The 55,912-nt window shown below is 65.7% G+C and carries 53 protein-coding genes, 2 tRNA genes and 2 pseudogenes (1 of these 57 cut by a window edge); 33 read left to right on the top strand and 24 right to left on the bottom strand.

Going from position 1 to position 55,912, the window contains the following annotated elements; all coding sequences use genetic code 11:
* Together phhA and AC1DDA_RS22535 are read right to left on the bottom strand one after the other, a co-directional pair.
* Window positions 1-594, bottom strand: the 5' portion of a protein-coding gene (gene phhA, locus AC1DDA_RS22540) for a phenylalanine 4-monooxygenase (protein WP_476797462.1). Its footprint begins 282 nt before the window's first position; only the first 594 of its 876 coding nucleotides appear in the window; it begins with the start codon at window positions 592-594; its stop codon lies beyond the left edge, outside the window.
* A 428-nt stretch (window positions 595-1,022) separates the two neighbouring features.
* Window positions 1,023-1,107 (bottom strand) — tRNA-Leu (locus AC1DDA_RS22535).
* Between the two features lie 205 nt (window positions 1,108-1,312).
* Here AC1DDA_RS22535 and AC1DDA_RS22530 point away from each other — a divergent pair.
* From AC1DDA_RS22530 to AC1DDA_RS22515, 4 genes are all read left to right on the top strand, one after another.
* Window positions 1,313-1,924 (top strand): YqaA family protein, encoded by a 612-nt coding sequence (locus tag AC1DDA_RS22530; RefSeq protein ID WP_476797461.1) that lies wholly within the window; start codon window positions 1,313-1,315, stop codon window positions 1,922-1,924.
* Window positions 1,925-1,932: 8 nt separating this feature from the next.
* Window positions 1,933-2,469: a disulfide bond formation protein B gene (locus AC1DDA_RS22525; RefSeq protein ID WP_476797460.1), complete on the top strand. Its 537-nt coding sequence runs from the start codon at window positions 1,933-1,935 to the stop codon at window positions 2,467-2,469.
* Between the two features lie 190 nt (window positions 2,470-2,659).
* Window positions 2,660-4,048: an NfeD family protein gene (locus tag AC1DDA_RS22520; protein WP_476797459.1), complete on the top strand. Its 1,389-nt coding sequence runs from the start codon at window positions 2,660-2,662 to the stop codon at window positions 4,046-4,048.
* The gene (locus tag AC1DDA_RS22515; protein WP_441514007.1) at window positions 4,045-4,842 is read left to right on the top strand and encodes a slipin family protein; all 798 of its coding nucleotides are present in this window, start codon (window positions 4,045-4,047) and stop codon (window positions 4,840-4,842) included. The genes AC1DDA_RS22520 and AC1DDA_RS22515 overlap by 4 nt, the downstream gene beginning before the upstream one ends.
* Before the next feature lie 23 nt (window positions 4,843-4,865).
* On the opposite strand, the gene AC1DDA_RS22510 is transcribed toward AC1DDA_RS22515, so the two are convergent.
* The 16 genes from AC1DDA_RS22510 to AC1DDA_RS22435 form a co-directional block, all read right to left on the bottom strand.
* Window positions 4,866-5,423, bottom strand: coding sequence for an HNH endonuclease (locus tag AC1DDA_RS22510; RefSeq protein WP_476797458.1), 558 nt, complete (start codon window positions 5,421-5,423; stop codon window positions 4,866-4,868).
* Between the two features lie 221 nt (window positions 5,424-5,644).
* Window positions 5,645-6,529 (bottom strand): 3-hydroxybutyryl-CoA dehydrogenase, encoded by an 885-nt coding sequence (locus tag AC1DDA_RS22505; protein WP_441510705.1) that lies wholly within the window; start codon window positions 6,527-6,529, stop codon window positions 5,645-5,647.
* Window positions 6,530-6,616: 87 nt separating this feature from the next.
* Window positions 6,617-7,561: an electron transfer flavoprotein subunit alpha/FixB family protein gene (locus AC1DDA_RS22500; RefSeq protein WP_476797457.1), complete on the bottom strand. Its 945-nt coding sequence runs from the start codon at window positions 7,559-7,561 to the stop codon at window positions 6,617-6,619.
* Entirely contained in the window at window positions 7,561-8,307 is a 747-nt protein-coding gene (locus tag AC1DDA_RS22495; protein WP_476797456.1) for an electron transfer flavoprotein subunit beta/FixA family protein, read from the bottom strand. Before AC1DDA_RS22495 ends, AC1DDA_RS22500 begins: the two co-directional genes overlap by 1 nt.
* 165 nt (window positions 8,308-8,472) lie before the next feature.
* Window positions 8,473-9,132 carry a rhomboid family intramembrane serine protease gene (locus tag AC1DDA_RS22490; protein ID WP_476797455.1) on the bottom strand — a complete coding sequence of 220 codons (660 nt, stop codon included), beginning with the start codon at window positions 9,130-9,132 and terminating at the stop codon, window positions 8,473-8,475.
* Between the two features lie 47 nt (window positions 9,133-9,179).
* Entirely contained in the window at window positions 9,180-9,761 is a 582-nt protein-coding gene (locus tag AC1DDA_RS22485; protein WP_441510701.1) for a cob(I)yrinic acid a,c-diamide adenosyltransferase, read from the bottom strand.
* A gap of 60 nt (window positions 9,762-9,821) precedes the next feature.
* Entirely contained in the window at window positions 9,822-10,418 is a 597-nt protein-coding gene (locus AC1DDA_RS22480; protein WP_441510700.1) for an acyloxyacyl hydrolase, read from the bottom strand.
* A gap of 155 nt (window positions 10,419-10,573) precedes the next feature.
* Window positions 10,574-10,762 (bottom strand): twin transmembrane helix small protein, encoded by a 189-nt coding sequence (locus AC1DDA_RS22475; protein WP_441510699.1) that lies wholly within the window; start codon window positions 10,760-10,762, stop codon window positions 10,574-10,576.
* A gap of 69 nt (window positions 10,763-10,831) precedes the next feature.
* Complete coding sequence (locus AC1DDA_RS22470) at window positions 10,832-12,112, bottom strand: glycosyltransferase family protein (protein WP_476797454.1); 1,281 nt, start codon at window positions 12,110-12,112, stop codon at window positions 10,832-10,834.
* A 151-nt stretch (window positions 12,113-12,263) separates the two neighbouring features.
* Window positions 12,264-13,034 carry a polysaccharide deacetylase family protein gene (locus AC1DDA_RS22465; RefSeq protein ID WP_476797453.1) on the bottom strand — a complete coding sequence of 257 codons (771 nt, stop codon included), beginning with the start codon at window positions 13,032-13,034 and terminating at the stop codon, window positions 12,264-12,266.
* Window positions 13,031-14,167, bottom strand: coding sequence for a glycosyltransferase family 4 protein (locus tag AC1DDA_RS22460; protein ID WP_476797452.1), 1,137 nt, complete (start codon window positions 14,165-14,167; stop codon window positions 13,031-13,033). Before AC1DDA_RS22460 ends, AC1DDA_RS22465 begins: the two co-directional genes overlap by 4 nt.
* Window positions 14,168-14,199: 32 nt before the next feature.
* Window positions 14,200-15,390, bottom strand: a complete 1,191-nt coding sequence (locus AC1DDA_RS22455; protein WP_441510695.1) for an ABC transporter permease — start codon at window positions 15,388-15,390, stop codon at window positions 14,200-14,202.
* A complete protein-coding gene (locus tag AC1DDA_RS22450; protein WP_441510723.1) occupies window positions 15,387-16,385 on the bottom strand; it encodes an ABC transporter permease in 999 nt (332 codons plus the stop codon). Before AC1DDA_RS22450 ends, AC1DDA_RS22455 begins: the two co-directional genes overlap by 4 nt.
* Window positions 16,386-16,391: 6 nt before the next feature.
* Entirely contained in the window at window positions 16,392-18,338 is a 1,947-nt protein-coding gene (locus AC1DDA_RS22445) for an ABC transporter substrate-binding protein (RefSeq protein ID WP_476797451.1), read from the bottom strand.
* Window positions 18,335-20,218 (bottom strand): ABC transporter ATP-binding protein, encoded by a 1,884-nt coding sequence (locus AC1DDA_RS22440; protein WP_476780004.1) that lies wholly within the window; start codon window positions 20,216-20,218, stop codon window positions 18,335-18,337. The genes AC1DDA_RS22445 and AC1DDA_RS22440 overlap by 4 nt, the downstream gene beginning before the upstream one ends.
* Window positions 20,219-20,314: 96 nt before the next feature.
* Window positions 20,315-21,292 (bottom strand): polysaccharide lyase family 20 protein, encoded by a 978-nt coding sequence (locus AC1DDA_RS22435; RefSeq protein ID WP_476797450.1) that lies wholly within the window; start codon window positions 21,290-21,292, stop codon window positions 20,315-20,317.
* A gap of 162 nt (window positions 21,293-21,454) precedes the next feature.
* Here AC1DDA_RS22435 and AC1DDA_RS22430 point away from each other — a divergent pair, with 162 nt between their 5' ends.
* From AC1DDA_RS22430 to AC1DDA_RS22380, 11 genes are all read left to right on the top strand, one after another.
* Complete coding sequence (locus AC1DDA_RS22430) at window positions 21,455-24,190, top strand: ABC transporter transmembrane domain-containing protein (protein ID WP_476797449.1); 2,736 nt, start codon at window positions 21,455-21,457, stop codon at window positions 24,188-24,190.
* A complete protein-coding gene (locus AC1DDA_RS22425; protein ID WP_441510690.1) occupies window positions 24,187-24,636 on the top strand; it encodes a Crp/Fnr family transcriptional regulator in 450 nt (149 codons plus the stop codon). The genes AC1DDA_RS22430 and AC1DDA_RS22425 overlap by 4 nt, the downstream gene beginning before the upstream one ends.
* A 16-nt stretch (window positions 24,637-24,652) precedes the next feature.
* The gene (locus AC1DDA_RS22420) at window positions 24,653-26,485 is read left to right on the top strand and encodes an adenylate/guanylate cyclase domain-containing protein (protein ID WP_476797448.1); all 1,833 of its coding nucleotides are present in this window, start codon (window positions 24,653-24,655) and stop codon (window positions 26,483-26,485) included.
* A gap of 75 nt (window positions 26,486-26,560) precedes the next feature.
* The gene (locus AC1DDA_RS22415) at window positions 26,561-27,223 is read left to right on the top strand and encodes a class I SAM-dependent methyltransferase (protein ID WP_476797447.1); all 663 of its coding nucleotides are present in this window, start codon (window positions 26,561-26,563) and stop codon (window positions 27,221-27,223) included.
* Entirely contained in the window at window positions 27,220-28,470 is a 1,251-nt protein-coding gene (locus tag AC1DDA_RS22410) for a glycosyltransferase family 4 protein (RefSeq protein ID WP_476797446.1), read from the top strand. Before AC1DDA_RS22415 ends, AC1DDA_RS22410 begins: the two co-directional genes overlap by 4 nt.
* Window positions 28,467-29,612, top strand: coding sequence for a glycosyltransferase family protein (locus AC1DDA_RS22405; protein ID WP_476797445.1), 1,146 nt, complete (start codon window positions 28,467-28,469; stop codon window positions 29,610-29,612). The genes AC1DDA_RS22410 and AC1DDA_RS22405 overlap by 4 nt, the downstream gene beginning before the upstream one ends.
* A 169-nt stretch (window positions 29,613-29,781) precedes the next feature.
* On the top strand, window positions 29,782-30,765 hold the full coding sequence (cobS, locus tag AC1DDA_RS22400) for a cobaltochelatase subunit CobS (RefSeq protein WP_441510685.1): 984 nt from the start codon (window positions 29,782-29,784) through the stop codon (window positions 30,763-30,765).
* 16 nt (window positions 30,766-30,781) lie between these two features.
* Complete coding sequence (locus tag AC1DDA_RS22395) at window positions 30,782-31,132, top strand: GFA family protein (protein WP_476779997.1); 351 nt, start codon at window positions 30,782-30,784, stop codon at window positions 31,130-31,132.
* Between the two features lie 8 nt (window positions 31,133-31,140).
* Window positions 31,141-31,557 (top strand): GNAT family N-acetyltransferase, encoded by a 417-nt coding sequence (locus AC1DDA_RS22390; RefSeq protein WP_476779996.1) that lies wholly within the window; start codon window positions 31,141-31,143, stop codon window positions 31,555-31,557.
* On the top strand, window positions 31,554-33,446 hold the full coding sequence (gene cobT / locus AC1DDA_RS22385; protein ID WP_441510682.1) for a cobaltochelatase subunit CobT: 1,893 nt from the start codon (window positions 31,554-31,556) through the stop codon (window positions 33,444-33,446). The genes AC1DDA_RS22390 and cobT overlap by 4 nt, the downstream gene beginning before the upstream one ends.
* The gene (locus AC1DDA_RS22380) at window positions 33,446-34,444 is read left to right on the top strand and encodes an esterase-like activity of phytase family protein (RefSeq protein ID WP_476797444.1); all 999 of its coding nucleotides are present in this window, start codon (window positions 33,446-33,448) and stop codon (window positions 34,442-34,444) included. Before cobT ends, AC1DDA_RS22380 begins: the two co-directional genes overlap by 1 nt.
* Before the next feature lie 177 nt (window positions 34,445-34,621).
* On the opposite strand, the gene rpmB is transcribed toward AC1DDA_RS22380, so the two are convergent.
* Window positions 34,622-34,909: a 50S ribosomal protein L28 gene (gene rpmB / locus AC1DDA_RS22375; RefSeq protein WP_441510680.1), complete on the bottom strand. Its 288-nt coding sequence runs from the start codon at window positions 34,907-34,909 to the stop codon at window positions 34,622-34,624.
* A gap of 288 nt (window positions 34,910-35,197) precedes the next feature.
* On the opposite strand from rpmB, the gene AC1DDA_RS22370 reads away from it, so the two are divergent.
* A complete protein-coding gene (locus AC1DDA_RS22370) occupies window positions 35,198-36,010 on the top strand; it encodes a DUF3108 domain-containing protein (protein ID WP_441510679.1) in 813 nt (270 codons plus the stop codon).
* Window positions 36,011-36,018: 8 nt separating this feature from the next.
* Here AC1DDA_RS22370 and AC1DDA_RS22365 read toward each other — a convergent pair whose 3' ends face one another.
* Window positions 36,019-36,351 (bottom strand): NIPSNAP family protein, encoded by a 333-nt coding sequence (locus tag AC1DDA_RS22365; RefSeq protein WP_476797443.1) that lies wholly within the window; start codon window positions 36,349-36,351, stop codon window positions 36,019-36,021.
* A 2-nt stretch (window positions 36,352-36,353) separates the two neighbouring features.
* Window positions 36,354-37,538 carry a pyridoxal phosphate-dependent aminotransferase gene (locus AC1DDA_RS22360; RefSeq protein ID WP_476797442.1) on the bottom strand — a complete coding sequence of 395 codons (1,185 nt, stop codon included), beginning with the start codon at window positions 37,536-37,538 and terminating at the stop codon, window positions 36,354-36,356.
* Between the two features lie 285 nt (window positions 37,539-37,823).
* On the opposite strand from AC1DDA_RS22360, the gene AC1DDA_RS22355 reads away from it, so the two are divergent.
* The 8 genes and pseudogenes from AC1DDA_RS22355 to denD (AC1DDA_RS22320) all read left to right on the top strand — a co-directional run bounded on the left by AC1DDA_RS22355 (window position 37,824) and on the right by denD (AC1DDA_RS22320) (window position 45,053).
* A complete protein-coding gene (locus AC1DDA_RS22355; RefSeq protein ID WP_476797441.1) occupies window positions 37,824-39,656 on the top strand; it encodes an IlvD/Edd family dehydratase in 1,833 nt (610 codons plus the stop codon).
* A gap of 243 nt (window positions 39,657-39,899) precedes the next feature.
* The gene (locus AC1DDA_RS22350) at window positions 39,900-40,739 is read left to right on the top strand and encodes an isocitrate lyase/PEP mutase family protein (RefSeq protein WP_476797440.1); all 840 of its coding nucleotides are present in this window, start codon (window positions 39,900-39,902) and stop codon (window positions 40,737-40,739) included.
* Window positions 40,736-41,062 carry a hypothetical protein gene (locus AC1DDA_RS22345; RefSeq protein WP_476797439.1) on the top strand — a complete coding sequence of 109 codons (327 nt, stop codon included), beginning with the start codon at window positions 40,736-40,738 and terminating at the stop codon, window positions 41,060-41,062. Before AC1DDA_RS22350 ends, AC1DDA_RS22345 begins: the two co-directional genes overlap by 4 nt.
* Window positions 41,059-41,715: pseudogene (locus AC1DDA_RS22340) on the top strand (GNAT family N-acetyltransferase); the annotation flags it as partial. The gene AC1DDA_RS22345 and the pseudogene AC1DDA_RS22340, both read left to right, overlap by 4 nt.
* Window positions 41,713-42,189: a GNAT family N-acetyltransferase gene (locus AC1DDA_RS22335; RefSeq protein WP_476797560.1), complete on the top strand. Its 477-nt coding sequence runs from the start codon at window positions 41,713-41,715 to the stop codon at window positions 42,187-42,189. The pseudogene AC1DDA_RS22340 and the gene AC1DDA_RS22335, both read left to right, overlap by 3 nt.
* A gap of 13 nt (window positions 42,190-42,202) precedes the next feature.
* Window positions 42,203-42,949 (top strand): SDR family oxidoreductase, encoded by a 747-nt coding sequence (locus AC1DDA_RS22330; protein ID WP_441510673.1) that lies wholly within the window; start codon window positions 42,203-42,205, stop codon window positions 42,947-42,949.
* A gap of 92 nt (window positions 42,950-43,041) precedes the next feature.
* Window positions 43,042-44,028 carry a D-erythronate dehydrogenase gene (gene denD / locus AC1DDA_RS22325; RefSeq protein WP_476797438.1) on the top strand — a complete coding sequence of 329 codons (987 nt, stop codon included), beginning with the start codon at window positions 43,042-43,044 and terminating at the stop codon, window positions 44,026-44,028.
* A gap of 41 nt (window positions 44,029-44,069) precedes the next feature.
* Window positions 44,070-45,053, top strand: a complete 984-nt coding sequence (denD, locus tag AC1DDA_RS22320; protein WP_476797437.1) for a D-erythronate dehydrogenase — start codon at window positions 44,070-44,072, stop codon at window positions 45,051-45,053.
* Between the two features lie 121 nt (window positions 45,054-45,174).
* Here denD (AC1DDA_RS22320) and AC1DDA_RS22315 read toward each other — a convergent pair whose 3' ends face one another.
* The 3 genes and pseudogenes from AC1DDA_RS22315 to rplU all read right to left on the bottom strand — a co-directional run.
* On the bottom strand, window positions 45,175-45,867 hold the full coding sequence (locus AC1DDA_RS22315) for a GNAT family N-acetyltransferase (RefSeq protein ID WP_476797436.1): 693 nt from the start codon (window positions 45,865-45,867) through the stop codon (window positions 45,175-45,177).
* A 155-nt stretch (window positions 45,868-46,022) separates the two neighbouring features.
* Window positions 46,023-46,289, bottom strand: coding sequence for a 50S ribosomal protein L27 (gene rpmA / locus AC1DDA_RS22310; RefSeq protein ID WP_038363769.1), 267 nt, complete (start codon window positions 46,287-46,289; stop codon window positions 46,023-46,025).
* Window positions 46,290-46,566: 277 nt separating this feature from the next.
* Window positions 46,567-46,950: pseudogene (gene rplU, locus AC1DDA_RS22305) on the bottom strand (50S ribosomal protein L21); the annotation flags it as partial.
* Window positions 46,951-47,246: 296 nt separating this feature from the next.
* On the opposite strand from rplU, the gene AC1DDA_RS22300 reads away from it, so the two are divergent.
* The 9 genes from AC1DDA_RS22300 to AC1DDA_RS22260 form a co-directional block, all read left to right on the top strand.
* Window positions 47,247-47,336, top strand: a tRNA-Ser gene (locus AC1DDA_RS22300).
* A 974-nt stretch (window positions 47,337-48,310) separates the two neighbouring features.
* Complete coding sequence (locus AC1DDA_RS22295) at window positions 48,311-49,729, top strand: arylsulfatase B (RefSeq protein WP_476797435.1); 1,419 nt, start codon at window positions 48,311-48,313, stop codon at window positions 49,727-49,729.
* A 144-nt stretch (window positions 49,730-49,873) separates the two neighbouring features.
* Window positions 49,874-50,932: an AraC family transcriptional regulator gene (locus AC1DDA_RS22290; RefSeq protein ID WP_476797434.1), complete on the top strand. Its 1,059-nt coding sequence runs from the start codon at window positions 49,874-49,876 to the stop codon at window positions 50,930-50,932.
* Window positions 50,933-51,321: 389 nt separating this feature from the next.
* Window positions 51,322-51,738: a RidA family protein gene (locus AC1DDA_RS22285; protein ID WP_441510667.1), complete on the top strand. Its 417-nt coding sequence runs from the start codon at window positions 51,322-51,324 to the stop codon at window positions 51,736-51,738.
* Window positions 51,735-52,904 carry a pyridoxal phosphate-dependent aminotransferase gene (locus AC1DDA_RS22280; protein WP_476797433.1) on the top strand — a complete coding sequence of 390 codons (1,170 nt, stop codon included), beginning with the start codon at window positions 51,735-51,737 and terminating at the stop codon, window positions 52,902-52,904. Before AC1DDA_RS22285 ends, AC1DDA_RS22280 begins: the two co-directional genes overlap by 4 nt.
* Before the next feature lie 55 nt (window positions 52,905-52,959).
* Window positions 52,960-53,739 carry an ABC transporter ATP-binding protein gene (locus AC1DDA_RS22275; RefSeq protein ID WP_441510665.1) on the top strand — a complete coding sequence of 260 codons (780 nt, stop codon included), beginning with the start codon at window positions 52,960-52,962 and terminating at the stop codon, window positions 53,737-53,739.
* Window positions 53,736-54,464: an ABC transporter ATP-binding protein gene (locus tag AC1DDA_RS22270; protein WP_476779978.1), complete on the top strand. Its 729-nt coding sequence runs from the start codon at window positions 53,736-53,738 to the stop codon at window positions 54,462-54,464. The genes AC1DDA_RS22275 and AC1DDA_RS22270 overlap by 4 nt, the downstream gene beginning before the upstream one ends.
* Complete coding sequence (locus tag AC1DDA_RS22265; RefSeq protein WP_476797432.1) at window positions 54,461-55,363, top strand: branched-chain amino acid ABC transporter permease; 903 nt, start codon at window positions 54,461-54,463, stop codon at window positions 55,361-55,363. The genes AC1DDA_RS22270 and AC1DDA_RS22265 overlap by 4 nt, the downstream gene beginning before the upstream one ends.
* A 64-nt stretch (window positions 55,364-55,427) precedes the next feature.
* Window positions 55,428-55,912 (top strand): ABC transporter permease subunit (locus tag AC1DDA_RS22260; protein ID WP_476797431.1); only part of this gene is annotated, 485 nt, incomplete at its 3' end.

Below are 55,912 nucleotides of genomic sequence, written 5' to 3'. Positions count from 1 at the left end.
ATATTTCGCCTCGCCGAAGGACGAGACGATGCCGGCGCCGTAGATGCGGACGCCCTCGGGCTTGCGGATCAGCCCGAATTCGATGGTGTACCAGTTGAGGCGCGCGAGGAACTTCACGCCCTTGGTCTCGACGGCGACGAGCCCGATGCGGCCATATTCGTTCATGTAGTCGGCATAGGCGGGATTGGTCAGCAGCGGCACGTGGCCGAAGACATCGTGGAAGATGTCGGGCTCCTCCAGATAGTCGAGCTGCTCGCGGCCGCGGATGAAGGTGCCGGCCGGAAACTGGCGGTTGGCCAGCATCTGGAAGAAGGGACGCGACGGGATGAGCCCCGGCACCGCTACCACCTCCCATCCGGTCAATCGCCGCAGCCGCTCGTTCATGCGCGCGAAATTCGGCACGCCTTCGGGGCCGATGCCCAGCGCGGCGAGGCCGTCGAGATATTCCTGGCACACATGGCCCCTCAGGGTGCGCTGCTGGCGCTCGAACAGCGTGCGCCAGATGGCGTGGTCCTCGGGGGTGTACCGCTCCCAGCCCTGGTCGATGATACAGTCCTCGACCGTCTGTGCGGTCAAAAGAGCATGTCCCGACATCGCCTTCTCTCCTCAGAGCCGGCCCCGAGTTCCGGCTGTGACGCTCTGCATGGCCATAACGAACGACATGGCCTCGCAGATCCCGCAGCGTCGTCAGCGAACCACAATACTCTCGCTGCGGCCGGGCGCGAAGAACGTGAATTGAGGATCGCCGACGGAGGGAATTCTGTATTGACCGGGGCGACTTGGGTCGGAGCTAGCGCCCTGGCCGCCCAAGGCATCCGCATCAGTTGATCGAGCCGGGGCCCGTCGAGATGACGATCCATACGCGGCACGAACCCGTCTCGGCGGCAGATGTTGGCCTGTGCTCATCAGAGGCCAACATCTTCTCGCGCCCATCGACGAACGTCAGAGAAGGCCGGAAAAGCGAAAGGCCGGCCAAACCAGCGGGCCGGAGCGGCTTTTCGGTTGTCTGCGAAGCAGATTTTTGGTGCCCCTGGCCGGGATCGAACCAGCACTCCTTGCGGAACTCGATTTTGAGTCGAGCGCGTCTACCAATTCCGCCACAGGGGCCCATGCAGGCGGGCGGACTATACCGATCGGCCGATGCCGGTCAATCGGTGGAACGGCAGCGGCGACAGGTTTCAGTGCGCTGTGCTCTGAAGGTCGCGGAGTGTTTCACGCACGGCCCTTGCAGGGATGGCACACCGGTGCCGCGACAATCCTCCCGGAGCGCGCGGGCCGTTGCGTCACGCGCCGCCCCATGATCTAGAGCGCCATGCTCAAGCGCCTCTACGAATGGACCATGTCGCTCGCGGCCCGGCCGCGCGCCGAGCTCTGGCTGGCCATCGTCGCCTTCGTCGAGAGCTCGTTCTTCCTGATCCCGGCCGATGTGCTGTTCGTGCCGATGGCTCTGGCGCGGCCGCAGCGGGCCTACCGGCTGGCCTTCATCGCGACGCTGTTCTCGGTGCTCGGCGGTATCGCCGGTTATGCGCTGGGGTATTACGCCTTCGAGGCGCTGGCGAAGCCGGTGCTCGCTTTCTACGGCAAGCTTGACGCCTTCGAGACCCTGCGCGCCTGCGCAGGCCCGGACATGACGCTCATCCTGCTGACGACCTCGGGTCTGGCGCATCTGCCGCCGATCAAGGTCGTGACGATCCTGGCCGGCGCAGTCCATATCGGCCTCGCCTTCTTCGTCATCTCCTGCGTGCTGGCGCGCGGGGCGCGTTTCTTCGCCTTGGCGTTGCTGCTGCGTCGTTATGGCGTCTCGATCCGGCACTTCATCGAACGTCGCCTGAAAGTGATCGCGCTCCTCGGCGCCGCCGTGCTGATCGTGCTTTATTTCGGCCTCAAGCTCGTTGCAGGTTCGGGCCAGCTGCTTTCCTGCTGAGCCCTGCCATGACCGCCTCTTCAGCCATTGTGTCCCCCGATCCCCGCCGGTTGCTCACCCTGCCGCGGCTGATCGCGCTGATCGGGCTTGCGAGCCTTGCCCTGATCGGAGGAGCCTGGTTCTTCGAGCTGGTCATCCATCTGCAGCCCTGCAAACTCTGCCTCGAGCAACGCGTTCCGCATTATGCCGCCATCGGCCTGGCGCTGGCTGCGCTGGTGCTCGCGCGTTCGCCGCTGCTGCAGTGGATTGCTCTGCTGGGACTTGCGGGCCTGATGGCCTGGAGCACAGGGCTCGGCGTCTATCACGCGGGTGTCGAATGGGGCTGGTTCGTCGGGCCGAATGATTGCGGGGGCGCGGCGCCAGCCGCAGCGGGCATGCAGGATTTCATGAAGCAGCTGCAGACGGCCCGGATCGTCGCCTGCTCGGAAGCGGCATGGCGTTTCCTCGGCCTGTCGCTTGCTGGCTGGAACGCGCTCGTCTCAGCCGGGTTGTTCGTGCTCGCAATCTTCGGGCTGCTGCGCGGCAAGGCAGTCGGCGCTCCCTAGATAGCTCCGCTCGATCTACTAGATCCTTGAAAATCGGGTGCCGGTCACTCGCCCGTGGTCGCGAGCTCAATGGGCGAAGGTGTCCAAGGGCGCAATCTGCTGGCAGGAGACGTCGCGACCTGCGCCGCTGTCGCCGACGTCATGGACTTCGCTGGAATCGAGCCCATATAGATTCCACGGAGTTCTGACCGTGAGACTCGTGCGGGTGGCCCTTTTTGCAGCGGCCGTCTTAGCCGCAGCGGTTCCTTCTTCCTTTTCGCCTGCCCGAACGGCGGCGGAACGGGTCGCGTTGAGCACCTCGATCGACGGCGCGATCGGTCCGGGAAGCGCGCGCCAGCTCAAGGAAGCGCTGAGCGTCGCCGCCAGGCGCAATGCCGAAGTCCTCATCCTCCAATTGGACACGCCCGGCGGCCTGGTCACGTCGATGCGCGAGATGATCGCCGACATCCTGGCCTCGCCCGTTCCCGTCATCGGCTATGTCGCGCCGGCGGGCGGCCATGCGGCGAGTGCGGGGACCTATATCCTCTACGCCACCCATGTCGCGGCGATGGCGCCCGGCACCAATATCGGGGCCGCCACCCCGGTGGAGATGGGCGGGCTACCCTCGCTCCCCGGCGGGGAGAAGGATAAGGGCCCGGGCGGCAACGGGAAGGACGCTGGCGGGCGGCCGGCCGGCGACGCGATGCTCGCCAAGGTGACCAATGACGCGGTTGCGCTAATCCGCTCGCTCGCCGAATTGCGCGGACGCAACGGCGATTGGGGCGAGAAGGCGGTACGCGAGGCGGCGAGCCTGTCGGCCAGCGCGGCGCTCGACCAGCATGTCATCGACTTCGTCGCTCGCGACACGACCGAGCTTCTGCAACTGGCCGATGGCCGCACCGTCGACGTTGCCGGCAAGAAGGAAGTGCTGGCCACCAAGGGCCTAGCCGTCGAGACGCTCGAGCCGGGCTGGTTCATCCAGCTTCTCTCCGTCATCACCAATCCGAACATCGCCGTTGTCCTGATGCTGGTCGGCGTCTACGGCCTCGTCTTCGAGTTCATCAGCCCCGGCGCGGTGGCGCCGGGCGTGGTCGGCGCCACCTGCTTGCTGCTTGGCCTCTACGCGCTCGATCTGCTGCCGATCAACTATACCGGGCTCGCGCTGATGCTGCTCGGCGTCGCCCTTCTCATCATGGAGGCCTTCAATCCGACGGCCGTGCTAGGGCTCGGCGGCACAGCCGCCTTCCTGCTCGGTGCGACCATGCTGCTCCAGGTCGAGGGTCCGGGCTTCGCCATATCCTGGGCGATCATCGGCCCCGCTGCGGCGGTGACGCTGGGGCTCGCGCTGCTAGCCGGCACCTATGTCTGGGCGGCGCGGCGCAACCCGCCCCGCGTCGGCGGCGAGGCGATGCGCGGGCTTGCCGTGGACATCCTCGACTGGGACGGCGGCGAAGGCCATGTGCTGGCGCTCGGCGAACGCTGGCGGGCGAGAGCGAACGAGCCCATCACGCCCGGGGACAGCGCCGAGGTGACCGCGGTCAGCAACCTCGTCCTGACCGTCCGGCGGCGCGATGCGGCGAACGATGGAGCACGACGATGACGACGATGGTCGGTTACGTGGCCTATCTGATCATTGCGCTGCTGGCGGCCTTCTTTCTGTCGGCGGCGATCCGCATCCTGAGAGAATATGAGCGCGGCGTGGTCTTCACGCTCGGTCGCTTCACGGGGGTTATGGGGCCGGGCCTCATCATCCTCGTGCCTTTCGTCCAGCAGATGGTGCGCGTGGACCTGCGCGTCGTGGTGCAGGACGTGCCTCCGCAAGACGTCATCTCACGCGACAACGTCTCGGTGAAGGTCAATGCCGTGCTCTATTTCCGCATCGTCGATGCCGAGCGCGCGATCATCCAGGTCGAGGATTTCATGACCGCCACCAACCAGCTGGCCCAGACCACGCTGCGCTCGGTGCTCGGCAAGCACGAACTCGACGAGATGCTGGCCGAGCGCGACAGGCTCAACAGCGACATCCAGGAGATTCTCGACCAGCGCACCGATGCCTGGGGCATCAAGGTATCCAATGTCGAGATCAAGCATGTCGACCTCAACGAAAGCATGGTCCGCGCCATCGCCAAGCAGGCCGAGGCGGAGCGGCTGCGGCGCGCCAAGGTCATCAACGCCGACGGGGAGCAGCAGGCCGCGGCAAAACTGGTCGAAGCCGGCCACATGCTGGCAGCGGAGCCGCAAGCCATGCAGCTGCGCTATTTCGAGGCCCTGCATGACATCGCGGGCGAACGCTCCTCGACGGTGGTGTTCCCGCTGCCGGTGGATCTGTTGAGTCAATTCCTAAAGCAGCCGGCAGGTGAAGGCGGGCATACGACAAACGCCCCCGGTGGCTAGGGCATACAGCTGCTGCCCCGGCCTTACGGCTCCAACTCCGAGTCCCAATAGAGATAGTCCAGCCAGCTCTCGTGGAGATAGTTCGGCGGGAAGAGCTTGCCGTTGCGGTGGAGGTCGTTGACCGTCGGCGCGTAGGGTTTCTGGGCCGGGAACATCTCGACGGAGGCCGGCATCTTGTCGCCCTTGCGCAGGTTGCAGCGCGAGCAGGCGGCGACGACGTTCTCCCAGGTGGTGAGGCCGCCCTTGGAGCGCGGGATGACGTGATCGAAGGTCAGCTCGTCGCGCGTATTGCAATATTGGCAGGCGAAACGGTCACGCAGGAAGACGTTGAAGCGGGTGAAGGCCGGCGTCCGCGAGGGCTTGATGTAGCTCTTCAGCGAGACGACCGAGGGCAGCCGCATGTCGAAGCTCGGGCTGCGGACGACCGTGTCGTATTCGGAAACGATGTTGACGCGGTCCATGAAGACCGCCTTGATCGCGTCCTGCCAGCTCCAAAGGGACAAGGGATAGTAGCTGAGCGGCCGGAAATCGGCGTTCAGGACCAGGGCCGGACAGCCGTCCGGCGATGCCATCGGATGCATCACATGCGCCGTCAAACCCGTCGCACCTCCGCTTCGTCAAGCGGGACGAATCCCGCCCTCAGATCAATGTAAGCGCGAGACGACAGGAATGTGAAGGAACTTATTGCGGGTGCGACAAACGCTCTCGCACGGGCGAGGTGCTTCCTCGCTCGTGGCAGCCGGCTGGCAGATCGTGGTGATTTCGGCCGATTGGCGGGTTCTGGCCCGCCGGCCCCGGTTCGTCAGCGGGTCGGAACGGGTTTCTCGCCGCGATAATCGTAGAAGCCGCGCTTGGTCTTGCGGCCAAGCCAGCCGGCCTCGACATATTTCACCAGCAGCGGGCAGGGGCGATATTTCGAATCGGCCAAGCCGTCATGGAGCACCTGCATCACCGACAAGCAGGTGTCGAGGCCGATGAAGTCGGCGAGCTGAAGCGGGCCCATCGGATGATTGGCGCCGAGCCGCATGGCGGTGTCGATCGCCTCGACCGAGCCGACGCCCTCGTAGAGCGTGTAGACGGCCTCGTTGATCATCGGCAGCAGGATGCGGTTGACGATGAAGGCCGGGAAGTCCTCGGAGACCGAAACCGTCTTGTGCAGCTGGCCGACGAGGGCCTTGGCACGCTCGAACGTGCCGTCGTCCGTGGCGATGCCGCGAATCAGCTCGACGAGCTGCATCAGCGGCACGGGGTTCATGAAGTGGATGCCGATGAAGTGCTCGGGGCGGTCGGTCGCGGCCGCGAGCCGGGTGATCGAGATCGACGACGTGTTGGAGGCGAGGATCGCCTTGGGCTTCAGATGCGGACAGACGGCCGTGAAAATCTTGCGCTTGACCTCTTCGTTCTCGGTCGCGGCCTCGATGACGAGATCGCAATCGCCGAGATCAGCAAGGCCGACCGCAGGCTCGATCCGCTGCACGGCGGCACGGCGATCCTCGTCGGCGAGGGCACCCTTCTGGACCTGGCGGGCCATGTTGCCGTCGATGGTGGCGAGCGCCGCCTTGATCCGGTCCTCGGCGACGTCATGCAGCTTGACGTCGAACCCGGCCACCGCGGCGACATGAGCGATGCCGTTGCCCATCTGGCCTGCACCGATGATACCGATCGTCTTGATCGCGTGGTCCGACATGGCTTGATCCCGGATAGTCTTCTTATGCTCCCGCAGGGAGCGGAACGGGCCGCCCTGAGGCGGCCCGGAACGATGGTCTATGCCTTATTACTTGCCGGCTTTGGCGAGTTCTGCGTCGAGCTCGGGCAGGACGGCGAAGAGGTCGCCGACGAGGCCGTAATCGGCGATCTGGAAGATCGGGGCTTCTTCGTCCTTGTTGATGGCGACGATGACCTTGCTATCCTTCATGCCGGCGAGGTGCTGGATCGCGCCGGAGATGCCGACGGCGATGTAGAGCTCGGGCGCCACGACCTTGCCGGTCTGGCCGACCTGCCAGTCGTTGGGGGCGTAGCCGGCATCGACCGCGGCGCGCGAGGCGCCCATCGCGGCGCCGAGCTTGTCGGCGACCGGCTCGATCACCTTGCCAAAGTTCTCGGCCGAACCGAGCGCGCGGCCGCCCGAGATGATGATCTTGGCGGAAGCGAGCTCCGGACGGTCGGACTTGGCGACCTCCTCGCCCTTGAAGGACGAGTTGCCGGGGTTCTCGGCGGCCGAAACGACCTCGACGGCAGCCGAGCCGCCTTCACCTGCCGCCTGGAACGAGGCGGTGCGGATGGTCAGCAGCTTCTTGGCGTCGGTCGCCTGCACCGTCTGGATGGCGTTGCCGGCATAGACCGGGCGCTCGAAGGTGTCGGGCGCGACGATCTTGCTGACATCCGAGACCTGCATCACGTCGAGCAGCGCGGCGACGCGCGGCAGCACGTTCTTGCCAGTGGTGGTCGAGGGCGCGACGATGGCGTCGTAAGCCCCTGCGAGCTTCACGATCAGCGCCGCCAGCGGCTCGGCCAGCGCATGGCTGTAAGCGGCGTCATCGGCGAGCAGCACCTTCTCGACGCCGGCGAGCTTGGCGGCCGCGTCGGCCGCGGCCTTGGCGCCCTGGCCGGCCACGAGGATGTGGACGGGCGCGCCGAGCTGGGCGGCGGCGGTCAGCGCCTTGGCGGTGGCGTCCTTGATCGAGGCGTTGTCGTGTTCGGCGATCAGCAGCGTGGTCATCAGATCACCCCGGCGGTCTTGAGCTTGGAGACGAGTTCGGCGGCGTTGGCCACCTTGACGCCGGCGGAGCGGCCGGCGGGCTCGACCGTCTTCAGAACTTTCAGGCGCGGCGCAACGTCGACGCCGAGCGTCTCGGCCGAGGTCTCGTCGAGCGGCTTCTTCTTCGCCTTCATGATGTTGGGCAGCGAAGCGTAGCGCGGCTCGTTGAGGCGCAGATCGGTGGTGACGATCGCCGGGAGCTTGAGGGTGACGGTCTGCAGGCCGCCATCGACCTCGCGGGTGACGTCGACCGTGCCGTCGCCGACCACGACCTTCGAGGCGAACGTGCCCTGCGCCCAGCCCAGCAGGGCGGCGAGCATCTGGCCGGTCTGGTTGCAATCGTCGTCGATCGCCTGCTTGCCGAGGACGACGAGGCCGGGCCCTTCTTGCTCGACGACCTTCTTCAGCATCTTGGCGACGGCGAGCGGCTCGACCACACCGTCGACCTTCACGAGGATGCCGCGGTCGGCGCCCATGGCGAGGCCGGTGCGGATCGTCTCGGCGGCCTGCGCCGGGCCGATCGAGACCACGATCACTTCGCTCGCCTTGCCGGCTTCCTTGAGGCGCAGCGCCTCTTCCACCGCGATCTCGTCGAACGGGTTCATCGACATCTTCACATTGGCCAGCTCGACGCCGGACCCATCCGCCTTCACGCGGATTTTCACGTTGTAATCAACCACCCGCTTGACGGGCACCAAGATCTTCATCGTCAGATCACCGTTCAGAAGAGATGCGCCTCGCGCCGCGCCGTCCAAGACGGCAGAGTGGCGGCATCGCGGCCCTCGGCTGGAATGCGCAGGGACCGTAGCGACGCCGGTTTGGGCTTGTCAACGTCGTCCAAGGTCTGGTCGGAGGGGCAAAAGCGCACGGGCTTACCCGCCGATGGTCGGGCGGCCGAACAAGGGCACGCTGCGATGAATGAAGAGCGGGGTGAGCGCGGCCCCAGTCGCAAGCCCGCCAAGATGGGCCCACCAGCCGACATTGCCGTCGGTCTGGAACAAGGCCGAGCCGGCCTGCAGCAGAATCCAGCCGCCGAGCGCGTACATCGCCGGGATATGGATCGGAATCCAGTTGAAGGCGACGCCCCAGATGCGGACCTGCGGATAGAGCATCAGATAGGAGGCGATGACACCGGAGATCGCGCCGGAGGCGCCGATCAATGGCTGTTCCGAATCCGGATACATTCCGGCGTGGATGAGCGAACCGCCGAGACCGCAGAGGAAGAAGAACATGAGGAAGCGGGCATGGCCCATCGCGTCCTCGACATTGTCGCCGAATACCCAGAGGAACAGCATGTTGCCGGCCAGATGCGCCAGATTGGCGTGGAGCAGGACATTGCTGAACAGCGTCAGCCAGGGCGGCAGATGGGCGAGCCCTTCCGGCAGCTGCGCTGTGCCGAACAGCACCGAGGGGATCATGCCGAAGCCGGCCATGATCGCGAGCTCGGCGTTCTCCCCGGGCCAGAACCAGAGCGCAACCTGGGCGGCAAGACAGGCGCAGATCAGCGCATAGGTGACATAGGGAGTTCGCATGAAACGAAGTGGCACTCCGTCATGCAGGGGGACGAACATGGCGCGCCTCAGCGATTCTGGCCGGGCACCCAGAGAACGTCCCCGCCGGCCTTCGCATTGAGGAAGCGGGAGGCGACGAAGAGGAAGTCCGACAGGCGATTGATGTATTTGAGCGCTGGCGGGGCGACTGTTTCCCCTTCCATGGCTGCCAGTTCCGTCATCAGCCGTTCGGCGCGGCGGCTGATGGTGCGGGCGAGATGGAGATGGGTCGCGGCGGGCGTCCCGCCGGGCAGGACGAAGGAGCGCAGGGGTGCAAGGCTCTCGTTCATCCGGTCGATCTCGGCTTCCAGGCGATCGACCTGCGCCTGCACGATCCGCAACGGCTCGAAGGCGAGCGCCTTGCCAGTTTCCGGCGTGGAGAGATCGGCGCCGAGATCGAAGAGGTCGTTGCTGATGCGGCCGAGCATGGCATCGACCTCGGCGTCTTCGCCCGCGGCATGGAGGCGCGCCAGGCCGATGCAGGCATTGGTCTCATCGACGGTGCCGTAGGCGGCGACCCGCAGGTCGAATTTCGGGCGACGCGGCCCGGCCGTCAGCCCGGTGGTGCCGTCATCGCCGGTGCGGGTGTAGATGCGATTCAGCTTGACCATGCCACGCTTATAACGCGGCGCGGCGGGGACGGAAGTGCGGTTTTCTGCCGAGGCCGGTTGCTAGAACGTATAGCCGAGCCGGGCGCCGATATTGGCCGGGCCTCGCGGAGAGGATCCTGCACGGTCGCCGCAGCCTGCCGTGCTGAAATGCTCGAGCGTGGTGACCAGGTTCCAGCGATCGGAGAGCCGCACGCCGAGTGCCGCGGCCTCGCGGGTGCCGGTGTTGCAGCCGACATTGAGGCGATTCTCGGGAACGACGAAGCCGCTCTTGCCGTCGTTCACGGCGGCGCCGAAGCTCGCCTCGACGAAGACGTCCCGCGTGACGTCGAAACTCCAGGTCGCTCCGGCATAGGCGTAACGCGTGCCGTTGAAGTTCAGGCTGGTGCCCAGGTTGAAGCGCGGGATGAAGGCGGCGGCGATTCGGTCCTGGAGGGGGATCAGGCGGGGCGAGAGCACTTCCGCTCCCACGTTGACGAGGCCGCCTTCGCGTCCGCCTGGGTTAGCGAGGCCGGCGCCAATGCGCGTTTCCCAGGCTGGGGCCGGCGGCTCTGTCGCGGGAGCGTAGCTGGAGACGTTGCCGGACAGAGAGCGGGTCTGTGCCTGAGCAGAGGAGGCGGCCAGACAACCGGCGAGGAGCAGCAACGCGACGCGAACCATGGGCCTTCGGCGGGGTGTGAGAGAGCAGGCGTTAGTGAAGCACACATACTCGTGTTCGGAATGTGGCAGAGCCAGTGCGGCCAAGGCTCCGTTCACAGCCAAGCGTTCGCGAAACATCAATGACGTCAATTCATTGGGCGGGATGCCGCGGAAGGTCAGCCGTTGCGGTACCAGAGCACGGCGACGATCAGGATGATCGCGACGAACTGCAGCACGACGCGCAGACGCATGAGCTTCTGCGAGGTGTCGGCGCTGCCGCCGCGCAGCATGTTCGCCAGGCCCAGCAGCAGCACGATGGAGACGGCGCCGACCGCGACCGAGACGAGAGTGTTCGAAAGCGTCATGTTGAAAGCCTGTAGAACGGAGCCCGAGCCTTGACCAGCGGCGCGATGCCGCGTGTCGGCAGCACTGGGTCAGCTGGTCGCAGCGTTCTGCGCGAGGGCCCGGCCGCGCACGGTCTGCGAGAGATCGTCCGAAAGCGCGCGGCTGATCGCCGGCAACCCTTCGAGCAGATCGGGCATGAAGGCCTGCGATGGCGGCGGTCGCTTCGCCAGGGCGTGGAGCGCCCTCGCCATCACGAGCGGATCGCGCTCGCCCTCGCCGGTCTGCGAGGGGTCGCAGAGCATTTCGACCAGGCTCAGCTCGTCCGCGCGCTGCGCACGAATCGCCTGCTCCAGGCGAGGCTTCACGCGCGGCACGATCAGCGCCGGCTTGTCGAAGGAGAGTATCTCGCAAAAGGTGTTGTAGCCGCCCATCGCCACGACGCAGTGCGCCCGATTCATCAGCAGCTCGAGGCGAGGCTCGAAGCCGAGGCCCTCCAGCTTCGGGTTGCGGGCGATCCGTTCGGCGAAGTCCTTGCGCTTTTCGCGCGACATGAAGGGCCCGAACACGATCAGCGCCGGCAGAGCGATGGTCGGGTCGGCTTCATAAGCCGAGATCACCCAGTCGATCACGCCGGCGCCATCGCCGCCGCCGCCGGGGGTGACGAGGACGAAAGGCTGCTTCGTGATCCGTGGATAGCGGTTCGGCGGCATCGGGCTCGGGACCGCACGCTTGAGATAGCCGACATAGCGAATCTTGTCGGCGAAACGCTGCTGTTCGGGCAGGCCGATCAGAGGCTGATAAATGCCCTCCAGCCCGTAGACGAAGATGTCGTCATAGATGGTGTCGAGCGCTTCGAGCGCGCCGCTATGGCGCCACTCCTCCAGCAGTGTGGCTGGCTCGTCGAGCACGTCGCGCACACCCAGCACGATGCGGGCGCCGCGGCGGCGCAGGATGTCGAGCGAGGGCTTCAGCTCGCCGCGCAGGCCGACGGGCTCCTTGTCGACGATGACGACATCGGGATCGAAGGACAGAACGGTCTGCTTGATGAGATCGGTGCGCAGCCGCAGCGTGTCGCCCAGATCGAGATTGAGGTGATGCGGCTCGTAGCGGCCGTCGCTCTGCTTCTCGATGCCGGGAATGCGGACATAGTCGATGCCGTCGCCGAACTGGAAGCTCGAGATTACCGAAGAGCCGGAGACGATGATGACCGAGATGTGCGGAAAGCTGGCGATCAGCGCATTGGCGATGGCGCGGCAGCGGCGGATATGGCCGAGACCGAAAGTGTCATGGCTGTAGATCAGCACCCGCGGCGCATGCGGGCTGCGCGGCGCCCTTTCGGCCCCGACCAAATCGATGACGTTGGAAGACATCGGATGTCGCCCTCCGCAAAGGCCAGACGACCTCTTGGCGAGGACGAACGCAGCTCGGAACCAGTTGAAAGCGCTTATAGCGCGGCGAGGTTCATCAACCAAGCCCGTGGCGGTGGCAATGAGCAAGGATTCATCTTAGCCGGTGACAAGCCTATACTCTCGCAGGAAGAAGCTCGGCCGGATCAGCGAAATGCACGGCCGGATGGGCCGCGGCGAGGCTCAAGATGTCGTGAAGAACGGACCACGCGCCTTCGTCATGGTCGCGGTGATGCAGGAGCAGACCGAGCGCGGCCGCCCGATCGGGGACATCGCCGCGCATCGCGATCATCTGCGCCACGATCTCGGGCAGAAGGTCATCCGGCCGCCGGCCCATGCGGCCGCCATGCCAGTCCATAACGTCGATTTGGGTGTTGAGCAGGCGCGGACCGCCGGCGGGACCGTGGCGATAATTGCGAAAGCAGGACAGGCCGGAGAAGCCGAGGCTCCCGAGCCGGGCGGCGTGGCCGGGATCGACGCGATTCCAGGGCGGCACGAAGACCGGCAGGATGTCGCTGCCGATCAGGTCGCGCAGACGGTCGCGACCCGCGGCGATCTCGCTATCGACGGCGGTCTCGTCGCGCCCGGCGCCGAATTCCGACTTCTTTGCCCCCGCCTGTGCATGGTTGCGATGCCAGACGCCGTGCTGGCAGGGGCGCAGGCAAGGCATGTCCTCCAGCGCCGATGCCAGGGCGGGCTCGGCCAACATCGGTATGACCGCCAGCAGGACAGGTGCACCATGGCGTTCGGCAAGAACCGAAAGCCGCGTCAGCGCCGGCGTCGGCGCGACCGCATCGTCGTCCCGAAGCCAGAGCCGGAGCAGGCGGCCGGCCGCCTGCCAGTTATCGAGCTCCCGCGACAGGGCATGCCAATGCGTCTCGCTCATGACGCAGCGCTGCCGGCCGCTTGGCGTTTGTCGCGGCGATGGCGGCAGGCGAGGTCGAGCCCTTCGGCCAGCCTGGCGGCGGCGCGGGCGTTGGTGCGCTCGTCCAATACAAAACGGCGCGCCGCGGCGCCCATCCGTTCACGGCGCGCCTTATCCTGCAGCATGGCGACGAGATGGCCGGCGAAAGCGGTTTCGTCGCCTTCCGGAGCCAAGAGCGCTGTCTCTCCCGGCACCACGGTGGCGGAGACGCCGCCGCTGTCGAATGCGACCACGGGCAGTCCCACCGCCTGGGCTTCGAGATAGACCAGGCCATAGGCCTCGCGGACGCCCGGCCAGACGAAGATGTCGTGCCGTGCCAGCTCGTCGAGCGCCCGCTCGCGCGGGATCAGGCCGAGCCAATCGATCCGCCCTTGTGGCAGGCCCGCAAAAGCCGCTTCGATCACGGCGCGCTGGCGGCCATCGCCGACGATGCTTAGCCGCCAATCCGCATCGGCAATGCGGGCGAGAATGCGCGCGAGTGTCAGATAGCTGTTCTGCTTGGTGCCCTCGCGCATCATCGCGATGGTGATCAGGCGGGGAGGGCCGGAATGGTTACGGCGCCGCGGCGGCTCGTCCCCGAAGGTGATGAAGGGCGGGAGTTCCAGAAGAGCGGTGCCGGGCCGGCGCCAGGGTTCGAGCCCCTGGCGGTCGCGATCGGTGAAGTAGAAATGGACATCGCCCGCGGAGAGGCTGTGCCGGACGATTTCGGTCTGGGCGCTCCATTCATCGGAGGCGCGTCGTTCGGAGTCGCTGGCCTCGGCGGTGACATAGGGGATGCCGAGTGCCGTGGCGATCCCGGGGCCGAGCAGGTCCGGGGCGCGGTAGTAGTTGTGATATGTGAACCAGAGATCGGGGCGCGGGATTCCGGAGCGATAGTCCGCCAGCAGTTGGTCGCTAAGCCGTGCAGCGTCGGCGCGATGCTGGTCAAGGCAAGCTGGATCGGCGCTGGGCAGGTAGCCACGGGCGGCCCGGACAGGTTCCACGACATGGCCCAACGTCTCCAGCGCCGCGACGAGCTGGCGCRCCATCCGGCGGTCGCCGGAGACGCCGCCATCGTCGAACAGGTTCAGCGGAGTGTGGAATGCAATGCGCAAGGCGATACTGCAAAGGGGCGGAACGTGGCTGGTCAGCGATACGGATCGGCCGCATCGCGCAGGCCATCGCCAAGGAAGTTGAAGGCGAGGATGATCACGATCACGGGGACGACGGGATAGAGCAGCCAGGGATAAAGCGCCACCACATTGATGTTCTGGGCCTCGTTCAGCATCACGCCCCAGCTGGTGATCGGGGGTCTCAGGCCCAGGCCGAGGAAGGAGAGCGCCGTCTCGCCGAGGATGGTCTTCGGAATGGTGATGGTGGCCGAGGCGATGAGATGGCTCATGAAGCCCGGCACCAGATGCAGGCCGATGATGCGGGCTGGCTTCGCGCCCATCAGCTGGGCGGCGACGACATAGTCCTCCTCGCGCAGCGACAGCAGCTTCGAGCGGACCGAGCGGGCAAGCCCCGTCCAGTCCATCAGGCCGAGGATGATGGTGATGCCGAAATAGACCACCACGGGGCTCCATGACGGCGGCATGATCGAGGCCAGCGCCAGCCAGAGCGGGATATGCGGCAGCGACTGCACGATCTCGATGATGCGCTGGATGAACAGATCGATACGGCCGCCATAGTAGCCGGCGATGCCGCCGATGATGACGCCGAGGACGAAGGAGACGGAGACGCCGAGCAGGCCGATCGAGAGCGAGATGCGGCCGCCATAGAGGATGCGCGAGAGCATGTCGCGTCCGAGCCGGTCCGAGCCGAGCCAGAAGAAGGTGCCGTCCTTCGGGGGGCAGACGAGGCGCCAGCTGCCCGGGATCATCCCCCAGAACATGTAGCTGTCGTCGCCGCGGCAGAAGAAGCGCAGCTTCTGCGGCTGCGTGCTGTCGACCTCGTATTCCCGCTTCAGATTCTCCAAGTTGAGCCGCATCGTGTACGGGTAGACGAAGGGGCCGATGAAGCTGCCTTCGTGGAAGAGGTGGACGCTCTGGCCCGGCGCGCGGATGAAGTCGGTATTGCGCGTCGTGTAATGGTAGGGGGCGAGGAATTCGGCGAAGGCCGCCATCGCGTAGATCGCCACGATGACGAAGGCGGAGACGACCGCGAGCTTGTGCCGGCGGAACTTCCACCACATCAGCTGCCACTGCGACGCGAGATAGACCCGCTCCTGCTGCGGCGTCATCACCTCGGTGGCATAGGGCTCGAAAGGCGCGGTTGAAGCCGCATGCGGCAGCGGCGCGCCGTCGGGCGGGAGCGTGTTGAGCGAGTTCGCCTTCACTTGGTCGCGGCCCCCTGAAGACGGATGCGCGGATCCAGGATGGCGAGCGCGATGTCAGAGATCAGCACGCCGATCACGGTCAGGAAGGAGAGGAACATCAGGAAGGAGCCGGCGAGATACATGTCCTGGGCTTGCAGGGCCCGGATGAGCAGCGGGCCGGTGGTCTGCAGCGAGAGCACGATGGCGACGACCTCGGCGCCCGAGACGATCGAAGGCAGGATGTCGCCGATATCCGAGATAAAGAAGTTGAGCGACATGCGCAGCGGGTACTTCCGCAGCGCCTTGCCGGGCGGCAGGCCCTTGGCGCGGGCGGTGACGTAGTACTGCTTCTGCAGCTCGTCGAGCAGATTGGCGCGCAGTGCCCGGATCATGCCGGCGGTGCCGCCGGCACCGATGATGATGACGGGAATCCAGAGATGCTCCAGCACGGATCGGAGCTTGGCCCAGCTCATCGGCTGGTTGAGATATTGCGGGTCGACGAGGCCGCCGATCGAGAGGCCGAACCAGAGATTGGCGAGATACATGAAGACCAGGGCCAGCAGGAAATGCGGGACCGCGAGCCCGATGAGACCGAGGAAAGTCAGCCCGTAATCGCCCCAGCTGTATTGATGCGTGGCCGAGTAGATGCCGATCGGGAAGGCCACGATCCAGGTGAAGATGATGGTGGCGAAGGAGACCAGCATGGTCAGCAGCAGGCGGTCGCCGACGATCTCCCTGACCGGCCGCTGATATTCGAAGGAATAGCCCATATCGCCCTGAAGCAGGCCTGCGACCCACCAGAAGTAGCGTTCGACCGGAGGTTTGTCGAAGCCGTATTCCTGCTTCAGGAATTCGATGCGGCTCATATCGGCCTTCTCGCCCTGCGCCTGCATTTCGGCCGCGAGAGTCTCGAAATAGTCCCCTTCCGGGAGATTGATCACGGTGAAGATCAGCGCGCTGGTGACCAGCAGCGTCGGGATCATGATCAGGATGCGCTTGAGGATGTAGCGGAACAGCACGGATCAGCCTTTGGTCTCTGGCCGATCGAACCAGAAGGTGTCGGGCATGTAGCGGCCGATGAAGGCACCGGGCTCGAAGCTGTAGAGGCCGACCTCGGGCACATTTCGCAGATCGCGGGAGACGACGATGGGTTGCAGCGTGCTGTTGATCACGCCGATGGTGAATACCTGCTCGGCATTGATGGCCAACATCTTGTGCCAGATGGCGCGGCGCTGGTCGCGCGTCGAGCTCATCCGCCATTCCTCGTAGAGCCGCACCAGTTCGTTGACCTCGTGCGAGGCCGGTCTCTCGCCCTCGCGGCCGCTGGTCTCGATGAACTGGCCCCAACGCGGCCACTGGAACTGCGCCGAGGAGGTTGGCGCCAGCGCGTCAGGTTCCATGTCGGAGGTGACAAGCGCGTTGTCCATGCCGGCCCAGGCCGACATGACGGTCTGGCCCGCGACGATGCGGCGGCGGAAGACGTCGCGTTGTGTGGAGCGCGGATAGATTTTGATGCCGACGGTCAAGAAATCCTGCTTGAGGAGGTCGAGGATGTCCGTCTCCTCCGTGTTCTCGCCGGCCGTTTCGATGGTGAATTCGAGCCTGCGCCCGTCGGGGAGCAGGCGCACGCCGTCATCGTCGTGCTTGGTCAGGCCGATCTCGTCGAGAAGCCGGTTCGCCAGTCCGGGGTCATGCTGAATCCAGAGCGAAGCGAGCGTCGGATCGTAGAGCGGGCTTTCCGGCAAGGCCGTGTTGGCGCTTTCGCGTGCCAAGCCGAAGAAGATCACCTTGTTGACGTCGGCGCGATTGATCGCGACCGAGAGCGCGCGGCGATAGCGCACGTCGCGATTGAGGTCGCGCCAAACCGGATCGATGGCGTTCAGATTCGGCAGAAGCGCGAAATAGGAGCCCTCGGCCCGTTTCCAGAGCTTGACCTCGAAGTTCATCCGCTTCGAGGCCTCCTTGAGGAAGGTGTAGTTGTCGAAGCGGATGTAGCGGGCCTGAAGATCGGCCTCTCCTGCAGCCGCCTTGGCCGGGATCAGCGAGCTCGTACCGAGGGTCAGCGTGACCTGATCGGCATAGGGCAGCTGCCGGCCCTTCTCGTCGACGCGATGGAAGAAGGCGTTGCGTTCGAACACGAATTGCTCGGCCGGCAGGGGCGTGGTGTTGCGCCAGGGCTCGAGCGTCGGAAGATTCGGGTTTTCCGGCCGGTACATGCGCGAGAGGCGCTCATGGAGCGCGCCCCAGTCGCGCACGCGGTTCTCCTTCACCCGCTGGACCAACTCGTGCTTGGGTGCGTGCTTCTCGTGGAACTGCTTGAGGTAGCGCGACGGCATGAAGATATAGGTCGGTTGCGCGCCCGCCAGCGCCGGCAGGAAGATCGGGTTCGGCATCTCCCAGCTGTAGCGAACCTCGGTCTCGCTCAGCACTTCAAAGAAGGGGAGATTGCCGCCAGCCAGCATCGCCTGAGGCGGTCCGCCGGGCGACAGGCGCTTGTTGTTGGCGACATCCTCCCACCAGTAGCGGAAATCCTCGGTGGTGAAGGGAGAGCCGTCGGACCAGCGATGGCCGGTGCGCAGGCGCAGCGTGAAGATGCGGCCGTCCTGGACGTCGCAGCTCTCGAGAACGTCCGGCACGAGCTCCAGAGTCTCATCGTAGACCATCAGGCGCGTGTAGCCGTAGAGCGTCATCATCCGGACATCGCGCTGATCGCCCATCAGCATGCGGATATTGCCGCCATGGCGCCCCGGGCTGCGGCCGAGCTTGCCGAGGTTAATGAGGCGGGGCAACGCCGGCAGGCGCTGCGCTACCGGCGGCAGCGTTCCCGCGGCGACCTTCTCGGCGAAGAAGGGGCTGTCGATCGGGGCAGGTTGAGCCAGCGCGCGGCGGGGCAGCGCGGCCCCGGCAAGCGCGACCGTTCCCAACAGCAGGGCGCCGCGGCGCGTCGTGTGCGAGCGACGGGAGGTCATGGGACCATCTCCCGCACATCGGCATTGGGCCGCGCAAGGACGTAGTGACCGCTTCCGAGCGATAGATGCGCCAGGTCAGAGGCGTCGGAACCGACCTTGAAGGCGTCACCCCAATGGCTGTCATCGGACGCACCGCCAGGCGCCGCGAGCTTGAAGTCGAGCTTGCGATCGAGATCGGGGAAAGGCACGGAGCGCAGCAGCGCCTTGGTGTAGGGATGGACCGGCTTGGTGAAGAGGATATGGCGCGGCGCCAGCTCGACGATGCGGCCATTGGCCATCACCGCGATGCGATCCGCCATGTAGTTCACCACGGCGAGGTTGTGCGAGATGAACAGGAAGGTGAGGTCCCGTTCGGCCTGGAGATCCTTCAGCAGGTTGAGGATCTGCGCCTGCACGGAGACATCGAGCGCCGAGACCGGTTCGTCGCAGATGATCAGCTCGGGATCGAGCGCCAGGGCGCGGGCGATGCCGATGCGCTGGCGCTGGCCGCCCGAGAAGGAATGCGGATAGCGGTTCAGGAAGCGGACATCGAGCCCGACATCCTGCATCAGGGAGCGAACCCGTTCGTCCTGAGCAGCAGAGTGGCCCCTGTCGTGGACCGCGAGCGGCTCGCGCAGGATGTTCATCACCGTCATGCGTGGCGACAGCGACGAGACGGGATCCTGGAAGATCATCTGGATGCGCGGGCGGAAGGCCCGCAATGCCTCGCCCTTCAGCCCGAGCACGTCGACCCGTTCATGGCCGTCATCGAAGACGACTTCTCCCGAATCGGCTGTGACGGCCCGCATCACGATCTTGCTGACCGTCGTCTTGCCGCAGCCGCTCTCGCCGACGAGACCGAGGCATTCGCCGCGGCGGATGTCGAAGCTGACATCGTCGACGGCCTTCACGACGCTTTGCGTACCCTTGCCGAAGAAGCCGCGGGAGCCGGTGACATAGGTCTTGCGGAGGTTGCGGACCCGCAGGAGCGGCGTGTTCTCGCGATCTCCCGGAGGCGGGGCGGGGCGGGGCGCCGCCGGGGGGCGGGGCCTGGCTTCGCGCAGCGCGACGAGGCGCTCCCCCTCCTGCATGTCGAAATGCGGCGAGGCGTTCAGCAGCGCCTTGAGATAGGGATGGCGCGGCTGCCGGAAAATGTCCTCGACCGGGCCTCGCTCCAGGATCTCGCCGTGGAATATCACCACCACCTCGTCGGCCATGTTGGCGACGACGCCGAGATCGTGGGTGATCAGCAGGATCGCCATGCCCATCTCGGCCTGGAGATCGCGCATCAGGTCGAGCACCTGCGCCTGGATGGTGACGTCGAGCGCGGTGGTCGGCTCGTCGGCGATCAGCAGGGCCGGCTTGCAGATCAGGGCCATGGCAAGCATGGCGCGCTGGCGCAGGCCGCCGGAGAGCTCGAAGGGATACAGCCCATAGGCGCGATGGGCGTTCTTGAAGCCGACGCGCTTCAGCATGGCCTCGATCAGGCCGCGCGCCTCCGCTTTCGGCATCGGCCGATGCAGGAGCAAGGCTTCCTCGATCTGGTTGCCGATGGTGTGGACCGGCGAGAGCGAGGACATCGGCTCCTGGAAGATCATGCCGATGCGGCCGCCGCGCAGGGCCCGGATCTCGGGGCCTTCGGCAGGCAGCGCCGCGATGTCGGTCACGCTCTGCGGCGCCAGCGGGTCGCGGAACAGAATCTCGCCCCCCGTCACGGCGCCCGCGCGGGGCAACAGGCCCATGATGGCCTGCGAGATCACTGATTTGCCTGAGCCGGATTCGCCCACGAGCGCGACGGTCTTGCCGGCGGGAACGCGCAGGCTCGCGCCCTTCACCACCTCGCGGGACAGGCCGTGAACAGTGAAGCCGATACGCAGGTCGCTGATGCGCAGGATATCCATAGCCCGATCTGACGCCACCCCGGAACCGTCCGCAATTCTCCTGACTTCACTAGACGTCTAAAGTTCGGTCTTGCCAATGACTTTCGACATAGCGACTCATTCGGCCGGACATTGGCCGAGCCGGATGACATCGCTGCAACGCGGCCCCCGGCGGAAACCGCCGTAGCTGACGCTCCAGGGCAGGAGGCCGGGGGCGCGGTAGGGGCCGAATTTGAAGTACTGGTTGGTGGCGAGACCCGGGCCGCTATGGCCGATATGCCCGCGGATGGTCACGATCGGGGCGCCGTTGGCCATGATCTCGATGTGTCCGTCGCCATGGGGGCCTGGTTGCGATCGGATCACGAAATCGATCCAACCGTTCCGGGCTGCCGGCAGATCGGCATGGCGTGTGACCTGGATGCCCGGGGCACAGGCATCGAAATAGCCGGGGTAGCTTTCGCGCGCAGCGCCGGCCTCGATCGCGACCAGAGCCCGCGTCTGGCGAACCTTCGGGCGGTCGAGCACCAGGGCCTCGCCGGGGCGGCAGCCATCCGGGCGCTCGGGGCTCCCGATCTGATAGGACGTGATGCGATCCGTTTCGACGGTGACGCCGAGATGCCCGCGATAGAGCCGCAGTGCCAGGAAGGGCGAGTAGTCTCCCACGGCGCCGGGGCGGATCTCTCGCTTCCATTGGGCGATCACATATCTGCGATCGTCCTGCGGCAGCGGGGCGTCGAGACGCAGGGCCAGCCCGTACCAGACCGTGCTGCCATAGGGAGCAAGCACCTGCGGGCGCTCCCAGACCTCGGCGCGCTCGCTGCAGCCGAGCTGATGGGGTGGGCAGGCCGCCATGACCGTGAGGGTCAGCGCGCCGGTGCCGGCCGAAGGCGAGGCCGGGCTGAAAACCATCCGGCCGGCGCGCTGCTCGACGTTCTCCTTGTAGAATAGCCCGCCCTCGGCGGCGAAACCGCCCTTGTCGAAGCCATCATGCAGGAGGTCGAAAGCGTTGCCGGCTGCGACTTCGGCGCAGGCGGATGCAAGGGGGGAAGCAACCGCGATCACAAGAGCAGCACAGGCAATGGCCGCACGGAGCAACAGGCGCCTCACATCGACCCCCGACGCGGCGCGATCCCGGCTGTGCCGCAGGTTGAAAGTGGCTCGCATTGCACTCCGCCGCAACCTCACCACATATGGTCGCTCGCAGGGGCCTCGCCCCGATATGACAGCGCCGTCGGCGTTTCGCGACAGGATTGCCCTTTGGAGCCCAACCTCTTCCGTTACATCTGGCAGAAGAGTCGCGGCGAGCAGATCATCGTCCTGCTGATCATCGTTGTCTCGATACCCTTCAACTGGGCCTCGTTCGACGTCCCCAAGCGGATCGTCAACGACGCCATCCAGGGAGGGGCCTTCAGAGGCGGCAAGACCACCGCCACCTTCATGGAAATGACGCTGCATCTGCCGTCCTGGCTCGGTGGGGCTACCCTGAGGCTGTTCGAAGGGTTTCAGGTCAATCAGGTCGGGCTCCTCATGGGGCTCTCCAGCTATTTCCTGGTGCTCGTTCTGATCAACGGCGCCTTCAAATACATCGTCAACGTGCGCAAGGGCATTCTCGGCGAGCGCATGCTGCGGCGCATGCGCTACGACCTTTTCAGCCAGCTGCTGCGGTTTCGCCCGGAGGAAATCCGGGCAGTCAAGCCGGCAGAGATCGCCAGCATGATCAAGGACGAGGTCGAGCCCATCGGCGGCTTCGTCGGCGACGCGTTCATCCAGCCTGTCTTCCTGCTGAGCCAGGCCCTGACGGCGCTCGTTTTCATCATGGTACAGAGCTTCTGGCTTGGCTCGATCGCCCTGCTGATCGTGCTGGCGCAGGCCATCATCATCCCGATCCTGCGCCGCGAGCAGCTGAGATTGGGCCGCGAGCGCCAGATCGCATCCCGCCAGCTTGCAGGAAGGATCGGCGAAATCGTCGATGCCGGGCCGATGATCCAGGGGCACGGCGCTGCGGGATACGTTCAGGCGGATATCGCCGCGCGCCTCGGGCGCCTCTTCGACATCCGCTACGAGCTCTACAAGCGCAAGTTCGCGGTCAAGTTCCTCAATAACCTGCTGGCGCAGGTCACGCCGTTCTTCTTCTATGCGATAGGCGGCTATTTCGCGCTGCAGGGACGCCTCGACATCGGCCAGCTGGTGGCGGTGATCGCGGCCTATCGTGACCTGCCTTCGCCGATCAAGGAGCTGATCGACTGGGACCAGCAGCGCAACGACGTCACGATCAAATACGAGCAGGTGATTTCCCAGTTCAACAGCGACGACACGCTCGTCCTCGATGAGGCGAATGGCTGCTCGCCGCTGCCGGTCAAGGGAAGCATCCGGCTCGAGGCCGTGCAGATGCTGGACAATCGCGGGCAGCCGCTGCTGACGCCGCTTTCATTCAGCCTGCAGCGCCCGGGCTGCGTCGCGTTGATCGGCCCCCATGGCAGTGGCGGGGATGTGCTCGGCCGCATCCTCGGGCGACAGGCGACCAATTATTCGGGACGGGTGCTCATCGATGGCGAACTGCTCGCGGACATGTCGGTCGAGCGGGCGAGCCATCTGATCGGCTATTCGGGAGACCAAACGGAGATCATCGCCGGGACGATGCGGGACAACATCCTGTTGCCGCTGCGGCGGCGTCGGCCGGAGATCAAGTCCGAGGGGCCAGTTTCACCGGAGGAGCATCGCCGCTTTGTCGAGGCGGTCCGCTCGGGCAACTCGCCATTTCCGTTCGAAGCGGACTGGACGGATTACGACGGCGTCGGAGTCGCCGACGCGGCCGAGCTCGCGGCGCGGGTGCGAGAGCTGCTCGACGTGTTCGGCTGCACGCAGGACGTGTTCGAGCTCGGCCTGGGCGGCAAGGTGATGCCGCCGGTGAGCGCGGAAGCCACCGAGCGCATTATTACCGCCCGTCAGGTCGTGGCGGCGGAGCTCGAGCGCATCAATCTTGGCGAGCTGATCGAGCCGTTCGTCCTCGACCGCTACAACCGAAACGCTTCGATTGCCGAAAACCTGATCTTCGGGACACGGACCAGCGCCCGCTTCGCCAATGCGACGCTGCTCTTCGAGCCTTACGCCCAATCGATCCTCAAGGCGGAGGCCCTGGTCGAGCCGATGACCGAGATGGGGGGGCGGATCGTCGCGACCGTCGCCGAGATCTTCGCCGGCCTGCCGCCAGGGCATGCGCTGTTCGAGCGCTATACCTTCGGCGAGAATTTCGATTTCGAGCGCCTCAACGAGCTGGCGGCCATCCTGGCCAAGCACGATATGCGAAGCCCGCTCGACCAGGAGACGGAGCGCGACCTGGTGGCGCTGGCACTGGGGTATATCGAGCCCAAGCACCGGCTGAACCTGATCGACGACCGGCTCGAGCGCCGTGTCCTCAGGGCGCGGGCAAGCTTCCGCAAGCACCTGCCGGCCGATGCTGCAGCCGATGTGGACTTCTATGCTCCCGATAAGGTCATGCTCGGCGCCAGCGTGCGGGACAACCTGATGTTCGGCCGTATCGGCTACGGCATCCCCGACGCAGGCCGGAAGGTGGCAGAGATCGTGCTGCAGGCGCTCGAGCGCTCAGGCCTCGGGGAAGCGCTGTATCGCCTCGGGCTCGATACCGAGAGCGGCATCCGCGGGCGCTATCTGCCGGCGCGTCTGCTGCATGCGATTCCTCTGGCGCAGGCTCTCGTCAAGGCGCCGCAGATCGCTGTGCTCGACGTCTCGGCCCTGCTCGCGATCTCCGACGAGCCGGAGAAGATCGTCGCCCGGCTACGCAGCTATTGCGCCGGTATGACCCTGTTTCTTCTGCTGGGAGATGCTAGACTCGTTGAGGATATCCCGATGCGGGTCGTTTTCCATGGGGCGACCGGCTCGGTCGAGGCGGGCGGGGCGCTCGAGGCGGCGAACGATGTCGGCGGCCAGGCGTTACGCTTTGCGGATGCCCAGCGAATGGAGGCACGGTCATGAGTCTGGAAGCCGATATCGGCTGCTTGCGCAGCCTGCCCCTGTTTCGCGACATGCCTCCCTCGCGGCTCAAGCTCGTCGCCCTCATGGGCGAAAGATTGCGCTTCGAACCGGGTGCAGTCCTGATCGACCAGAAGGACCGTCTGGACGGCGTCTATGTCATTCTCGAGGGGGATGTCGAATTCTCGCAGTCGCGCCCGGACGGCGAAGGGCGTCGGTTCCAGAAGGACGCCGGCAGCATTACCGGAGACGTATCGCTGCTCAGCGGCCGGCCGTTCATCGGCACGGTCAGCGCGAAGACGCCGGTCCTGGCGCTGAGAATTCCGAAGGACCTGTTCTTCGAACTGCTCCAGACCGTGCCGGAATTCAGCCTTGCGGTCTGCCGCGACCTGGCGGATCGCGTTCATCGTCTTGCGAGCGTTTTGCTCCGCGAGCACGAAACCGTTTGATGAGGTCAAGCGTCGTATGAATCGGCCACAAGCCGCCGGCACGCCGCGCCCGCAGATGGCACGCAGCAGCATGGGCGCGAGCATCGATCAGGTCTCGTCCTGGAGCCGCGACATCCGCCTCGTCTCGGGCCTGATCCTGCTGACCTTCGCGACGACGCATTTCCTCAACCATGCCATGGGCATCTTCGGGCTCGATGTCATGGAGCGCGTCCAGGACTGGCGCTACAATGTCTGGCATTCCCGCATCGGGACGATCGTGCTCTACGGCGCGCTGATCATCCATCCCGTGTTCGCGCTGCTGCGCGTGGTCCAGCGGCGCACCTTCAAGATGCCGCTGCGCGAGATGCTGCAGATCGCGCTGGGTCTCGCGATACCGCTCCTGCTGGTCGATCACATCGTCAGCACGCGCGTGCTGGGGTATTATTTCGGTGTCGACGAGACCTATCATGCCGTGCTTCGGCGGCTGTGGCCGAGCCGCGCGCTGCTGCAGTCGCTGCTGCTGCTGCTGGTCTGGACGCATGGCATCCTCGGTCTCCATTTCATGCTGCGTTCGCGTGACGCCTATCGCCATTGGCGCGATCCGTTCCTGCTCGTCTCGATCCTGATCCCGCTGCTGGCGTTGATCGGCTTCATGGTGGCGGCGCGCGAGGCCGAGCGGATGGCGCTCCCGCCCGAGTTCGTCACCGACGCGCAGCGGGTGATGTTCGACCGCGACGTGATGTKGGCGAAGAGCGCCTTCTACGGGCTGGTGGGCGCCTTCGTGCTGTTCGTCGGCATCCGCGAGATCCGGGTCAGGACGCGACGGGAGATCACGGTACGTTTCGTTGGTCACGGTACGCGGCGCCTGGTGCCGGGGCCGACGGTGCTTGAGATGTTCCGGCGCTTCGGCATTCCGCACGCGGCTCTCTGCGGCGGGCGGGCGCGCTGCGCCACCTGCCGCGTGCTGGTGATGGACGGCATCGACAAGCTGCCGTCGCCGGGGCCGAACGAAGCCAGGTTGCTGCGGCGCATCTCCGCGCCGGAAGGTGTCCGGCTTGCCTGCCAGATCAGGCCGCAAGACGACCTGCAGGTGCAGATCCTGCTCGCCTCGCGCCTGAACGCCGCCGGTGCGCGCACGCTGCAGCCCGACGATGCTGTCAACAAGCGCGGCCTGACAGTGGTGGTCGCCGATCTGCGTGCTTTCTCGGCGCTCTCGGAGCGGCAGCTGCCCCGCGAGCTGATCGGCCTGCTTAACCGCTTCTTCGACGAGATGGGCCAGGCGATCACGGCCCATGACGGGCGCATCGACGCCTTCTACGGCGACGGCTTCATGGCCGTGTTCGGCCTCGAGGGTTCGCAGGCGCGCGGCGCGCAGGCGGCGATCAGCGCTGCGGCCGACATCGTACGGGCGGTTGACGCGCTCAACCGCGAGTTTGGTGTGGCGCTGCCTTTGCCGCTGAGGATCGGGATCGGGATCCATACCGGCGATGCCATCACCGGTGCGGTCGAGAACGACAATCTCGGCCGGCGCGAGATCACGGTTGGTGAAACGGTCATGATCGCGAGCCAGCTCGAAGCCGCGACGCGCCGGGTTCTCGCCGATGTCGTGGTGTCGGAAGACACGATTCGCACCACCGGCCGCAGCTACGCTGGAACCGTGCCGCTCAAGATCGCGATCAAGGGGCGCGAGAAGCCGTTGACGGCCTATGGCTTTGCGAGCGCGCCGGAAATTGCCCGCCGCAAGCGCGAGGATGCGGCGATGGCGGCGAGGCCGATTCCGGCCGCTGCGTCGGAGGAAACATCGGGCGACGCGGCCGAGCCGGCGGTGGGATCGGCATCCGGGACGGAAGAGGCGAATCCGCGCGATTGAACAGGCAGGGGAGGCTGGCCTTTGCCGCAACCGCTGCCTATGGTCCCGCCAGTTTTTGCCGACAACGACGGAACCATGACGCCTGAACCTCCTTGCGAGGCCTTCCACGACCTGCTGCGCGGCATGGCGGCCTTATCCGGGAACCGCATCGTCGCCGATGTCGCACGCCTCTATGGCAAAGGCGCGCCGCCGGACCTGTCGATCGCCTGCAACCACAAGCAGATCGCCTCCAAGCAGTGGCTCGTCGAGGCGCTGGCCGAGGCCTGCCCGAAGCCGGAAGGCCCGGTCTGGGTGCTCGGCGCATGGTATGGTGTGCTCGGAGCGTTGCTGCTCGACGATCCGCGACTCGCTATCGATGAGGTGGTCAGCCTCGATATCGACCCGACCTGCGCGCCGATCGCGGAGATCCTGAATCACCGCCATGTCGCTTCCGGCCGCTTCCGGGCAGCGACAGCGGACATGATGGCGCTTGATTTCGCGGCTCAGTCACCCAGGCCCGGGCTCGTCGTCAACACAAGCTGCGAGCATCTCGCCGACGTGCCGGGCTGGATCGCGAGTTTGCCGGGCGGCCTGCCGCTTGTGCTGCAATCCAACGACTATTACCGCGAGCCGGACCATCGCAGCTGCGTGGCCTCGCTCGACGCCTTCCGCGAGCAGGTGGGGCTTGCCGAGGTCTGGTTCGCCGGGGCACGGCCGACGAAAAACTATACGCGCTTCATGCTGATCGGCCGGCGATGACGACAGGCACGGTGCCGCGTATCGCGGTGGCGATGAAGGGCTATCCGCGGCTGTCGGAGACCTTCATCGCGCAGGAGTTGCTCGGGCTGCAGCAGCGCGGCCTCGCCTTCGAGATCTGGTCGCTCCGGCATCCGACCGACGGCGCCAAGCACCTGATGCACAACCAGATCATGGCGCCGGTGCGCTACCTGCCGGAATATCTGCATGCCGAACCGGGGCGGGTGGCGCGCGCTGTGTTCGGCGCGTTGACCCAGCCCGGCTTCCGCAAGCTCCTCGCGCTCTTCCTGCGCGATCTTGCCCGTGACCGGACGCGCAACCGCCTGCGCCGCTTCGGCCAGGCCTGCGTGATGGCGCGAGAGCTGCCCGAGGATATCCGGCACCTCCATGTGCATTACCTGCACACGCCGGCTTCGGTCATCCGCTACACGGCCCTGCTGCGCGGCCTGAGCTGGTCCTTCTCCGCCCATGCCAAGGACATCTGGACGACGCCCGACTGGGAAAAACGCGAGAAGATCGCCGATGCGGCCTGGGGGGTGACCTGCACGCAGGACGGCTTTCGCGAGCTCGAGCGGCTCTCCGACCAGCCCGACAAAGTGGACCTCGTCTATCACGGGCTCGACCTCACCCGCTTTCCGCCGCCCGCCCCGAGGTCCGGTCGCGACGGCTCGGATGCGGCTGATCCGGTGCGCTTCGTCACCATCGGGCGGGCCGTGGCGAAGAAGGGCTTCGACGATCTGCTGGAATCCCTGGCCCGATTGCCCTGCATATTGCATTGGCGGCTGACCCATATCGGCGGCGGCGAGATGCTGACGACGCTGAAGGAGAAGGCGCGTTCCCTCGGCCTCGATGACAAGGTCGTCTGGGCGGGACCGAAGGCGCAGGACGAGGTCATCGCCGCGCTCAGGGCTGCCGATCTCTTCGTCCTGCCCTCGAAGCAGGCCGGCGACGGCGACCGCGACGGGCTGCCGAACGTCGTGATGGAGGCCGCGAGCCAGGCCCTGCCGATCGTGGCAACCGATTTCGCCGGGATTCCGGAATTCGTTCGGCATGGTGTCGAGGGGCTTCTGGTGCAGCCCGGTGACATCGACGGGCTTGCCGGGGTGCTCGGTGAGCTCGCCTGTTCGCCGCAGCAGCGGGGGCAGCTCGGCTATCGCGCGCTGGCGCGGCTGACCGGCGCCTTCTCGGCGGCTGCCGGACTGGACGGCATCGCTGCGAGGCTACACGCCTCTGCCGAAGACAAGGCATGAGCGCGACCGTCCTCATCGCGGTGACGCATCTGCTCGGGTCGGGCCATCTGGTGCGTGCGGCCAATTTGGCACGGGCGCTAGCGCGAGAGGGGTTCGCGGTGACGCTGGCGAGCGGCGGCATGCCGTTGTGGCCGATGGAGCAGGAGCCCTTCACCTTCGTGCAGTTGCCGCCGGTCAGGACGGAGGGCATCGATTTCCGCACGCTGCTCGACGAGGCCGGTCGGCCCACCGACCTCGAACGCAGGGCCCAGCGCGTTGCGGCTTTGGAAGGCCTGGCGGCAAGTTTGCGGCCCGATGCGGTGATCGTCGAGCATTTTCCGTTCGGGCGCCGGCAGCTTGCCGCCGAATTTCTCGCCCTGATCGCGGCGGCGCGGGCCGTCAATCCGAGGACCCTCGTGCTCTCCTCGGTTCGGGACGTGCTGGTAAGGCCGCGCCCTGAGCGCATAGCGGAGGCCGAGGAGCGGCTTGCGACGCTGTTCGATGCGGTGCTGGTCCATGGCGATGCGGATTTCCTGCCGCTCGACCGCTCCTGGCCAGTCGATGCCAGGCTGGCGGCCAAGCTGCGCTACACCGGCTACATGGCCGAAGCGCCGGCTGCCGACGCGCCGATCGAGACCGGCGAAGTGCTCGTATCCGGCGGCGGTTCCGCCGCGGCCATTCCGTTGTTCGCACTCGCCATCGCGGCGGCGAAGCTCGGTCCGCAGGAGCGGCGCTGGCGCATCCTGGTCGGGCGTGCGGTCGGCGGGGACGTCTTCGGCCGGCTGCGGGCAGACGCGCCGGCGCATGTCACGGTCGAGCGCGTGCGGCCCGATTTCCCGGCGCTGCTCGCCGGCTGTGCGATCTCGATCAGCCAGGCGGGCTATAACACGGTGCTCGACCTCGTCGCCGCACGGCGCCCCGCCATCGTCGTCCCGTTCGATGCCGGTGGCGAGACGGAGCAGGCCGTCAGAGCCGAAGCGATGGAGCGTGCCGGGCTGGCGCGTTGCCTGCGGATTTCGGGGGAGGGGGCTTTGACACCAGATCGGTTGGCGGCCGCCGTCGCCGCCGGAATCGGCCGAAACCCGCCCGGCATCACTCTCGCACTCGACGGCGCCCGCAATGCGGTCGCAATCGTGAAACAGCTTCTGGACTCGGGCATCTGAGCTATCACGAGCTGTGGCCGGCATGCCCTTTGCGAGGGCCAGGGTGCAGCTTTGCGAATTGCCGCTTCCGGTCTTTCGCTCTAATGAGGGATGATCCGCCTCCCTCCTCGGTCGGCTCTGGGCAAACCGGCATGTAGCCGGCCACGGCCCTGCGCCTGGAGACAAGATGATGACGACGACGACCGCGCCCGGATTGCCCGACATGAAGTTGTCGGTTCGGCAGACTTTCGGGATCGATACGGACCTCGAAGTGCCGGCCTATTCGGCAGCCGATCCGCATGTGCCCGATTTCGACCCCGATTACCGTTTTGACCGCGACACCACCATCGCGATCCTTGCCGGCTTCGCGCATAACCGACGCGTCATGATCTCGGGCTATCACGGCACCGGCAAGTCGACCCATATCGAGCAGGTCGCCGCCCGCCTCAACTGGCCCTGCGTCCGCGTCAACCTCGACAGCCACGTCTCGCGCCTCGATCTCGTCGGCAAGGACGCGATCGTGCTCAAGGAAGGCAAGCAGATCACCGAGTTCCAGGACGGCATCCTGCCCTGGGCGCTGCAGAACAACATCGCGCTCGTCTTCGACGAATATGACGCCGGCCGCCCGGACGTGATGTTCGTGATCCAGCGCGTGCTCGAACAGTCCGGCAAGCTGACGCTTCTCGACCAGAAGCGCGTCATCCGCCCTCATCCGGCCTTCCGGCTGTTCGCGACCGCCAACACGGTTGGTCTTGGCGACACTTCGGGCCTCTATCACGGCACGCAGCAGATCAACCAGGGCCAGATGGACCGCTGGTCGATCGTCACCACGCTGAACTACCTGCCGCATGACAACGAGGTCGCGATCGTTCTCGCGAAGTCGAAGCACTACCAGAAGAGCCCGGAGGGCAAGGACATCGTCAACAAGATGGTCCGCGTCGCCGACCTCACCCGCAACGCGTTCATGAACGGCGATCTCTCGACCGTGATGAGCCCGCGCACGGTCATCACCTGGGCTGAGAACGCGGCGATCTTCGGCGATATCGGCTTCGCCTTCCGCGTCACCTTCCTGAACAAGTGCGACGAGATGGAGCGCACGCTGGTGGCCGAGTTCTTCCAGCGCTCCTTCGGCAAGGAGCTGCCGGAAAGCGCGGCGAATGTGGTGCTGAGCTAACGAGAGGACACGAGCCATGGCGCAGTATCAGGGAAGCTGTCACTGCGGGCGTGTCGCCTATGAGGTCGAGGCCGATCTCGGGACGACGCTCACCTGCAACTGCTCCTATTGCCAGCGCCGTGGCTCGATCCTCGCGTTCTCGCCCGCCAGCACCTTCACCCTCACCAAGGGTGAGGATGCGCTGACCGAGTACCGTTTCCACACGCAGAAGATCCAGCATCTGTTCTGCGAGACCTGCGGCGTCGAATCCTTTGCCAAGGCGAATGGGCCCGACGGCACGCCGATGGTCGCGGTCAATGTGCGCTGCCTCGCTGGCATCGAGCCGACCGAATTGTCGCCGACGGCCTATGACGGGCGTTCGCGCTAGGAGGGGTTGTGGTCGCGATCACGGTCGAGCCCGAGCAGGACGAGACGCGTGCCGCGGTGCTGCGTGGCCTGAGCGCGCATAACCAGGCGAAGGTCGGCCCCCGGAACGCCAAGCCGCTGGCCATCAGCCTGCGCGACGAGAGCGGCGAGATCGTCGGCGGCCTCGTCGGCGAGCTGAAATGGGAATGGCTCTATGTCGATCTGCTCTGGATCGACGAGGCCCATCGCGGCGCGGGATTGGGCGAGACGCTGGTCGCGCGAGCCGAAGACGAGGCTCGCCAGCACGGCGCCAAGGGTGTCTTTCTCGGGACAATGAGCATCCAGGCGCCGGGCTTCTATCCCAAGCTCGGCTATCGCGAATGCGGCCGGATGGAGAACTATCCGGTGGCGGGTCAATCGCTGCATCACTTCACGAAGGCGCTATGAGCATCTCGAACCGCAAGCCTGGAACGCCGAAGGAAGCCCCGGCCGAGCCGCTGAAGCGGGCGATCTCGGGCGCGATGAAGGCGATCGCGCGCAAGCCGGAGATGGAAATCGTCTTTGCCTCGGACAAGCCGTCGCTGGTCGGCGAGCGGGCGCGACTGCCCGAGCCGCCGCGCAAGCTCAGCGTCGGCGATGTCGCGATCCTTCGCGGCCATGCCGATTCGATGGCGCTACGCCTTGCCTGCCATGACGCCGCGATCCATCGCCGCGCCGCGCCGGAGGGCGATGCTGCCCGCGCCGTCTTCGATGCCGTCGAGCAGGCGCGCGTCGAATCGATCGGCGCGCGGCGGATGTCCGGCATGGCCGGCAACATCACCGCGATGCTGGAGGACCGCTATCATCGCGGCGGGCGTTACGAGGAAATCACCGATCGCGCCGACGCGCCACTCGAGGATGCTCTGGCGCTGATGGTGCGCGAGCGCCTGACGGGCCTGAAGCCGCCGAAGGCGGCCGAAAAGATCGTCGAGCTCTGGCGCGAGCAGATCGAAGCCAAGGCCGGGAGCGATCTCGACAGGCTCTCCAAGACGATCGAGGACCAGCGCGGCTTCGCCCGTACGGTGCGCGACATGCTGGCCTCGCTCGACATGGCCGACCAGACCGCGCAGGGCGACGAGTCCGAGGAGGACGAGGACAACCAGGACCAGTCCTCCGAGGACCAGCAGCAGCAGGAAGGCGAATCCGAGCAGGAGAGCGGCGCGGACCGCTCCGAGGTCGAGGTCAGCGAGGACGCGACCGAGGAGCTGCAGGAGGGCGCCTCCGAGGCGACCGACGCGCCGGCCGGCGACTGGGACGAGGAGGATGACAGCTCCGAATCCGAGGAGGCCGGCGAGGCGCCGCGTCCGCGCGAGAGCCGCGGCAATGAACGCCCCCAGACGGACTACAAGGCCTATACGACCAAGTTCGACGAGATCGTCACGGCCGAGGAGCTTTGCGACGCCGAGGAACTGACGCGCCTGCGCGCCTATCTCGACAAGCAGCTCGCGAATCTGCAGGGCGTCGTCGCACGCCTCGCCAACCGCCTGCAGCGGCGGTTGATGGCACAGCAAAACCGTTCCTGGCAGTTCGATCTGGAGGAAGGCGCGCTCGATCCTGCCCGCCTGCCACGCATCATCATCGACCCGTTCCAGCCGCTCTCCTTCCGGCGGGAATCGGACGTCAATTTCCGCGACACGGTGGTGACGCTGCTGATCGACAATTCCGGCTCGATGCGAGGACGGCCGATCACGGTCGCCGCTACCTGCGCCGATATCCTCGCACGCACGCTGGAGCGTTGCGGCGTCAAGGTCGAACTCCTCGGCTTCACGACCCGCGCCTGGAAGGGCGGGCTGTCGCGCGAGGCCTGGCTGCAGTCGGGCAAGCCAGCCAATCCCGGCCGCCTCAACGACCTCAGGCACATCATCTACAAGGCCGCCGATGCGCCCTGGCGGCGCGCGCGCAAGAATCTCGGCCTGATGATGCGCGAGGGTCTGCTCAAGGAGAACATCGACGGCGAAGCGCTCGACTGGGCGCATAAGCGCCTGCTCGGCCGGCCGGAGCAGCGCAAGATCCTGATGGTGATCTCGGATGGCGCGCCGGTCGACGATTCCACCCTCTCGGTAAACGCCGGTAATTATCTCGAGCGGCATCTGCGCCATATCATCGCCGAGATCGAGAGCCGTTCGCCGGTCGAACTCATCGCCATCGGCATCGGCCACGACGTCACGCGCTACTACCGCCGCGCCGTCACCATCGTCGATGCCGAGGAACTGGGGGGCGTGATGACCGAGAAGCTCGCCGAGCTTTTCGAAGAGGACGGGCCAGCCGCCGGTCCCACGTCGCGCCGCCTGCATTGATGCGCCTGACACGGCGTGCCGCGCTTGCGGGCCTCGGCGGCCTGGTGCTGCCGGGGGTGGCGCGGGCCGCCGAGCAGACTCGCTTTCCAGTCTCGGTTTCGGCCCGGCCGCTCGCGGCCTTCGAGCCGCGCAACCCCGAGCGGCGCCGATTCGGCGCGCTCCAGTTCCGCAGCGGCCTCGTGCTGTCGTCCGGGCATCCGCGCTTTGGCGGTTTCTCCGGCATGGCCCGACTCAACGAAGGACGCGATCTCGTCGCAGTGACCGACCGCGGCTACTGGCTGACGGCGAGAATCGCTTCGCAAGGGGGCAAGCTCACCGGCCTCGCCGATGCCGAGATGGCTGCCATCCTCGGCGCTTCCGGACGGCCGCTTGCGCGTTCGGGGCTCTTCGATACCGAGAGCCTCTGCATCGCCGATGGCGTCGCCCATGTCGGGATCGAACGCCGGCACGAGATCGTGCGTTTCGACTGGGCGGGGCACGGTGTCGAGGCGCGGGCGCGATCGGTGCCCGTGCCACCTGAAATCAAGCGCCTGCCCCCTAATCGCGGGCTGGAAGCGCTGGGTGTGGTGCCGGTGGGGCCGCTGAAGGGCGCGCTTGTCGCGGTCGCCGAGCGATCGGGCAAGGAGGGCGAGCCGACCCTCGGCGCGATTCTCGGCGGTCCCCAGCCGGGGCTGTTCAATGTCATCAGGCATGACGGCTACGACATCACCGATCTCGCCTTTCTGCCGTCTGGCGACATGCTGCTGCTTGAGCGCTGGTACCAGCCGCTGCGGGGCGTCGGCATGAGGATGAGGCGAATCGCCGGGCGCGACATCCGGCCGGGCGCGCTGGTGGATGGACCGCGGCTGATCGAGGCCGATCTCGGCTATGAGATCGATAATATGGAAGGGCTGTCGGTCCATCAGGAGAACCGGCGCACAGTCCTGACCCTGATCTCGGACGACAATTTCTCCTTCCTGCAGCGGACGGTGCTGCTGGAATTCGAGCTGGTTCCGTAGAAAGAACGTCATGCTCGGGCTTGACCGGAGCATCTCATGACCAGTGGAACAGGAGCCTCTTCCCACCCGAGATTCGCGGGTCTCCGCGTCGCTGCGCCCGAGAATGACGGCTGGTGTGGCCCAAACGAAAAAAGCGGCCTTTCGGCCGCTTCGTTCAACCCCGAAAGGGAAGCCCGCTCAGTTGGCGATAAGCTTCTTCTCAAGGTCGCGCTTCAGGGTGAGCGCGCCGACCGAGAGGTCGCCGGCCGCAGCCTTGAGCAGGAAGGCGTCGAGGCCGCCGCGATGCTCGACCGAACGCAGGGCGTTGGCCGAAATGCGCAGGCGCACCGAACGGCCGAGCGCGTCCGACTGCAGCGTGACGTTCACGAGGTTCGGGCGGAAGACGGTCTTCGTCTTGCGGTTCGAGTGGCTGACGAGGTGGCCGGTCTGGGTGGCTTTCCCGGTCAGTTCGCAACGGCGGGCCATGGCAATCGTTCCTTACATCCCCAGGTCGCTCAAACAAAAAAACCGACACGCGACGTGCCGGCGAGCACCGGAAGTCAAATTGAAGTCGTGGTTCCATAGCCAAGCTGGCAGGCCCCGTCAAGGAAAACTCCCGCGGCCTGTTCACATCGCCTTCAGCGTTAACGAGGTGTAAAGATCGGCATCGGATGCTTCGCCCGGCCGTCGCTTCGCTGCGATGGGAAACCGGTCACGATTCGGACCGATTCAGAGTGCATGTCGCGCAGGATCGCGCCGTTCCGGAGGCAATGGATGAAATCCGCCGTCGCATCGTCCCTCGCAGCGCTGGTTCTCGCAGCCTGTCTGGCCGAGATCGCCGAGGCGGCCTCGCTCGATGCGCGCTACGACGTCTCCCTTCTCGGCATCACGTTGGGCACCGCGAGCCTCTCAGGCGGTATCGACGGATCGAGCTACAAGCTCGACATGGCCGCGAAGCTGACGGGAATCGTCGGCGGCGTGACCGGCGGCCGCGGCTCCGGCGCGGCGACCGGGGCACTGGTGGGCGGCAAGCTCGCGCCCAGGACCTTCGCCGTCAGCTCCGCCAATTCAAGCGAGAGCCGCACCGTGCGCATGGCACTCGCGGATAACAGCGTCGCGGGCATCGATATCGAGCCGCCGATCGACGACAAGCCCGACCGCGTGCCGGTCACCGAGGGGCACAAGCGCAACATCGTCGACCCGCTCAGCGCTTTCCTCATGCCGGTCAACGGCAAGGGCAGGGACGGCGCCTGCAACCGCACGCTGCCGATCTTCGACGGCGCGGCGCGCTACGACATCAAGCTCAGCAGCGCCGGGACCCGCAACGTCAAACTCGATGGCTATAGCGGTCCGGTTTCGATCTGCCAGGCGCGCTATGTGCCGATTTCGGGCCACCGGGCGCTCCGGCCCAGCACCAAGTTCATGACCGAGAACAGAGATATCACAGCCTGGCTGGCGCCGGTCGCCGGCACCGATGTGATGGTGCCGGTGCGCATCTCCGTGAAGACGATGATCGGAACGGCGGTGATCGAGGCCTCGAGCTTCAAGGTCGATCCCGGCGTCACCGCGAGCGCAGCGCGGAACTGAGGGGGCTCTCAGGGCGCGCGCTTTACGCCCTGATCATCCTCGAAGACCGGCCGGAAGAATGACCGCTCGTAGCTGATGATGAAGCGGTCCTTTTCGTTCATCGCGAAGGCGGCCTGACATTCGGGATCGTCGAAGGAGCGCTTGCGGTAATCCTCATAGGCCGCCAGTGTGGGAAAGCTGAACAAGGCGAGCGCCACGTTGGACACGCCCTCCGACGGCATGAAATAGCCGTGGTGCTTGCCGCCGAATTTCTCGACCAGCCGGATCCAGAGCTTGCTGTAAGCCTCGAAGGCCGGGAGCTGATGGGGATCGATGATATAGCGCAGATAACAGGTTACCATGTTCAGGCTCCATGCCGGCTCTCGAGGAAAGCGCCCATCCGCTTGAGCGCCTTCTCGATGTTCTCCAGCGAGTTGGCGTAGGAGAGACGGATGTAGCCTTCGCCATGGACGCCGAAATCGGGTCCCCCGATTGTGGCGACGCCGGCTTCCTCCAGCAGGGCCGAGGCGAGCTTCTTCGCCTTCCAGCCGGTCTTGGTGATGTTGGGGAAGGCATAGAAGGCGCCTTTCGGCACGGCGCAGGAGACGCCCGGCAGGTCATTCAGCCCCTTCACCACCGCTTTACGGCGCCGATCGAACTCGGCGACCATCGTGTGGACGGCGTCCTGTGGGCCGGTGAGCGCCGCCAGCCCTGCCCATTGCGCGGGGGCGTTGACGCAGGAATGCGAGTTCACCGCAAGCTTGCGGGCGTTGTCGAGCAGCGGCTTCGGCCAGACCGAGTAGCCCAGGCGCCAGCCCGTCATCGCATAGGTCTTGGACCAGCCATTGAGCAGGATGAGGCGGTCGCGGATCTCGGGATAGCTGAGAAGACAGACATGCTTCTCGCCGTCATAGACCATCTGGTCGTAGATCTCGTCCGACATCACCGCGACGTCCGGGAAATCAGCCAGCCCCGCGACGAGCTTGTCGATCTCGCTCTTCGGCGTCACGCCGCCGGTCGGATTGGCCGGCGAGTTGATGATGAGGAGCCGGGTCTTCGGCGTGATCAGCGCGAGCGTCTCCTCGGCGGAGAAAGCAAAGCCGTTCTCCTCGCGGACCGGCACCGGGATCGGCGTCGCGCCGGTATATTCGATCATCGAGCGATAGATCGGGAAGCCGGGGTCCGGATAAAGGATTTCGGCGCCGGGCTCGCCGAACATCAGGATCGCCATGAACATGGTGACCTTGCCCCCCGGCACGATCATCACGCTCTCGGGCGAGACCTCGACCGCGAAGCGCTTGTGCAGGTCGGCGGCGACGGCCTCGCGCAGCGGCAGGATGCCGTTCGCCGGGGTGTAGCCATGATGGCCGTCGCGCAGTGCCTTCACCGCGGCCTCGACGATGTGCTCGGGCGTGGCGAAGTCCGGCTGGCCGATGCCGAGATTGATGATGTCCTTGCCCTGCCGCTGCAGCTCGGTCGCGCGCGCCAGCACGGCGAAGGCGTTCTCCTCGCCGATGCGGGCGAAGGATGGGACGACGTGAAGGGACATGGCGCGTTTCCTCGGCGGCGCTTTTCGGACGGGCAGATTGGCCGGTTCTGTCAGGGCGTGCCTTCTGACCCGCCTTTTCTTGGCGCCAAACCGGCAGGGCTGGCAAGCGTGTGCCGCACACCACACGTTGTTGCATACTGCATACAGCATGAATAATTAGTATGACTATCAAGCAGAATGGCCCTTGCCGAGCTACCGGCGATAGGCATGATGGCTTGTCTCAAATCGTTTGAATGAGAGATCGGCAAACGGCCGTCAGCGCCGTGCCGCGCGAGAGGAAACGAGATGGCCAAGGCACCTGGCAAGACCCCCGGCAAGAAGCCGGTTCGGCGCATCAAGCCCGAGCAGCTGCGCTCCAAGGCGTGGTTCGACAATCCCGCGAATGCGGATATGACCGCGCTCTATATCGAGCGCACCATGAATTTCGGCCTGTCGCGCGACGAGTTGCAGTCCGGCCGGCCGATCATCGGCATCGCCCAGACCGGTTCCGACATCGCCCCGTGCAATCGCCACCATATCGAATTGGCGCACCGCGTCCGCGACGGCATCCGCGAGATGGGCGGCGTGCCCTTCGAGTTCCCGATCCACCCGATCCAGGAAACCTGCAAGCGGCCGACCGCCTCGCTCGACCGCAACCTGCAATATCTCAGCCTCGTCGAGATCCTCTACGGCTACCCGCTCGACGGCGTGGTGCTGACGACGGGCTGCGACAAGACGACCCCGGCGCAGATCATGGCGGCGGCGACGGTCGACATCCCAGCGATCGCACTGCCGGGCGGGCCGATGCTGAACGGCTCATTCCACGGCGAGCGGACCGGTTCCGGCACGATCGTCTGGAAGGCGCGCCAGATGATGGCGGCGGGCGAGATCGACTATAAGGGCTTCGTCGAACTCGTCGCCTCCTCGGCGCCGTCGGCCGGCCACTGCAACACCATGGGCACGGCTTCGACGATGAACTCGCTGGCGGAAGCGATGGGCATGACGCTGCCCGGCGCCGCCGCGATCCCCGCGCCCTATCGCGACCGCTACGAGATGGCCTATCTGACGGGCAAGCGCATCGTCGAAATGGTCTGGGAAAACCTGATCCCCTCGAAGATCCTGACGCGCGAGGCCTTCGAGAACACCATCGTCATCAATTCGGCGATCGGCGGCTCGACCAATGCGCCTGTTCACGTCAACGCCATCGCCAAGCATATCGGCGTCGAACTCGACAACGAGGATTGGACCAAGATCGGCTACGAGATCCCGCTGCTGGTCAACCTGCAGCCGGCCGGCGAGTATCTCGGCGAGGATTACTATCGCGCCGGCGGCCTGCCTGCCGTGATCGCGGAGCTGGTGGAGAAGGGCAAGCTGAAGCCCGCCATCACCGCCAACGGCCACACCCTGGAAGAGAACTGCAAGGGCGCCTTCTCCATCGCCCGAGAGGTCATCAAGAGCTATGACGAGCCGATGAAGGCCCAGTCCGGCTTCCTCAACCTCTCCGGCAATCTCTTCGATTCTGCGATCATGAAGACCAGCGTGATCACCCCGGAATTCCGCAAGCGCTATCTGGAGAACCCAAAGGATCCGATGGCCTTCGAGGGCCGCGCCATCGTCTTCGACGGGCCGGAGGACTACCACCACCGTATCGACGACCCGGCGCTCGCCATCGACGAGCATTGCATCCTATTCATCCGCGGCGTGGGTCCGATCGGATATCCCGGCGCGGCCGAGGTGGTGAACATGCGGCCGCCGGATTACCTGATCAAGAAGGGCGTCACCGCGCTCGCTTGCGTCGGCGACGGGCGCCAGTCCGGCACCTCCGGCTCGCCCTCGATCCTCAACGCCTCGCCGGAGGCGGCGACCGGCGGCGGCCTCGCGCTGCTGAAGACTGGCGACAAGGTCCGTATCGACCTCAAGAAACGCAGCGCCAACATCCTGATCTCGGATGAGGAACTGGCCGAGCGCAAGGCGGCGTTCAAGGCGTCGGGCGGCTACAAATATCCGAAGAGCCAGACGCCCTGGCAGGAGATCCAGCGCAAGATCGTCGGCGAGCTCTCCGAGGGCATGGTCCTCAAGCCGGCCGTCAAGTACCAGAAGATCCACAAGAAGTTCGGTATCCCGCGCGACAACCACTGAGCGCGGCGCTTCCCTGGCGCGTCATGCTCGGGCCTGTCCCGCGCATCTCGTGCCGAAGAATGCGCCTCTTCCGGCGAGAGATTCTCGGGTCGGCCCTTCGTGCCGCCCGAGAATGACGGCTGCGGCGGCATTCGCCATGCGCAACGGCGCCCGTCCGCCGATGCGCGGCTTCGGGGCTGACAAATGCGTGCGCGCTGGACACTATGCGACCCTCGCACCGGTCTCCATTTGAAACGATTTAAAATGGCACATAGCCCGCAAGTCGAAGCCTTCCGCAAGCTGCACGAGGCTGGGTGCTTCGTGATGCCCAATCCCTGGGATCTCGGTTCGGCGCGCTGGCTGCGCGGACAGGGCTTCAAGGCGCTGGCGACGACGAGCGCCGGCTTCGCTTTCACGCAGGCGCGTGCCGACCAAGACGTACCGCGGGACATGATGCTCGCCCACATCGCCGAGATGGTGAAGGCGGTGCCGGATCTGCCGGTCAATGCCGATTTCGAGAACGGCTATGCCGATACGCCGGACGGCGTCGCCGCCAACGTCAAGCTCTGCGTCGCGACCGGCGTCGCGGGCCTTTCGATCGAGGATGCGACCGGGCGCACGGATGATCCTCTTTATGCCTTCGAGCTTGCGGTCGAGCGGGTCAAGGCCGCGCGCAAGGCGATCGACGACACCGGCTCCGGCGTGGTGCTGACGGCCCGCGCCGAATGCTTCCTGACCGGCCATTCCGAGCCGCTGAAGGAAGCCGCGCGCCGGATCGAGGCCTATGCGGCGGCTGGTGCAGATGTGCTCTATGCCCCCGGGCCGAAGACCGCGGCCGATCTCGCCACCATCGTCTCCGCGGCCGGGGGAAAGCCGGTGAACGCGCTGGTCTATGGCGATTTCGGGCTCTCTGTCGCGGATATCGCGGCGGTTGGCGCGCGGCGCATCTCGATCGGCGCCGCCTTGGCAAGGGCAGCCTGGGCCGCCTTCATCGAGGCGACGCGGCTGATCGCGGAGGAAGGGAGCTTCAAGGGCTTTGCCGGTAACGGCGCTTCGGGGCCGCTCAATCCGTTTTTCACCAAGGATCTCGGGGAGCGCTCATGAGCGGCACGCTCCTGATCGCGCCGGAATGGCTCGGGCGTAGCGGGCTCTGGCAGGTCGACGGCAAGGGCAAGCGCAGGGCCGTTGATGCCGAGGATCTCGGCCTGTCCGAGGCGATCGGAGATCGGCTCGAAGCCTGGATGGATGCGTTCGACGCGATCTATGACGAGGATGATCCGGTAGCGTCCGACTTCGCCGATCAGGTCGAGCGCATGGCCTGGGAGGCCGAGGGGCATGCGCTCGCCCATGCCATTGCGGAAGAGCTCGGCTCGGGCTGGAGCGTTCAGCAGGATTTCACGAGCTGGCGGGGGAAGGGACTGTCATGACACTCGACTGGAAGGCGCCGCCATTTCCGCCGGCCAAGGTTCTGGACGGGCAATATTGCCGGCTCGAGCCGCTCGATGTCAGCCGCCATCTCGATGACATCTGGGCTGCCAATGCCGGGCATGACAGCGTCTGGGACTGGTTGCCCGCCACCCCGCCGAAGAGCAAGGACGAGTACCGCGCCTTGCTGGATTCGATGGTGGCGAAGGCGGGCATCGTCCCGCTCGCCGTGATCGACAAGGCCGACGGCAAGGCCAAGGGCCATCTTTGGATCATGGAGATCCGGCCCGAGCATGGGGTGTTCGAGGTCGGCTGGATCACTTATTCCCCGGCGCTGCAGCGCACGCGGACGGCGACGGAAGCCATCTATCTCGTCGGCGACTACGGCTTCTCGCTCGGCTATCGCCGCTACGAATGGAAGTGCAATAACCGCAACGAGCCCTCCAAGCGCGCCGCCCTGCGCTTCGGCTTCCAGCATGAGGGGCTGTTCCGCCAGCACATGGTGGTGAAGGGCGAGAACCGCGACACCGCCTGGTTCTCGATCCTCGATAGCGAGTGGCCGGTGCGCGCTCAGGCCTTCCGTCGCTGGCTGGCGCCGGAGAATTTCGACGGACAGGGCAACCAGAAGCGCTCGCTCGGCGCCTTCAACCAGATCGCCGCACAGGCGGGGGCTGCCGCACTGCGCCGTGCGGGCTATGCCGACATTCCGGCCATCCTCGCCCTCAAGAACGCGGCCTATACTCCAAACGAGAGCATCATCGGCGTTCCCTCGCTGCCGCGCATCGCCGATTACCGGCAGGTCGTCTCCGAGCATGAGGTCTGGCTGGTGGATGGCGAGAATGGACTCGAGGCCGCCATCGTTCTCGATATCGAGCCGGAGGACTTCACGGTCTGGAGCATCGCGGTCACGCCGGAGGCCGGTGGCCGCAAGCTGGGCGCAGCGCTGATGGCCTTCGCTGACGAACGGGCGCGGGCGCTCGGCTACGGCTCCGTCCACCTCTACACCCACGCCGAACTGGCCCAGCGCATCGGCTGGTACGAGCGCCTCGGCTTCGCCATCACGCATCATGAGGACATGGCCGACCGGCGGCTGACCCATATGCGCAAGACTTTTGTAAAAGCCGGCTAAAGAGGAAACGAGTATGGCAGGACGTTTGAAGGGCAAGGTCGCGGTTGTCACCGCCGCGGGGCAGGGGATCGGCCGGGCCATTGCCGAGGCTTTCGTGGCCGAGGGAGCCACAGTCTGGGCGACCGACAAGGATGTCGGCCTGCTCGAAGGCATCCCAAAGGCGAAGAAGCGCAAGCTCGACGTGCTCTCGACCAAGGCGGTCAACGCCTTCGCCGAGAAGGTCGGCCCGATCGACGTTCTCGTGAACGCCGCCGGCTTCGTCCATCACGGCACGGTGCTGAATACCGACGACAAGGCCTGGGACTTCTCCTTCGACCTCAACGTCAAGGCGATGCACCGGACGATCCAAGCGTTCCTGCCGGGCATGCTGGAGAAGCACAACGGCTCGATCATCAACATTGCCTCGGGCGCCGGCTCGGTGCGCGGCATCCCCAATCGCTACGCCTATGGCGCGACCAAGGCGGCGGTGATCGGCCTGACCAAGGCCGTCGCAGCCGACTACATCAAGAAGGGCGTCCGCGCCAACGCGATCTGCCCGGGCACGATCCAGTCGCCCTCGCTCGACCAGCGCATCAAGGACCTCGCTGCTTCCACCGGGACGACCGAGGCCGCCGCCCGGCAGGCTTTCATCGATCGCCAGCCGATGGCCCGCCTCGGCACGGCCGAGGAGATCGCCTGGCTCGCGGTTTATCTCGCCGCCGACGAGTCGAGCTACACCACCGGCCAGATCCATCTGGCGGATGGCGGCTTCGCGCTCTGAGCGCGACTGCGGATGGCGGGCGGTCTTCCGTCCGCCATCGTTCAAGGGCGCGACAAGAAGCGCCCCGGCGCGAGAACGGGTAGAGAGCGCCCATGCATGTTCTGATCACGGGGGCGGCCGGCATGGTCGGCCGGAAACTGGCGGAACGTCTGGCGCGCGAGGGAAGCTGCGCCGGCAAGGAAATTGGCAAACTCACCCTCACCGATGTCGCGCCCGCCTCCCTGCCGCCCGATCTCGCGAGCCGGGCGACGATCCGCGTCGAGGATTCGGGCGACGCGGCTGTGGCGAAGGAACTCGCCGCACTCCGTCCGGACCTGATCTTCCACCTTGCCGCGATCATCTCCGGCGAGGCCGAGCGCGATTTCGACAAGGGCTACCGCGTCAATCTCGACGGCATGCGCAATCTGCTGGAAGCGATCCGGCACGAGGGCGGCGCGGCTTACGTGCCGAAGCTCGTCTTCACCAGCTCGAGCGGCATCTTCGGCGCGCCGTTCCCCTCCGTAATCTCCGATGAGTTCCATGTCACGCCGCTGACCAGCTACGGCACGCAGAAGGCCATCGGGGAATTGCTGCTGGCCGACTACACGCGGCGCGGCTTCGTCGAGGGGGTCGGCATCCGCTTCCCCTCGATCGTGGTCCGGCCGGGCAAGCCGAACGCCTCGGCTGGCGGCTTCTTCTCAGGTATCATCCGCGAGCCATTGCAGGGGCAGGAGGCGCTGCTACCGGTCGGCGACGAAGTGCTCTTCACCCATGCCAGCCCGCGCGCGGCCGTCGGCTTCCTGATCCATGCTTCCGCGCTCTCGCGCGAGCAACTCGGCCCGCGCGTCAACCTGACCATGCCGGGCGTTTGCGTTACGGTCGGCGAGCAGATCGAGGCGCTCAGGCGCGTTGCCGGCGACCGGGCGGTCAAGCTGATCAGGCGCGCGCCCGATCCTGCCTCTTCCGCCATCGTCGCCGGCTGGCCGACGCGGTTCGACGCCAAGCGCGCGCTGGCGCTGGGCTTCAAGGCTGAACGCGATTTCGACGAGATCATCCGCGTCCATATCGAGGACGATCTCGACGGCCATCTTCCGAACTGACCGACGCTAACCAATCAGACCCAACCTTCAGGACAGATTCGATGCATATTCTCGTTCTTGGCGGCGCCGGCATGGTCGGACGCAAGTTCATCGAGCGGCTGGCGCGCGACGGCGCGCTCGGCGGCAAGCCGGTGACCCGCGTGACCGCGCAGGACGTCGTCGTCGCCTCACCCCCGCCGGCCGCTCCCTTCGATTTCGAGGCGGTGATCTCCGATCTTTCGATCGAGGGCGAGGCGGAGAGCCTGATCGCGACGCGGCCCGAATTGATCGTCCATCTCGCGGCCATCGTCTCCGGCGAGGCCGAAGCCGATTTCGACAAGGGCTACCGGATCAATCTCGACGGTACGCGCCATCTCTTCGAGGCGATCCGCAAGGCCGGCGGCGGCTACAAGCCGCGCTTGGTCTTCACCTCCTCGATCGCGGTGTTCGGTGCGCCGTTCCACGACAAGATCGAGGACGAGTTCTTCACTACGCCGCTGACCAGCTACGGCACGCAGAAAGCGATCGGCGAGCTCCTGCTCAGCGACTATTCGCGGCGCGGCTTCTTCGATGGCGTCGGCATCCGCTTGCCGACGATCTGCGTGCGCCCCGGCAAGCCCAACAAGGCAGCCTCGGGCTTCTTCTCCAACATCATCCGCGAGCCGCTGAACGGTGAGGAGGCGGTGCTGCCGGTTTCCGATCAGGTGCGCCACTGGCATGCCTCGCCGCGTTCGGCGGTCGGCTTCCTCATCCATGCCGCGACGATGGACACGGCTGCGATCGGCCCGCGCCGGGTGCTGACGATGCCGGGCTATTCCTGCACGGTTGCCGAGCAGATCGAGGCGCTGCGCAAGGTCGCCGGCGACAATGTCGTAGCCCGGATCAAGCGCGTGCCCGATCCGGTGATCAATGGGATCGTTGCGGGCTGGCCGCGCGATTTCAATCCGCAGCGTTCGCTGGCGCTCGGCTTCAAAAGCGAGTCGAGCTTCGAGGAGATCATCCGCGTGCATATCGAAGACGAATTGCACGGCACTTTCGTCAAGTAGCGCGACGTCGCGCCACCGTCATGGTCGGGCTTGTCCCGACCATCCACCTCTTCTTTGCTCCAGGGCTGCGTTCAAGACGTGGATGCTCGCCACAAGGGCGAGCATGACGGCTGCGTGGTCTTCAGGCCGGGCAAGGCTCGGCCTGTTCCTGCTGGCGGCGCGGGGGCATGCCGAGCGTCGGCGCGTGCGCCGGCTCCTCGCCAGTTTCCCGCTCGGGCGCATGCGCCCAGCCGCTGGCGCCCCAGCTCTTGAGCGCCGCCCAGGTCGAGCGGTCGAGCCGGAACTGCTCGCAGGGGAACAGCCCGCCGCGCGCCGGCAGCGACTTCAGGAACGAGCCTTCAGGCCGGAAGCCGGACTTCTCCAGCACTCGCCGCGAGGCCGGGTTGATGACGCGGGTATCGGCCTCGATCGCCGGCACGTCGACCAGCGAGAACAAGGTGTCGATCAGCGCCTGCACCGCTTCGGTGGCGTAGCCCTTGCTCCAGTGCGGCGTGCCGAGCCAGTAGCCGATGAAAGGCACGCCCGAAGCCTGCTTGTGCGCACCGATCATGCCGATGACCTCGTTCGGCTTCGAACGCGGCGTGATCGCCAGCACCAGATGCTCGCCAAGCGCATTGCCCTTGCGCATGGCGAAGATGAAGGGCTCGACCGCCTCGGGCGGGTAGGGGTGTGGGATCGACGCCGTCATCTCCGCCACCGCTTTCTCGCCGGCCTGGCGAAGGATGGCATTGGCATCGGCCATGCGGGGCCAACGCAGCCAGAGACGCCGGGTCTCGAGCCGGAAGACATCGTCGCGGGTCAGTTCGGGGAACATTGTGTCTCTCCGTCGGCGCAAACGAAAAAAGGGAGCTGGGACTTTGGTCCCATCTCCCCTTCGCTGACCTTCGGGAGACCCTCTTCGGGCCATTTACCCCTTGATCCGTTCGGTTCGATGGAACCGGCGGATCGAGAGATTTCCCTATCCGCCTTTTACTCTGCGGCCTCTTGGGCCGGGACTACGTTCACGAAAGCTCGGCCGAGTTTCGTCGTGAATCGGACGCGGCCATTCGTCGTCGCAAAGAGGGTATGGTCTTTGCCCATGCCGACATTGGCGCCGGCATGCCACTTCGTGCCGCGCTGACGAATAATGATGTTGCCGGCAACGACGGCCTGATCGCCGAAGCGCTTCACGCCGAGTCGCTTGCTCTCTGAATCGCGGCCGTTACGCGACGAGCCGCCTGCCTTTTTGTGAGCCATAACGCCCTACCTCAAAACTTGTCGTGTCTCTCTAACCCGAAACGGCGGCGAAAGCCACCCGTCTCGGATACGAAATGCCGGAGCACCATTCTGTCAGGAGCGACAGGCCGAGGCCGAAGCCTGGGCAAATGATGATCCGGCGCGAATGTTGACGCCGGGAAACCCGACCTCAGGCCTCGGACGCCTCGTCCTTGGCCTTCTTGGCAGGGGCCTTCTTGGCCGCAGCCTTCTTCGGCGCGTCGCCTTCCTCGCCGACCTCGGCCTTGGCGGCCTTCGGAGCAGCCTTCGCCTTGGCGGCAGCCGGCTCGGCGGCGGAGACATCGCCCTTCTTCATCTCCGGCTGCTTGCCGCCGGTGAGGATGTCGGTGATGCGGATGACGGTCAGCTCGGCGCGGAAGCCGCGCTTGCGCTTCGAGTTCTGGCGGCGGCGCTTCTTGAAGGCGATGACCTTCTCGCCACGGGCCTGCTCGACGATCTCACCGGCGACGGTGATCTCGGAAAGGGCCTTGGTGTCGAGCGTGGTCTTCTCACCTTCGGTGAGCATCAGCACGGAGCCGAAGGCGACGGTGTCGCCCGGGTTGCCCTCGATCTTGGCAACGGTGATCTTGTCGTTGGCGGCGACGCGGAACTGCTTCCCGCCGGTCTTGATGACTGCGAACATTTTGTCCTCCATGTTCGGCCCCGTCCTGTCATGGCCTCCGGAAAGGACGCGCATGCGGGACGGCTTTTTGGCAGTCGGTTGCGTGGTCTGGTTTGCTCTTGCCGGCTTGCGACGCATCACGCAGGCCAAAAGAGATCAGGCGCGGGTTTCCCCACGCCGGACGGTGCTCGATAGTCGGGCTCGTGCGTGAGGTCAAGCAAAAGCGGCGGGGAAGAGTGGATTTCTCCTGGCGGAGAGGCTTGCCCCCTGGCGATGGCTTGTGTAGTAACCGCCTCGCTTCGACCGAAGGCGACCGCGGACAGGTGGCAGAGTGGTTGAATGCACCGCACTCGAAATGCGGCATACCTGCAAGGGTATCGGGGGTTCAAATCCCTCCCTGTCCGCCATCATCCCGCCAAGGGATTGATTTTCCAGAGAGACTAAGCAAATCAAGAGCTTGGCCGTCGGAGGGGTGCGCGCAGGTGGCGCGCTATGTCGCGCCTCTGAAAGCATACCAAGACCGGCATCTATCGATTCCGCGAGCGTGTCCCGGACTATCTGGAAATTCGTCGGCAGCTGGGCCGAGAAGTCGCCGCCCACGGTGGGGTGATGGGATGTGGCCCAGGCCGCCGCCTGTGGCGCATGGCAGCCAGCACAGTGCTGCGATCCGAACCTGCTCGGGCGCGCGGGCGGCCGTGATGGTGGGTAGCCCTGACTTCACTGGGCCGTCGTGGAGAAGGCGAACACCACCAACGCGAACCAGGGCGCCAGGAAGCGCAACTCTTTGAACTCCGGGAGCCGTGAGGCGCGTCATCTGCCCTGATCGGTAGCTGTCCGTGCCGCGTCGTCACGGCGTCGCGCGAAGATGCGTGCCTGGATTTGGCGCGAAATGGCAAGTCGAGCGCGCGGCCGGCAGCTAGGAGTGAGCGCTGATATTCGCATCGTCCGCGTTCTCCGATGACATCACGCAATTCATTCCCTGCGCTCGGGGCTTCTCTTCTGGCTGCAACTCCCTCCCTTCCTCCGCTTCTCGGTCGACTGGCGCAGCCCGCCGCCAGGCGCAGGGCTCACCATTGCGCGGTTCGTCATACGCGGCGGCGGACGGTCTATCATCCCCCCACGATGGTGTTAGCCTGCGATTCGGCCCGCTCCGGCAGTACGCCTCCGGTCCTGGGGCTGCGTGGTGGCCGCCGTCACCAACGGTACCGTTATCACCCTGGCGGCGGTCAACCGCATATCCAAGGCCCCTTCGTCCGAACTCTGCAGGTTCTGGTGACGGTCGACTATCGCAACGACAATTTCATCTTCGACGCGCTGCAGCAGGGTTCCGTGCTCAGCGGCAACGCGCGCTTTTGCCCGCAAGTTGATGGGAGACCACAATATGTTCCCCTCCGTTCGTTCCGCCTGCTTCACCCTGGCGTTGCTGGCCCCTGCCGCGGCGATGGCGCAATCGGCGCCGAAGCCCAACATCCTCTATATCGTCGCCGACGATCTCGGCTGGAACGACGTCGGCTTCCGCAGCAAGGACCTCGCCACGCCGACGATCGATAAGCTTGCCAGCGACGGCGCGGTGCTCGACCAGTTCTACGTCCAGCCCATGTGCACGCCGACACGCGCGGCGCTGATGACCGGCCGCTATCCGATGCGCTACGGCTTGCAGAGCTTCGTCATCCTGCCCGAGCAGAATTTCGGCATCCCGCTCGACGAAAAGCTGCTGCCGCAGATCCTCAAGGAAGCCGGCTATGACACCGCCATCATCGGAAAATGGCATCTTGGCCATGGCGACACCAAGCTGTGGCCGAAGCAGCGCGGCTTCGACTACCAATACGGCGCCATGATCGGCGAGATCGACTACTTCACGCACAAGGTCCACGGCGTCACCGACTGGTACCGCAACAACAAGAAGCTCGAGGAGCCCGGCTACGTCACCACGCTGCTCGGCAAGGACGCGGTGCGCTATATCGAGAAGCGCGACGCCAAGAAGCCGATGTTCATGTATCTGGCCTTCACCGCGCCGCACACTCCGTTCCAGGCGCCGCAGCAGTATGTCGACCGCTTCAAGTCGATCTCGGACCCGAACCGGCGCACCTATGCGGCGATGATCGCCGCGATGGACGACCAGATCGCCGCCGTGCTCGACGCGCTCAAGAAGAAGGGCATGCGCGAGAACACGCTGGTGATCTTCCACAGCGACAATGGCGGAGTGAAATCGGCTGCCTTTGCCGGGCAGATCGAGACCAAGGGCGATCTGCCCGCCAATAACGGCCCGTTCCGCGAGGGCAAGGGCTCACTCTACGAGGGAGGAACCCGCGCGGCGGCGTTGGTGAACTGGCCGGGGCACGTCAAACCTGGCAAGGTCGACCAGCCTCTCCACGTCGTCGACATGCTGCCGACGCTCGCGAAGCAGGCCGGCGCGGCCGTCACCGGCACCCAGCCGCTCGACGGCAGCGACGTGTGGCAGACCATCAGTCAGGGCGCCCCGTCGCCCCGGAAGGAGATTGTCTACAATATCGAGATGTTTCGGGGCGCAGTCCGCCAGGGAGACTGGAAGCTGTCCTGGCGCGCAACCCTCCCGGCCAAGCTGGAACTCTACGACGTCGCGAAGGATCCCGGCGAGTCAAAGAACCTCGCCGCCGAGAACCCGGCAATGGTTGCAGCGTTGCAGAAGCGCATCGACGACCTCGCCAAGGAGATGAAACCGTCACTGTTCTTTCAGGCGACTTTCAAATCCTATCTCGGCCGCCATGCACCGGCGCCCGTATTCCCCAACGATGATGCCTTCTTTTCTCAAGGAGATTAGCTGAGACGCTCAACTGCGATTCACATGATTAGCGCGTGAATTTCATTTGCGTCAGCAGAGTGATTCGTCATGATGGCGGCGACTGCCTTAGCGTAAGGTTTTGGGGCAGGCCCAAATGCGACGACATGGGCAGGGGGGAGCAATATGTCACGCGCTGCGGCCCGTGCCGCCCTGCTCCACATGCTGCCGACCTATCTCACGTCAGCCGGCGTGAACCCTGACGGCATCTTCCGTCAGGTCGGCATGAGCCTGGATGACGTAACCTCGGCGAAAGTGGTTGCGCGATCACAGGTCAATCATGCCCTGGCGCTCTCTGCGCGTTGCCTGGGGGTCGCAGAGATCGGGCTATCTCTCGGCCAGGCTGCCGACCCAGCCAAGCTTGGAGCGATCGGCCAGGCGATGGAACGTGGCGCGACGCCCGAGGCCTGCCTTCAGAACCAGATCAATTTGATGCCCACGATGCAATCGCACGTCTCCATCGCGCTGCTGAAGCGGGACGACGAGATCATCTGGAGCCATCGTCTCGACGGCGACGACGAGTCGGCCTGGCTGCTTCACGAAGGAGCGGCGGCGTTCAATGTCGGTATGCTTCGCTATCTGATAGGCGAGGGCTGGGCGCCCCGGCACGTCAGCTTCCCGCATGCCTGCAAGGGGCGCCGAGCGCGCTACGAAGATCATTTCCAGGCGCCGGTCAGCTTCGGGAACCAGGGCGAAACGCTCATTCACATGAAGCGGGCCGCTCTCTCTACGCCGCTGCACACGAAAGGCTCGATGCTTGGTCGGGCGTCCGCTCCGACAACTCAGGAGCCGATCGGCACCTTCCGGCCGGGCGTGGATGACATCGAGCTCGCGATCGGGCGGATGATCGATGCGTCTCTCGCGCATCGGCCAATGACGTTGCAGATAGCTGCCCGCATCCTGGGGCTGTCGCCGCGCACATTGCAACGCAGACTGGACGATCGCGGAGCACCTTTCGAGAAAATCCTCGACGATCGGCGCCATAAACTCGCGACAACATGGCTCAAGGACAGCCGCACAGGCGTGACGGAACTCGCGATGATGCTCGGCTATTCGGACGCGTCGCATTTCACCCGGGCGTTCCAGCGCTGGGAAGGACAGTCTCCGATGGATTATCGTCGAAGCGGTGCAGCGGACGCTGGCCCAAGCGGGGCACAATATCGTCGTCTGGTGGGTTCGAATTGAACGCGCACGATCGGTCGCCGAATTCGGGCAGCCCATTGCGCATATGAGCAACGGTGCGACGGTTTCCATCGCGGCGTCCCTTGTCCCGGTCTGTTCCAAGAGACTCAGCGCATCACGTTGACGAGCCGCCGAAGGGTGGACGTCGAGCCTTGCCCTTATCGTTCTCGGAGCGCGCAGTCCGTCCAGGACCACGCCATTCGCCAAGGTGCGCCGCGTCCCGTCCCGCTCGATCGGCTCTGCCGCTTGACGCCTTTGGTCGCGGTGCGTGCCGGGCCGGCCGCCTGACATTCCGCTTCCGTAAACGGCGCGCTCCCCCCCGTTGCATGTCGTTCCGGATATGCTAAAAGCGGAATCGATTATTTGATCAAACGAGCACTCACAGGAAGCCCATGAGCCGGCGAGCGATCTACTCGGGTTCGAAATTTGAGGAGCTGGCCGGCTATTCGCGCGCGCTCGTCGACGGGGATTGGATCTTCGTGTCGGGAACGGCTGGCTATGACCCGGTGAGCGGAGCTTTTCCGGCTTCGGCAGAGGATCAGGCGCGCCGTGCCCTGCAGACCATCGCGGACGCGTTGGCGCAGGCCGATGCGACCCTCGCCGATATCGTGTCAGTGCGCGTCTACCTCGCCGAGCGCGGCGATGTTCTCGCCGTTTCCAAGGTCCTCGGTGAGCAGTTTGTCGATCCGCGGCCGACCAATACGACGATCCTCTGCGGTTTTCCGGTGGAGGAGATCAAGGTCGAGATCGAAGCGGTTGCGCGGCGGACACAGGCGAGCGCCATCGCATCCAAGGAGGCCGGACGATGAAGCGAGTGGCTCAGCGGATTTCGGGAACGCCGAAGAAATCCTTCGGCATGTACCAGAAGGCAGCGGCGCTGCGCGGTGCAGGCCATGATCTGATTCATCTGGAGCTGGGGCGGCCGGCAGCGGACACGCCGGAGCACATCAAACGGGCCACGATCGACGCCTTGCTTGCCGGTGACGTCCACTACAGCGACTTGCCGGGAACGGCACGGTTGCGGAATGTCCTCGCGGAGAAGCTGCGGGCGCGAAACGGCATTGCAGCCGAGCCCGAGACCGTTCTCGTCACGAACGGGCTGACCCATGCTGCCTTCGCCGTCTTCATGGCGCTGCTCGACCAGGACGACGAGGTCATCCTGATCGACCCGCACTATCCCCAGCATATCGGCAAGATTGAGCTTGCCGGAGCCAAGCCGGTCTTCGCCGCGCTCGACCCGGCCGATGATTTCAGGCTCGTGCCGGAGCGTATCGAATGCCGGATCACGAGCCGGACACGCATGATCGTGCTCGTCAATCCGGTAAACCCGACGGGGCGGGTGTTCACGCGGGCGGAGCTCGAAGGGCTCGCGGAACTCGCGCGCCGGCACGACCTGCTGGTCTTCGCCGATGAGGTGTATGAGGACATCGTCTATGACGAGGGCGAACATGTCAGCATCGCTTCGCTTCCCGGCATGGCCGAGCGGACCTTCTCGGCCTTCGCCTTCACCAAGTCCTTCGCGATGGATGGCTGGCGCATCGGCTATCTCGCCGCACCGGCCTGGGCCATGGCGGGACTACTCAAGATCACGGCGAACGATGTCACGCATGTGAACACGTTCATCCAGGCCGGCGCCCATGCGGCCATCACCGGACCGGGCGATGTTCTCGCCGCGCTGGTCGAGGAGGATCGCCGCAAGCGCGATTTCGTGGTGCAGCGGCTGAACCAAATGCCGGGTGTGCGATGCGCCCTGCCGCAAGGCGCCATCTATGCGTTTCCCGACATCTCGGGCACCGGCCTGCCATCCCAGCTTCTCGCCGATATGATCCTCGAGCAGGCACATGTCGTCGTCGAGGCGGGCAGTTTCTATGGTGCGGCGGGCGAAGGGCATCTGCGCATCTGCTTCGGCTCGGAAGGCTTTGCGAGGCTGGAAGAGGGCATGGATCGCCTGAGCAGCTTCTTCAATCGGCTGTGATCCCGGCGATGACTGCCAGAAAGCGACCTTTCAGCATTCGGGGCGGCGTGACGAGATGAGCGACGTCATCCTTGCAATCCGCGGCCTCTCCCGCAGCTTCGGCGCCTTGCGCGCCGTCGACGACGTCACCTTCTCCATTGCGAATGGCGGCATCACCGGGCTCATCGGCCCGAATGGCGCCGGAAAAAGCACGCTCTTCGGCTTGATCGCTGGCGAGGTCAGACCGAGCTCGGGAGAAATCACCTTTGCCGGCCGGCCGATCACGGGTTTTCGACCGGATCGGATATTCCGCGAGGGGTTGGCCCGCACCTTCCAGATTCCGCGCCCGTTCCCGCAGATGACGGTGCTCGAAAACGTCATGCTGGCCCCCGTCGCGCAGGCCGGGGAGCGCTTCTGGAACAACTGGTTTCGGCCGTCGCTCGTCCGCGAGGAGGAGCGACGCTGCCGCGAGCGCGCCATGGAGGTGCTCGGCTTCACAGGGCTGGCCGCCAAGGCGCAGGATCCCGCGGGCGTGCTTTCGGGCGGTCAGCAGAAGCTGCTCGAACTTGCGCGGGTGATGATGGTGGAGCCGCGGCTCATCCTGCTCGACGAGCCGGCGGCCGGCGTCAATCCGGCGCTGCTGGAGACGCTGATCGAGAAGATCGTGGCACTGAACGAGAGGGGCATCGGCTTCCTCATCGTCGAGCACAACATGGACATGGTGATGCGGATCTGCGGATCGATCATCGTCATGGCGCAAGGGCAGCTGATCTTTTCCGGCAGGCCGCAGGACGTCGTCCGCGAACAGCGTGTGGTCGATGCCTATCTGGGCGATGTGACGGAGCTGGCGCTATGAGCGGGCCGCTTCTCGTCACCCGCAACCTGCGCGCCAGCTATCGCCGCGGCCTGCCGATCGTCCACGACATTTCGGTCGATGTCGCCGCCGGCGAGCTCGTCACCCTCGTCGGTCCCAACGGCGCCGGAAAGTCGACCTTCATGAAGGCGCTCGCCGGGCTAGTGATGATCGAAGGGGGGGCCGTCCATCTGGACGATCATGACATCACCGGACGATCGACCCACGCGATCATCGCGGCCGGTGTCGGCTTCGTACCTCAGACCGGCAATGTCTTCGCCACGCTTTCGATCGAAGACAATCTGATCGCGGGCGGGCACATCCTTCCCAAGGCACTGCTGCGTGAGCGGCTCGCGCGCGCCTTCGAGCGGTTCCCCGCGCTCGCCAGCCACCGGCGTTCGGCTGCCAACGTCCTGTCGGGCGGTCAACGCCAGATGCTGGCGGTGGCCCGCGCCCTGATGACCGAGCCCCGGCTGATCATGCTGGACGAGCCGACGGCGGGTCTTGCGCCGAAGATCGTCCAGGAGGTTCTGGCCGATCTGCGCGCGCTGGCGGATAGCGGCGTCGCCGTGCTGATGGTCGAACAGAATGCGAAAGCGGCGCTGCGCGTCTCCGACAGGGGCTACGTCCTTGTCGAGGGGCGCAACCACATGGCCGGCACTGCGCGCGAGCTGCTCGATGACGCCGCCATCGCCGAAGCCTTTCTCGGATCCCGGAGAACGCCATGATCGGCCAGGCGATTGCGGACGGCCTTCTGACAGGCGGCATTCTGGCGCTCGGCGCGATCGGCTATTCGCTCAGCGCGCAAATCCTCAAATTCGCGAACTTCGCCCATGCCGAGATGCTGACGGTCGGCGCCTATCTCGCGCTGGCGCTGGTGAGCCTGATGGGAGCGGCGGAGCCGATTGGCCCCCTGTCCTTCGGCCTGCCGCTGATCGCCGCGACGGTGCTCGCGGGCATCGGGACCGGGCTGATCGCGATCGCGATCGACAGGCTCGTCTTCAGCCGGCTGCGTTCACGGCGGGCCGCGGCTCTCACGCTGGTCTTCGCCAGCTTCGGCGTCGCGCTGATGCTGCGCAATCTGGTCCTGCTGCTATGGGGGCCGGACGCGCATTACTACGGCCAGGAGCTTCAGATCGCGGTCGAGATCCTGCCGGACGTCCGTCTGATGCCGGATCATGTCTTCGTGCTGGCCCTAACCTTCATCCTCGTGCTCTCGCTGCATCTCTTCCTGCAGTCGAGCCGCGTCGGCATCGCCATGCGCGCGATGGCGGACAGCCCGGCGCTGTCGCAGGCTTGCGGCATCGATACGGCGAGCGTCATTCGCTGGACCTGGCTATTGGCCGGCATGCTGGCGGCTTGCGCCGGCGTCTTCGCCGGACTCACCGTCCAGATCCGGCCGGAGCTCGGCTTCAACATGCTGCTCGCCGTTTTGACGGCGGCTGTGCTCGGCGGGTCCGGCAGCCTTTTCGGCGCCGTCGTCGGCGGGCTCATCGTCGGGCTGGCCGAGAGCCTCTCCGTCCTGGTCATTCCCGCAAGCTTCAAGCCGGCGGTGCCCTTCCTGCTGCTCCTGCTCGTGCTCTATATCCGGCCGCAGGGGCTCTTCGCCAAGTCGACGCGCGCGTGAGGGCGGAATGATCGGTCTGTTATCCTATCTCGTCTTTTTCACCAGCGTCGCGCTGATCTTCGCGGTGGTCGTGCTGGGTCTCAATTTGCAGTGGGGTTCCACCGGCCTCTTCAACGCCGGTATCGTCGGCTTCTATGCGATCGGCGCCTATGCCTTCGCGATCCTCACCGCGCCGCCTCGCCCTGAGCTCATCGGCAACTTCGGGCTCCCCTGGCTGGTGGGGCTGGCAGGGGCGATGGCCGCTTCGGCCTTCGCCGCGCTGATCATCGGCCTCGCCACGCTGAAGCTGCGCGACGACTATCTCGCGATCGCGACCTTCGGCATTGCCTCGACGATCCAGCTCCTCGCCCTGAACGCCGAGCCGCTGACCGGCGGCGCGATGGGCATCGCATCGATCCCCGGGTCTGACTCAGTTTCGCTGCAGGTTGGGGCTGTTCTGACGCTGGTTTCCAGAAGGAATCAGCATGATGAAGCAGCGATTTCGGCCAGCCAACCTGGTTCCTTCAGGATTGATGGTCGACGAGATCGCGATCGAAGGAGATCGTGTTG

This window comes from Allobosea sp. 10N428, assembly GCF_056394545.1.
The sequence above is the reverse complement of the archived record's forward strand: the minus strand, read 5'-3'. Positions and strand labels throughout refer to the sequence as shown.

Bases quoted from the DNA above. Each gene is read 5' to 3' on its own strand.
- AC1DDA_RS22350 (WP_476797440.1), top strand. From the start codon at position 39,900: ATGGCACATAGCCCGCAAGTCGAAGCCTTCCGCAAGCTGCACGAGGCT.
- cobS (WP_441510685.1), top strand. From the start codon at position 29,782: ATGACGACGACGACCGCGCCCGGATTGCCCGACATGAAGTTGTCGGTT.
- AC1DDA_RS22440 (WP_476780004.1), bottom strand. From the start codon at position 20,218: ATGGATATCCTGCGCATCAGCGACCTGCGTATCGGCTTCACTGTTCAC.
- AC1DDA_RS22480 (WP_441510700.1), bottom strand. From the start codon at position 10,418: ATGGTTCGCGTCGCGTTGCTGCTCCTCGCCGGTTGTCTGGCCGCCTCC.
- cobT (WP_441510682.1), top strand. From the start codon at position 31,554: ATGAGCATCTCGAACCGCAAGCCTGGAACGCCGAAGGAAGCCCCGGCC.
- AC1DDA_RS22425 (WP_441510690.1), top strand. From the start codon at position 24,187: ATGAGTCTGGAAGCCGATATCGGCTGCTTGCGCAGCCTGCCCCTGTTT.
- AC1DDA_RS22265 (WP_476797432.1), top strand. From the start codon at position 54,461: ATGATCGGCCAGGCGATTGCGGACGGCCTTCTGACAGGCGGCATTCTG.
- AC1DDA_RS22295 (WP_476797435.1), top strand. From the start codon at position 48,311: ATGTTCCCCTCCGTTCGTTCCGCCTGCTTCACCCTGGCGTTGCTGGCC.
- AC1DDA_RS22315 (WP_476797436.1), bottom strand. From the start codon at position 45,867: ATGTTCCCCGAACTGACCCGCGACGATGTCTTCCGGCTCGAGACCCGG.
- AC1DDA_RS22515 (WP_441514007.1), top strand. From the start codon at position 4,045: ATGACGACGATGGTCGGTTACGTGGCCTATCTGATCATTGCGCTGCTG.
- AC1DDA_RS22365 (WP_476797443.1), bottom strand. From the start codon at position 36,351: ATGGTAACCTGTTATCTGCGCTATATCATCGATCCCCATCAGCTCCCG.
- rpmA (WP_038363769.1), bottom strand. From the start codon at position 46,289: ATGGCTCACAAAAAGGCAGGCGGCTCGTCGCGTAACGGCCGCGATTCA.
- AC1DDA_RS22380 (WP_476797444.1), top strand. From the start codon at position 33,446: ATGCGCCTGACACGGCGTGCCGCGCTTGCGGGCCTCGGCGGCCTGGTG.
- AC1DDA_RS22510 (WP_476797458.1), bottom strand. From the start codon at position 5,423: ATGCATCCGATGGCATCGCCGGACGGCTGTCCGGCCCTGGTCCTGAAC.
- AC1DDA_RS22270 (WP_476779978.1), top strand. From the start codon at position 53,736: ATGAGCGGGCCGCTTCTCGTCACCCGCAACCTGCGCGCCAGCTATCGC.
- AC1DDA_RS22495 (WP_476797456.1), bottom strand. From the start codon at position 8,307: ATGAAGATCTTGGTGCCCGTCAAGCGGGTGGTTGATTACAACGTGAAA.
- AC1DDA_RS22445 (WP_476797451.1), bottom strand. From the start codon at position 18,338: ATGACCTCCCGTCGCTCGCACACGACGCGCCGCGGCGCCCTGCTGTTG.
- AC1DDA_RS22475 (WP_441510699.1), bottom strand. From the start codon at position 10,762: ATGACGCTTTCGAACACTCTCGTCTCGGTCGCGGTCGGCGCCGTCTCC.
- denD (WP_476797437.1), top strand. From the start codon at position 44,070: ATGCATATTCTCGTTCTTGGCGGCGCCGGCATGGTCGGACGCAAGTTC.
- AC1DDA_RS22470 (WP_476797454.1), bottom strand. From the start codon at position 12,112: ATGTCTTCCAACGTCATCGATTTGGTCGGGGCCGAAAGGGCGCCGCGC.
- AC1DDA_RS22285 (WP_441510667.1), top strand. From the start codon at position 51,322: ATGAGCCGGCGAGCGATCTACTCGGGTTCGAAATTTGAGGAGCTGGCC.
- AC1DDA_RS22345 (WP_476797439.1), top strand. From the start codon at position 40,736: ATGAGCGGCACGCTCCTGATCGCGCCGGAATGGCTCGGGCGTAGCGGG.
- AC1DDA_RS22485 (WP_441510701.1), bottom strand. From the start codon at position 9,761: ATGGTCAAGCTGAATCGCATCTACACCCGCACCGGCGATGACGGCACC.
- AC1DDA_RS22275 (WP_441510665.1), top strand. From the start codon at position 52,960: ATGAGCGACGTCATCCTTGCAATCCGCGGCCTCTCCCGCAGCTTCGGC.
- AC1DDA_RS22290 (WP_476797434.1), top strand. From the start codon at position 49,874: ATGTCACGCGCTGCGGCCCGTGCCGCCCTGCTCCACATGCTGCCGACC.
- AC1DDA_RS22330 (WP_441510673.1), top strand. From the start codon at position 42,203: ATGGCAGGACGTTTGAAGGGCAAGGTCGCGGTTGTCACCGCCGCGGGG.
- denD (WP_476797438.1), top strand. From the start codon at position 43,042: ATGCATGTTCTGATCACGGGGGCGGCCGGCATGGTCGGCCGGAAACTG.
- AC1DDA_RS22360 (WP_476797442.1), bottom strand. From the start codon at position 37,538: ATGTCCCTTCACGTCGTCCCATCCTTCGCCCGCATCGGCGAGGAGAAC.
- AC1DDA_RS22410 (WP_476797446.1), top strand. From the start codon at position 27,220: ATGACGACAGGCACGGTGCCGCGTATCGCGGTGGCGATGAAGGGCTAT.
- AC1DDA_RS22395 (WP_476779997.1), top strand. From the start codon at position 30,782: ATGGCGCAGTATCAGGGAAGCTGTCACTGCGGGCGTGTCGCCTATGAG.
- AC1DDA_RS22370 (WP_441510679.1), top strand. From the start codon at position 35,198: ATGAAATCCGCCGTCGCATCGTCCCTCGCAGCGCTGGTTCTCGCAGCC.
- AC1DDA_RS22500 (WP_476797457.1), bottom strand. From the start codon at position 7,561: ATGACCACGCTGCTGATCGCCGAACACGACAACGCCTCGATCAAGGAC.
- AC1DDA_RS22415 (WP_476797447.1), top strand. From the start codon at position 26,561: ATGACGCCTGAACCTCCTTGCGAGGCCTTCCACGACCTGCTGCGCGGC.
- AC1DDA_RS22465 (WP_476797453.1), bottom strand. From the start codon at position 13,034: ATGAGCGAGACGCATTGGCATGCCCTGTCGCGGGAGCTCGATAACTGG.
- AC1DDA_RS22405 (WP_476797445.1), top strand. From the start codon at position 28,467: ATGAGCGCGACCGTCCTCATCGCGGTGACGCATCTGCTCGGGTCGGGC.
- AC1DDA_RS22490 (WP_476797455.1), bottom strand. From the start codon at position 9,132: ATGCGAACTCCCTATGTCACCTATGCGCTGATCTGCGCCTGTCTTGCC.
- AC1DDA_RS22525 (WP_476797460.1), top strand. From the start codon at position 1,933: ATGACCGCCTCTTCAGCCATTGTGTCCCCCGATCCCCGCCGGTTGCTC.
- AC1DDA_RS22505 (WP_441510705.1), bottom strand. From the start codon at position 6,529: ATGTCGGACCACGCGATCAAGACGATCGGTATCATCGGTGCAGGCCAG.
- AC1DDA_RS22280 (WP_476797433.1), top strand. From the start codon at position 51,735: ATGAAGCGAGTGGCTCAGCGGATTTCGGGAACGCCGAAGAAATCCTTC.
- AC1DDA_RS22530 (WP_476797461.1), top strand. From the start codon at position 1,313: ATGCTCAAGCGCCTCTACGAATGGACCATGTCGCTCGCGGCCCGGCCG.
- rpmB (WP_441510680.1), bottom strand. From the start codon at position 34,909: ATGGCCCGCCGTTGCGAACTGACCGGGAAAGCCACCCAGACCGGCCAC.
- AC1DDA_RS22355 (WP_476797441.1), top strand. From the start codon at position 37,824: ATGGCCAAGGCACCTGGCAAGACCCCCGGCAAGAAGCCGGTTCGGCGC.